Origin of the sequence: Flavobacterium glaciei, assembly GCF_003350545.1 — a bacterium.
In the GTDB taxonomy this organism is placed as follows: Bacteria; Bacteroidota; Bacteroidia; order Flavobacteriales; family Flavobacteriaceae; genus Flavobacterium; species Flavobacterium glaciei.
This window is the reverse complement of sequence record NZ_QQBA01000009.1, coordinates 1-57,671: the sequence shown is the minus strand read 5'-3', so window position 1 is coordinate 57,671 and position 57,671 is coordinate 1. Positions and strand designations below refer to the sequence as shown.

The 57,671-nt window shown below is 33.1% G+C and carries 54 protein-coding genes and 1 riboswitch (1 of these 55 running past the window's edge); of the genes, 15 read left to right on the top strand and 39 right to left on the bottom strand.

Going from position 1 to position 57,671, the window contains the following annotated elements; translation table 11 throughout:
* The 11 genes from hisG to DFR66_RS09185 form a co-directional block, all read right to left on the bottom strand.
* On the bottom strand, positions 1 to 553 hold the 5' portion of the coding sequence (gene hisG / locus DFR66_RS09235) for an ATP phosphoribosyltransferase (protein ID WP_114754557.1). It extends 305 nt beyond the left edge of the window; 553 of the gene's 858 nt are visible here — the first part of the coding sequence; the start codon lies at positions 551 to 553; its stop codon lies off the left edge, out of view.
* Between the two features lie 269 nt (positions 554 to 822).
* On the bottom strand, positions 823 to 1,164 hold the full coding sequence (locus tag DFR66_RS09230) for a hypothetical protein (RefSeq protein ID WP_242008654.1): 342 nt from the start codon (positions 1,162 to 1,164) through the stop codon (positions 823 to 825).
* A 212-nt stretch (positions 1,165 to 1,376) separates the two neighbouring features.
* Positions 1,377 to 2,492 carry an efflux RND transporter periplasmic adaptor subunit gene (locus DFR66_RS09225; protein WP_114754556.1) on the bottom strand — a complete coding sequence of 372 codons (1,116 nt, stop codon included), beginning with the start codon at positions 2,490 to 2,492 and terminating at the stop codon, positions 1,377 to 1,379.
* 10 nt (positions 2,493 to 2,502) lie between these two features.
* The gene (locus DFR66_RS09220) at positions 2,503 to 6,837 is read right to left on the bottom strand and encodes a CusA/CzcA family heavy metal efflux RND transporter (protein WP_114754555.1); all 4,335 of its coding nucleotides are present in this window, start codon (positions 6,835 to 6,837) and stop codon (positions 2,503 to 2,505) included.
* Positions 6,838 to 6,893: 56 nt separating this feature from the next.
* Positions 6,894 to 8,288, bottom strand: coding sequence for a sensor histidine kinase (locus DFR66_RS09215; protein ID WP_114754554.1), 1,395 nt, complete (start codon positions 8,286 to 8,288; stop codon positions 6,894 to 6,896).
* A gap of 6 nt (positions 8,289 to 8,294) precedes the next feature.
* Positions 8,295 to 8,957: a response regulator transcription factor gene (locus DFR66_RS09210; RefSeq protein WP_114754553.1), complete on the bottom strand. Its 663-nt coding sequence runs from the start codon at positions 8,955 to 8,957 to the stop codon at positions 8,295 to 8,297.
* A gap of 20 nt (positions 8,958 to 8,977) precedes the next feature.
* Positions 8,978 to 10,378 (bottom strand): DUF3570 domain-containing protein, encoded by a 1,401-nt coding sequence (locus DFR66_RS09205; protein WP_114754552.1) that lies wholly within the window; start codon positions 10,376 to 10,378, stop codon positions 8,978 to 8,980.
* Positions 10,379 to 10,422: 44 nt separating this feature from the next.
* Complete coding sequence (locus DFR66_RS09200) at positions 10,423 to 10,635, bottom strand: DUF4266 domain-containing protein (protein ID WP_114754551.1); 213 nt, start codon at positions 10,633 to 10,635, stop codon at positions 10,423 to 10,425.
* Positions 10,636 to 10,650: 15 nt separating this feature from the next.
* Entirely contained in the window at positions 10,651 to 11,634 is a 984-nt protein-coding gene (locus DFR66_RS09195) for an FAD:protein FMN transferase (RefSeq protein WP_394336350.1), read from the bottom strand.
* The gene (locus tag DFR66_RS09190) at positions 11,634 to 12,068 is read right to left on the bottom strand and encodes a thioredoxin family protein (protein WP_114754549.1); all 435 of its coding nucleotides are present in this window, start codon (positions 12,066 to 12,068) and stop codon (positions 11,634 to 11,636) included. Before DFR66_RS09190 ends, DFR66_RS09195 begins: the two co-directional genes overlap by 1 nt.
* A gap of 129 nt (positions 12,069 to 12,197) precedes the next feature.
* On the bottom strand, positions 12,198 to 12,635 hold the full coding sequence (locus DFR66_RS09185; protein WP_114754548.1) for a QcrA and Rieske domain-containing protein: 438 nt from the start codon (positions 12,633 to 12,635) through the stop codon (positions 12,198 to 12,200).
* Positions 12,636 to 12,881: 246 nt separating this feature from the next.
* Between DFR66_RS09185 and DFR66_RS09180 the strand changes: the two genes are divergently transcribed.
* Positions 12,882 to 14,978 carry an LTA synthase family protein gene (locus DFR66_RS09180; protein ID WP_114754547.1) on the top strand — a complete coding sequence of 699 codons (2,097 nt, stop codon included), beginning with the start codon at positions 12,882 to 12,884 and terminating at the stop codon, positions 14,976 to 14,978.
* A gap of 58 nt (positions 14,979 to 15,036) precedes the next feature.
* Here the strand turns inward: DFR66_RS09180 and DFR66_RS09175 are convergent, their stop codons facing one another.
* Positions 15,037 to 16,035, bottom strand: coding sequence for a zinc dependent phospholipase C family protein (locus tag DFR66_RS09175; protein ID WP_114754546.1), 999 nt, complete (start codon positions 16,033 to 16,035; stop codon positions 15,037 to 15,039).
* Between the two features lie 98 nt (positions 16,036 to 16,133).
* Between DFR66_RS09175 and DFR66_RS09170 the strand changes: the two genes are divergently transcribed.
* Positions 16,134 to 16,883 carry a YoaK family protein gene (locus DFR66_RS09170; protein ID WP_114754545.1) on the top strand — a complete coding sequence of 250 codons (750 nt, stop codon included), beginning with the start codon at positions 16,134 to 16,136 and terminating at the stop codon, positions 16,881 to 16,883.
* Here the strand turns inward: DFR66_RS09170 and DFR66_RS09165 are convergent.
* From DFR66_RS09165 to DFR66_RS09085, 18 genes are all read right to left on the bottom strand, one after another.
* Positions 16,867 to 17,823, bottom strand: coding sequence for a YeiH family protein (locus DFR66_RS09165; RefSeq protein WP_394336349.1), 957 nt, complete (start codon positions 17,821 to 17,823; stop codon positions 16,867 to 16,869). The two genes, DFR66_RS09170 and DFR66_RS09165, sit on opposite strands and share 17 nt — an antisense overlap.
* 96 nt (positions 17,824 to 17,919) lie before the next feature.
* Positions 17,920 to 18,816, bottom strand: coding sequence for a LysR substrate-binding domain-containing protein (locus tag DFR66_RS09160; RefSeq protein ID WP_114754543.1), 897 nt, complete (start codon positions 18,814 to 18,816; stop codon positions 17,920 to 17,922).
* A gap of 18 nt (positions 18,817 to 18,834) precedes the next feature.
* Positions 18,835 to 20,862 carry a hypothetical protein gene (locus DFR66_RS09155; protein ID WP_114754542.1) on the bottom strand — a complete coding sequence of 676 codons (2,028 nt, stop codon included), beginning with the start codon at positions 20,860 to 20,862 and terminating at the stop codon, positions 18,835 to 18,837.
* A 109-nt stretch (positions 20,863 to 20,971) separates the two neighbouring features.
* A complete protein-coding gene (gene fabG / locus DFR66_RS09150; protein ID WP_114754541.1) occupies positions 20,972 to 21,718 on the bottom strand; it encodes a 3-oxoacyl-[acyl-carrier-protein] reductase in 747 nt (248 codons plus the stop codon).
* A 182-nt stretch (positions 21,719 to 21,900) separates the two neighbouring features.
* Positions 21,901 to 23,223, bottom strand: coding sequence for a Na+/H+ antiporter NhaC family protein (locus DFR66_RS09145; RefSeq protein WP_114754540.1), 1,323 nt, complete (start codon positions 23,221 to 23,223; stop codon positions 21,901 to 21,903).
* Positions 23,224 to 23,277: 54 nt separating this feature from the next.
* Positions 23,278 to 23,374: riboswitch (SAM-I-IV-variant riboswitch) on the bottom strand.
* Positions 23,375 to 23,498: 124 nt separating this feature from the next.
* Complete coding sequence (locus DFR66_RS09140) at positions 23,499 to 23,921, bottom strand: hypothetical protein (protein WP_114754539.1); 423 nt, start codon at positions 23,919 to 23,921, stop codon at positions 23,499 to 23,501.
* Positions 23,922 to 24,137: 216 nt separating this feature from the next.
* A complete protein-coding gene (sucD, locus tag DFR66_RS09135; RefSeq protein ID WP_114754538.1) occupies positions 24,138 to 25,010 on the bottom strand; it encodes a succinate--CoA ligase subunit alpha in 873 nt (290 codons plus the stop codon).
* Positions 25,011 to 25,104: 94 nt separating this feature from the next.
* On the bottom strand, positions 25,105 to 25,467 hold the full coding sequence (locus tag DFR66_RS09130; protein ID WP_114754537.1) for a nuclear transport factor 2 family protein: 363 nt from the start codon (positions 25,465 to 25,467) through the stop codon (positions 25,105 to 25,107).
* A 1-nt stretch (position 25,468) separates the two neighbouring features.
* A complete protein-coding gene (locus tag DFR66_RS09125; RefSeq protein ID WP_114754536.1) occupies positions 25,469 to 26,398 on the bottom strand; it encodes a UDP-3-O-(3-hydroxymyristoyl)glucosamine N-acyltransferase in 930 nt (309 codons plus the stop codon).
* A gap of 70 nt (positions 26,399 to 26,468) precedes the next feature.
* A complete protein-coding gene (gene efp / locus DFR66_RS09120) occupies positions 26,469 to 27,035 on the bottom strand; it encodes an elongation factor P (RefSeq protein ID WP_114754535.1) in 567 nt (188 codons plus the stop codon).
* Positions 27,036 to 27,219: 184 nt separating this feature from the next.
* Positions 27,220 to 28,005, bottom strand: a complete 786-nt coding sequence (lpxA, locus tag DFR66_RS09115) for an acyl-ACP--UDP-N-acetylglucosamine O-acyltransferase (protein WP_114754534.1) — start codon at positions 28,003 to 28,005, stop codon at positions 27,220 to 27,222.
* 70 nt (positions 28,006 to 28,075) lie between these two features.
* The gene (locus tag DFR66_RS09110; RefSeq protein WP_114754625.1) at positions 28,076 to 29,464 is read right to left on the bottom strand and encodes a bifunctional UDP-3-O-[3-hydroxymyristoyl] N-acetylglucosamine deacetylase/3-hydroxyacyl-ACP dehydratase; all 1,389 of its coding nucleotides are present in this window, start codon (positions 29,462 to 29,464) and stop codon (positions 28,076 to 28,078) included.
* Entirely contained in the window at positions 29,457 to 30,500 is a 1,044-nt protein-coding gene (lpxD, locus tag DFR66_RS09105; RefSeq protein WP_114754533.1) for a UDP-3-O-(3-hydroxymyristoyl)glucosamine N-acyltransferase, read from the bottom strand. The genes DFR66_RS09110 and lpxD overlap by 8 nt, the downstream gene beginning before the upstream one ends.
* Before the next feature lie 40 nt (positions 30,501 to 30,540).
* Complete coding sequence (locus DFR66_RS09100) at positions 30,541 to 31,770, bottom strand: HD domain-containing protein (RefSeq protein ID WP_114754532.1); 1,230 nt, start codon at positions 31,768 to 31,770, stop codon at positions 30,541 to 30,543.
* 119 nt (positions 31,771 to 31,889) lie between these two features.
* A complete protein-coding gene (locus tag DFR66_RS09095) occupies positions 31,890 to 32,684 on the bottom strand; it encodes a 3-keto-disaccharide hydrolase (protein ID WP_114754531.1) in 795 nt (264 codons plus the stop codon).
* 189 nt (positions 32,685 to 32,873) lie between these two features.
* Complete coding sequence (locus DFR66_RS14140; RefSeq protein ID WP_317048674.1) at positions 32,874 to 33,173, bottom strand: GNAT family N-acetyltransferase; 300 nt, start codon at positions 33,171 to 33,173, stop codon at positions 32,874 to 32,876.
* Positions 33,174 to 33,185: 12 nt separating this feature from the next.
* Positions 33,186 to 33,419, bottom strand: a complete 234-nt coding sequence (locus DFR66_RS14135) for a GNAT family N-acetyltransferase (RefSeq protein ID WP_317048673.1) — start codon at positions 33,417 to 33,419, stop codon at positions 33,186 to 33,188.
* Positions 33,420 to 33,601: 182 nt separating this feature from the next.
* Positions 33,602 to 33,883 carry a hypothetical protein gene (locus tag DFR66_RS09085; RefSeq protein ID WP_114754530.1) on the bottom strand — a complete coding sequence of 94 codons (282 nt, stop codon included), beginning with the start codon at positions 33,881 to 33,883 and terminating at the stop codon, positions 33,602 to 33,604.
* Between the two features lie 538 nt (positions 33,884 to 34,421).
* Between DFR66_RS09085 and porX the strand changes: the two genes are divergently transcribed.
* The 5 genes from porX (at position 34,422) to DFR66_RS09060 (ending at position 38,669) form a co-directional block, all read left to right on the top strand.
* Entirely contained in the window at positions 34,422 to 36,002 is a 1,581-nt protein-coding gene (gene porX, locus DFR66_RS09080; protein WP_114754529.1) for a T9SS response regulator signal transducer PorX, read from the top strand.
* A gap of 72 nt (positions 36,003 to 36,074) precedes the next feature.
* A complete protein-coding gene (tsaE, locus tag DFR66_RS09075) occupies positions 36,075 to 36,482 on the top strand; it encodes a tRNA (adenosine(37)-N6)-threonylcarbamoyltransferase complex ATPase subunit type 1 TsaE (RefSeq protein WP_114754528.1) in 408 nt (135 codons plus the stop codon).
* An 8-nt stretch (positions 36,483 to 36,490) separates the two neighbouring features.
* Entirely contained in the window at positions 36,491 to 36,964 is a 474-nt protein-coding gene (locus DFR66_RS09070) for a GNAT family N-acetyltransferase (RefSeq protein ID WP_114754527.1), read from the top strand.
* A 94-nt stretch (positions 36,965 to 37,058) separates the two neighbouring features.
* A complete protein-coding gene (locus DFR66_RS09065; RefSeq protein ID WP_167400507.1) occupies positions 37,059 to 38,258 on the top strand; it encodes an alanine dehydrogenase in 1,200 nt (399 codons plus the stop codon).
* 36 nt (positions 38,259 to 38,294) lie between these two features.
* Positions 38,295 to 38,669, top strand: coding sequence for a DUF4258 domain-containing protein (locus DFR66_RS09060; RefSeq protein ID WP_114754526.1), 375 nt, complete (start codon positions 38,295 to 38,297; stop codon positions 38,667 to 38,669).
* A 150-nt stretch (positions 38,670 to 38,819) separates the two neighbouring features.
* Here the strand turns inward: DFR66_RS09060 and DFR66_RS09055 are convergent, their stop codons facing one another.
* Complete coding sequence (locus DFR66_RS09055) at positions 38,820 to 39,491, bottom strand: uracil-DNA glycosylase (protein WP_114754525.1); 672 nt, start codon at positions 39,489 to 39,491, stop codon at positions 38,820 to 38,822.
* A gap of 147 nt (positions 39,492 to 39,638) precedes the next feature.
* Between DFR66_RS09055 and DFR66_RS09050 the strand changes: the two genes are divergently transcribed.
* The 3 genes from DFR66_RS09050 to DFR66_RS14085 all read left to right on the top strand — a co-directional run bounded on the left by DFR66_RS09050 (position 39,639) and on the right by DFR66_RS14085 (position 42,522).
* The gene (locus DFR66_RS09050; RefSeq protein ID WP_114754524.1) at positions 39,639 to 41,804 is read left to right on the top strand and encodes an endonuclease MutS2; all 2,166 of its coding nucleotides are present in this window, start codon (positions 39,639 to 39,641) and stop codon (positions 41,802 to 41,804) included.
* Between the two features lie 93 nt (positions 41,805 to 41,897).
* Positions 41,898 to 42,314 (top strand): thiol-disulfide oxidoreductase DCC family protein, encoded by a 417-nt coding sequence (locus tag DFR66_RS09045; protein ID WP_114754523.1) that lies wholly within the window; start codon positions 41,898 to 41,900, stop codon positions 42,312 to 42,314.
* A gap of 79 nt (positions 42,315 to 42,393) precedes the next feature.
* Positions 42,394 to 42,522, top strand: coding sequence for a hypothetical protein (locus DFR66_RS14085; protein ID WP_262510418.1), 129 nt, complete (start codon positions 42,394 to 42,396; stop codon positions 42,520 to 42,522).
* A 64-nt stretch (positions 42,523 to 42,586) separates the two neighbouring features.
* Here the strand turns inward: DFR66_RS14085 and ettA are convergent, their stop codons facing one another.
* The 3 genes from ettA to holA form a co-directional block, all read right to left on the bottom strand.
* Positions 42,587 to 44,281, bottom strand: a complete 1,695-nt coding sequence (ettA, locus tag DFR66_RS09040) for an energy-dependent translational throttle protein EttA (RefSeq protein ID WP_114754522.1) — start codon at positions 44,279 to 44,281, stop codon at positions 42,587 to 42,589.
* A gap of 86 nt (positions 44,282 to 44,367) precedes the next feature.
* Positions 44,368 to 44,550, bottom strand: a complete 183-nt coding sequence (locus tag DFR66_RS09035; protein ID WP_066081961.1) for a CAL67264 family membrane protein — start codon at positions 44,548 to 44,550, stop codon at positions 44,368 to 44,370.
* 77 nt (positions 44,551 to 44,627) lie between these two features.
* Positions 44,628 to 45,632, bottom strand: coding sequence for a DNA polymerase III subunit delta (gene holA, locus DFR66_RS09030; protein WP_114754521.1), 1,005 nt, complete (start codon positions 45,630 to 45,632; stop codon positions 44,628 to 44,630).
* A 101-nt stretch (positions 45,633 to 45,733) separates the two neighbouring features.
* Between holA and DFR66_RS09025 the strand changes: the two genes are divergently transcribed.
* The 3 genes from DFR66_RS09025 to DFR66_RS09015 are packed head-to-tail and all read left to right on the top strand — an operon-like array spanning position 45,734 to position 48,091.
* Entirely contained in the window at positions 45,734 to 46,189 is a 456-nt protein-coding gene (locus DFR66_RS09025; protein WP_114754520.1) for a type I restriction enzyme HsdR N-terminal domain-containing protein, read from the top strand.
* Between the two features lie 14 nt (positions 46,190 to 46,203).
* Positions 46,204 to 47,205 (top strand): glycosyltransferase family 2 protein, encoded by a 1,002-nt coding sequence (locus tag DFR66_RS09020; RefSeq protein ID WP_114754519.1) that lies wholly within the window; start codon positions 46,204 to 46,206, stop codon positions 47,203 to 47,205.
* Positions 47,206 to 47,257: 52 nt separating this feature from the next.
* Positions 47,258 to 48,091 carry an OmpA/MotB family protein gene (locus DFR66_RS09015; RefSeq protein WP_114754518.1) on the top strand — a complete coding sequence of 278 codons (834 nt, stop codon included), beginning with the start codon at positions 47,258 to 47,260 and terminating at the stop codon, positions 48,089 to 48,091.
* 121 nt (positions 48,092 to 48,212) lie between these two features.
* Here the strand turns inward: DFR66_RS09015 and DFR66_RS09010 are convergent, their stop codons facing one another.
* From DFR66_RS09010 to DFR66_RS09000, 3 genes are all read right to left on the bottom strand, one after another.
* Positions 48,213 to 48,833 (bottom strand): L-threonylcarbamoyladenylate synthase, encoded by a 621-nt coding sequence (locus DFR66_RS09010; protein ID WP_114754517.1) that lies wholly within the window; start codon positions 48,831 to 48,833, stop codon positions 48,213 to 48,215.
* A 112-nt stretch (positions 48,834 to 48,945) separates the two neighbouring features.
* Positions 48,946 to 51,285, bottom strand: coding sequence for an ATP-dependent helicase (locus DFR66_RS09005; protein WP_114754623.1), 2,340 nt, complete (start codon positions 51,283 to 51,285; stop codon positions 48,946 to 48,948).
* Between the two features lie 338 nt (positions 51,286 to 51,623).
* Positions 51,624 to 52,391: a sulfite exporter TauE/SafE family protein gene (locus DFR66_RS09000; RefSeq protein WP_114754516.1), complete on the bottom strand. Its 768-nt coding sequence runs from the start codon at positions 52,389 to 52,391 to the stop codon at positions 51,624 to 51,626.
* A gap of 130 nt (positions 52,392 to 52,521) precedes the next feature.
* Here DFR66_RS09000 and DFR66_RS08995 point away from each other — a divergent pair, with 130 nt between their 5' ends.
* A complete protein-coding gene (locus DFR66_RS08995) occupies positions 52,522 to 53,043 on the top strand; it encodes a DUF7935 family protein (RefSeq protein WP_114754515.1) in 522 nt (173 codons plus the stop codon).
* 26 nt (positions 53,044 to 53,069) lie between these two features.
* Here the strand turns inward: DFR66_RS08995 and DFR66_RS08990 are convergent, their stop codons facing one another.
* On the bottom strand, positions 53,070 to 55,133 hold the full coding sequence (locus DFR66_RS08990) for a M1 family metallopeptidase (protein ID WP_114754514.1): 2,064 nt from the start codon (positions 55,131 to 55,133) through the stop codon (positions 53,070 to 53,072).
* A 104-nt stretch (positions 55,134 to 55,237) separates the two neighbouring features.
* On the opposite strand from DFR66_RS08990, the gene DFR66_RS08985 reads away from it, so the two are divergent.
* Positions 55,238 to 55,975 (top strand): Dph6-related ATP pyrophosphatase, encoded by a 738-nt coding sequence (locus tag DFR66_RS08985; RefSeq protein WP_114754513.1) that lies wholly within the window; start codon positions 55,238 to 55,240, stop codon positions 55,973 to 55,975.
* 19 nt (positions 55,976 to 55,994) lie between these two features.
* Here the strand turns inward: DFR66_RS08985 and DFR66_RS08980 are convergent, their stop codons facing one another.
* Entirely contained in the window at positions 55,995 to 57,215 is a 1,221-nt protein-coding gene (locus tag DFR66_RS08980) for a sensor histidine kinase (RefSeq protein ID WP_114754512.1), read from the bottom strand.
* Positions 57,216 to 57,671 lie beyond the last annotated feature (456 nt).

Sequence of the window (57,671 nt, the reverse complement as noted above, 5' to 3'; positions counted from 1 at the left end):
CAGCTAAAACTGCTTCACTTTTAAATATAACTTCAACTTCTTTTAAATTATTTTTAAATAAAGTACTTCCACTGGAAACAATATCTACAATTGCATCAGCAAGACCAATGTTTGGCGCAATTTCCACCGAACCTGAAATTTGGTGAATGTCAACCGTAACACCTTTTGAAGTAAAAAAGTCAAGTACTGTTTTAGGATACGATGTAGCAATACGCATTCCATCAAGATCTTTGACAGATTTGTATTCAAATGATTTAGGCACAGCAACAGATACTTTGCATTTTGAAAACCCTAATTTTTGAATGACTTCAATATTTCTGCCTTTTTCAACCAATAAATTATCCCCAACAATAGCAATATCTACTACGCCATCCATTAAATATTGTGGAATGTCTGAATTTCTTAAGTAAAGAACTTCAAGTGGAAAGTTAGACGCTTCGGCTTTTAATTGGTCGATTCCGTTATCAATGGAGATACCCGCATCTTTTAGAATTTGAATGCTGTCTTCGTTTAAACGACCTGATTTTTGAATTGCAATTTTTAATGTACTCATTTTTTTGTTTTTTGTTTTTTTAGAATGATAATGTTCGAGTACAATGTGAGGAAATAAAAAACCCGTTTGATGTACTCAAACGGGTTTTTAAATATGATGATTTACATGCATACCATTAACACATCGCTTGAGAGCAATAATGAAAATGATGATGATGTAATTGTATTGTAAACATGTGTTTTATTTTTTCTCTGCAAAGATAGATTCTTTTTTAATTAAAAAGCAATTAATACTTTAACTAAATATTACTTTTTTGTTAAAATATTTTTTTAATCCTTTTCCGCCTCATTTGTAGGAGTAATTTTCTCTGTTTTACTATCAGCAGAAGCACTATTAGTTCTAATTTCGGTGTGACGAACTTCGCCTCCTGTTGTACCCGTTTGTTGTGAAAAAAACACAGCGATGATTGCAACAACTGTCGCGATATAAGAAACTAGATTTGCTTTTGGCTTGTTTTTCAAATTGGAATAAAGGCCAAACAATGATGTAATTGCCAGCGCATATAAAACAAGTGCAAGTTTTTCGGCCATTTCTTCGTGTTCGTGAATAATTGCTTTTCCTATTACTGGGAAATCTTCCTCCATTTCTTCCGCTCCTTCACCAGTAGACATGCTAAAAAAGCCAAAAACAGCTGCAATGACAAATAATACATAAGCTGTATTTTGTGCGGATTTATTCTTGAGTACTATTCCAGCGATTAAAATTCCAAGTCCAAGGATTGTCCAATAATAGGAAAATGGTTTACAACTAGGTGTAAGTGTGCATCATTTATATTTTAAAGTTTTGTTTTTTTGCTGACTAGATATAATAAATTTATTTTTTATTAATTAACCAGATCAAAAACTCCTTTTGTTAATAGTCTTGAAGAGGCATTAATTGCAGTATTAGGAAGTATTTCGACAAAATTTTCAGACTTCTCGCCTATTGTAACGCTTACTTTCTTGAATGAATACCCGTTTTTTTCATTCTTGACTAAAAGTACAAAATTTTTATTGTTTTCTGTCACCAATGCTTCAGCAGGAATCGCTAAACCTTTTTTAGAATCGATAATTATTTCAGACTCTACAAACATTCCCGTCAACAGTTTTTGTTTTATGGCATCGTCTAAATGTCCATGAATATTAATCGTTCTGTCATTTCCTTCTATTGATTTTCCCACCAAATGTACATCGGCATTAAAAACTTCTTTGGATGCTTCAGGAACTTTAAAATGTATTTTTTGTCCAATTTTCACATTCAAAATATCTTTTTCAAAAACAGCTAATTCTAAATGCAAGTGATCCGTATCAACAATTTCCAGAATCACATCCGAAGGCGCTACATACATACCTATATTGGCATTCATGATTACAATATCACCCGTTATTGGAGAAAAAATAGTGATTGTTGAAGTCAAAATTCCTCTTTCTACATTTCTAGGATTAATGTTCAAAAGCAGTAATTTGGCACGTAAACTTTGATGCGTAGCTTTGGCTCTTTTATATTCGCTTTCGGCTTTTAAGTAGTTTTTTTGAGAAGTAATTTTTTCATCGTACAAGGTTTTTTGGCGGTCGTATTCTGATTTCAAGAAATTTAGTTGCTCCGCCACTTCCATATACTCTTTTTGAATATCTAAAAATTCGGTGTTTTGTAAAGTCAATAAAGCTTGTCCTTTTGTAACTCTGTTTCCAACCAAAAGCGTTGTCGATTTTACATAACCACCCATAAAAGTGTTCACTTTAGCTCGGTTTTGTGGCGGTACATCAATTTTCCCTGATGCTTTTACGGTAACATCAAAATCCTGTTCTGTCGGACTCGCAATCTCCATTCCTGAAGATTTGAATTGAGTGGCAGATACTGTAATTAAACCGTTATCTTTTTGTTCTACTTCCTCCGTTTTTGATTCTTTACAAGAAAATAAAGCAAGAGATAAAGCGATTATATATAGAGATTTTTTCATTAGTTGTATTTTAAAAATTTAGGTATTGTAAATCTAATTGGGTTTGGTTGTATTGCAAAATAGAATCTAAATATTCCACTTGAATGGTTGTGGCATTTTCTAGACTTTGAATGTATTGGAAAAAATCAATTTCACCATGCTTGTAGCTGTTGTTTCCCACCTTTATAATCTCATCCGATAATTTTTTACCGTATTGATTGTAGTAGTTTATTGCCTCCTGATGTTTTGCTAATTCATTCTTTTTTTGAGTGATGTACTTCTCTATTTTCGTAGTTTCATTTTGCTTTTGTTGTTCCCAACTTTGCAATTCAAGCTGTGCTACTTTACTTCTTGCAACTTGTCCTGAGAATAAAATTGGTACAGCAACTCCAACTTGAAAACCATACAAAGACTGCGATAATCCATTATTTCTTCCTTGAAAATAATCAAGGTTAATATCCGGTAGCCAATGTTGTTTTTGCAACATAATTTGGTTTTTATAATTAGATGTAATACTTTCTAAATAAACAGTATATAATGTTTTACTTGTTTCATCAATAGAAGATTCTAACGGTGTAATTTTATTGCTTTTTACCACAATAGTTCCATCGGTTTGAAGTAAGGATTGCAACAATTCGTACTGTGCTTTTTTATCATTTTCAATCTGCGAGAGCTTAGTTCTTATTTGCCTAAACTTGGCTTGAGCCGTAATTTTTTCCAAATAATTTGTTTCTCCTAATTCAAAACGTCTGTCACTGGCTTTGGAGAAATTTTGATACAAACTGTCCAAATACTGATACAGTTTTTCTTGATGTTGCAAATAAACAATGTGCTGATAGGATTTGGCTACAGCCAAAGAAAGTTTGTTTTTTTGAATATCAAAATTGGCTTTCTCCTTTTCGAATTCAGAAGAAAATACTTTTTTCTGTGCTCCGTAAACCGTTGGAAAAGCAAAACGTTGTTGCACGCCAAAAACACGCAAAGGCAGTTCATTCAGTGCCAAATTATTTTGATCGTAACTGTAATAAATATTAGTTTTATCAAAAGTATTTGCCGTTTTGATATTGGCTTTTGTTTTATCCACTTGCAATTGAGCCGCTTTAATTCCTTTATTATTTTGCATTGCTCTCGACAATAAACTATCCAATTCCGGATTGGTATTTTGGGAAAAAGACAACGAAGAACTCAACAATAACAAAATGATATAAGTGGAACTTTGATGCTTCTTAAACTTCGCTTTTTTGAAGGATTGACTTTCAAAAACCTTATATAAAATAGGCAGCACAATCATCGTCAAAATAGTTGCCGTAAATAATCCGCCTATGACTACCGTTGCTAATGGTCGTTGCACTTCGGCCCCTGCTGAAGATGAAATTGCCATCGGTAAAAACCCCAATGCGGCGGCAGCGGCAGTCAATAATACCGGACGTAATCTATCTGTAGTACCTTTTAAGATTAATTCATCCATGTCTTTCATTCCTTGGTGTTTAAGTTCTTTAAAATGTTCGATGAGCACTATTCCATTTAAAACTGCGATTCCGAAAAGTGCAATAAAACCAACCCCTGCCGAAATACTGAAAGGCAAATCACGCATCCATAAAAATAGAACTCCACCTACTGCTGACAACGGAATTGCTGAATAGACCATTAACGCTTCTTTCACGGAGCCAAATGCAAAATATAAAAGGATAAAAATCAAAAATAATGCGATAGGAACTGCAATCATCAATCTGGCTTTGGCACTTTGTAAATTTTCAAATTGTCCACCATATTTCACGTAATATCCTGCTGGTAATTTGATTTTGTTTTTTACAATTTGCTGAATATCAGTAACTACACTCTGTAGATCTCGATTCCTAACGTTGATTCCCACTACAATTCTTCTATTCGTGTTATCTCTAGAAATTTTTGCAGGACCTTCAGTATATTCGATCGAAGCCAACTCGCGCAAGGGAATTTGTTCGCCGTTTGGAGTTGGAACGTATAAATTACGTAAATCCTCAATATCTCGTCGGTTGGTTTGATCCAAACGTACAACCATATCAAAACGTTTTTCGCCTTCAAAAACAGTTCCAACGGTTTTTCCGGCAAAGCCAAGCGCAATCATTTCGTTCAAATCGGCAATATTCAGCCCATAACGGGCAATTTTAGAACGATCATAAACGACGGACATTTGCGGTAAACCTTCCGTTTTTTCGATGATAATATCCGAAGCACCTTCTACTTTTGCAATTGCATTTTTAATTTCCTCAGCCTTTTCAGCCAAAATAGTTAGGTCTTCGCCAAAAACTTTAACAGCAACATCTGAACGCGTTCCCGAAATTAATTCGTTGAAACGCATTTCTATCGGCTGCGTAAATTCGATTTCCATATTTGGAATTTGATTTTCTAAAGCTTCTTTTATTTTATCTGCCAATTCATCTTTGGTGGAAGCCGAAGTCCATTCGGATTTGGGTTTCAATTTCACAATGACATCGCTTTCTTCCATAGACATCGGGTCAGTAGGCACTTCGGCAGCACCAATTCTACTGACAACCTGTGTAACTTCTGGAAAGTTTTTAAGGATTATTTTTTCAATTTTTGTAGTAATTGCAATCGTCTTAGTCAATGAAGTTCCAGTTTTTAAAACGGGCTGAATCACAAAATCGCCTTCGTCAAGAGTAGGAATAAATTCTCCACCCATGGTTGCAAAAAGAGCCGAAGCCAGAACTAATAAGCCAAGTGCACCATATAAAACTTTTTTGGTATTGGCTATAGCCCAAGTAATTATAGGCAAATACCATGAATTTAACTTATGGATTAACCTGCTGGATAATGAGTTTGGATTTTCCTCTTTTGGTTTTAAAAACAAAGAAGAAACAACAGGAACATAAGTGAAACAAAAAATCATGGCGCCTAATAATGCAAAACTAAACGTCATTGCCATCGGTTTGAACATTTTACCTTCGATTCCGGATAAGGATAGAATTGGAATAAAAACTATCAGAATAATCAACTGGCCAAAAATAGCCGAATTCATCATTTTGGCAGCGCTTTTATAAGTGATTTGGTCAATTTCTAGCTGTCGCTCTTCCTTGCGAAGATTGACTAAATGAGCAGATTTATTAGCTATTTGAAATGCGATAAATTCGACAATAATTACAGCACCATCGATGATAATTCCAAAATCTATCGCACCCAAACTCATTAGATTGGCATCGATACCAAAAATATTCATGAACGAAATGGCAAACAATAAACACAATGGAATAACAGAAGCAACAACCAAGCCCGAACGCCAGTTTCCCAATAACAAAATGACAACAAAAATCACTATTAAGCATCCTAAAATCAAGTTTTCGGCAACGGTAAAAGTCGTTTTTCCCACTAACTCACTTCGTTCTAAAAATCCATTGATGTAAACACCTTCGGGTAGTGATTTTTGGATTTCTGCAACTCTACTTTTAACATCATCAATAACTTGCTTAGAGTTTCCACCTTTGAGCATCATGACTTGTCCCAAAACTTTTTCTCCTTCGCCATTTCCCGTGATGGCACCAAAACGGTTGGCGTGACCGTAACGAATTTGCGCTACATTTTTGATATAAACCGGTAAACCATTAGTATTTGTAACCACAATATTGCCAATATCTTCCAGTGAATTTACTTTTCCTTCACCTCTGATGAAATAACTTTGATTTATTTTTTCGATATAGGCACCGCCAGCAATACTGTTGTTTTTTTCCAAAGCGGTAAAAACATCAGCGGTAGTGATGTGCATCGCTTTTAAACTCGATGGACTAATTGCAATTTCATATTGTTTTAAAAATCCACCCCATGTGTTGATTTCTACAACACCTTTGATTCCGGATAACTGGCGTTTTACTACCCAATCCTGAATGGTGCGCAAGTCAGTTACGGAATAATTATTCTTAAATTCTGGTTTTACTTCTAAAGTATATTGATAGATTTCACCAAGTCCGGTGGTAATTGGACCCATTTCTGGTGTTCCAAAACCTTGCGGGATTTTTTCAGAGGCCGTTTTAATTTTCTCAGCGATAAGTTGTCTTGGAAGATACGTTCCTAAATTCTCATCAAAAACAATGGTAACAACGGACAAACCAAATTTAGAAATCGATCGAATTTCTTTGACACCTGGCAAATTAGCCATTTCAATCTCAACAGGATACGTGATAAACTGTTCAATATCTTGCGTTGAAAGATTACGAGAAGTTGTAATTACCTGAACTTGGTTGTTCGTTACATCAGGAACTGCTCCAATAGATATTTGGAAAACAGAAAACAAACCAAATCCGAAAACCCCTAAAGTAAAGAGTAAGACAATCAGTTTATTTTTTAAGCTAAAAGCAATAATTTTTTCGAGCATTTTTATCTTATTTATACTTCAAAAGTAAAGTTTAAAGATAAGGATTTCCTTAAGAACTACTTAAGGTCTACTTCAAATAAACTTAATACCACTCGTGTTCCTATATTTTCTTCACTGGTAATTGCAATATCAATAGTAAGCAACGAACAGAGTCTTTTTACAATAGACAAACCCAATCCGGTTCCTTTTATTTCAGGGTGTGCATTCGATTGTGAACGATAAAATTGATTGAAAATATTCTCTAAGTCATCCGCAGGAATTCCTATCCCAGAATCAATGATATGGCATTCAATTCTAGACGCTACACTTTTTATATGTACCGTTAAATTCCCGTTTTGATTTGAATATTTCAACGCATTAGAAATCAAATTATTGACAATAATTAAAAATAGATAACTATCTGTTTCTATGTAATAATCTCTCGAAAATTGTGTAGTGATAGTAATGTTTTTAGACTGTATCGCAGTAGAGTTTCTGGCAATAGTATCTAAAAATATAGCATTCAAATAGACTTTTTCTATTTTTAAACTCTGTTTTTGATTTTCAAATCGGGCCAATAAAAGCAATTGATCAACCAAATGATTCAACCGATCGACTTCGGTAACACAAAAATTAATTTTTTCTTCATATTCAGCAGGATTTCGAGGTTTTCGAATCAAAACTTCCAATGTTCCTTTGATAACCGTTAAAGGCGTTCTTAATTCATGCGATGCATCCGAGGTAAATTGTTTTTCTCTTTCTATAGCAGTTTCAATTCTATCTAATAAATTATTTATGGTTTGAGACAGAATATACAATTCGTCACGGTTTTGTGGTAATGGAATTCTGGATGTCAGATTGTCTTTAGTAATAATATTAGAAGTCGTAATTATGGAACTAATAGGTTTTATGCTCCTTCCCGCAATAAATCGTGCTATAAAGAAAAGTACCATTAGAATTAAAGGATAAACAATTAGCAAGACCTCAAATAAATTATTAAGTACCATCGTAGCATCTTCTAAGGACATTGCAATTATGATGTACCCAATAATTTTTGTTTTTTGATAAATGGGAACCTGAATTTGTCGAATCGCGTTATCCGCTAATTTTGTATCAAAGAGCTTGTTCTCCGCATTATTTTCATTGAAGATAAGAGAAGATTTTTTGAGATTAGGCGATTTTTCAATCACATTTCTATTTTCATCCACAAACTGAATAAATACAGGATTTACATCCAGCGTATTGTGTTCCCGTTCTTTCCATTCTTCTTTATGAATTAAATGAAAAGTGTTGCCTACAATTTCAATTTCAGATAGATGTTTATCAACTTCACTGGTAATATCATTATTCACATGACTGTAAACACTGAATTTAACAATAGAATAGATGATAAAGAAAACTACAAAAATCAATAAAGCTGTAGTCACTAAATAATGGGAGGCAATTCTATTTTTAAAGGAAAGTTGTTGCATTTTTATTTAGTCATTAGCGATGTAACCTACACCACGAACTGTTTTTATGTAGTCTTGTTCAATTTTTAAATTTAATTTTTTACGAATCGCATTCATAAAAACATCAATCACACCCGTATCATATTCAAAATGAATGTCCCAAACATCCTCGATAATTTGGGTTCTGGTGCATACTTTGCCTTTATTTTTGACCAAATACGTCAATAAATCAAATTCACGTTGAGTCAAATTTACTTCAGTATCACTAACTAAAACACGATGTTTGGTAATATCAATTTCTATCGTTCCAAGTTTTAGAATTTGATTTTCATTTTGGTTTCTAAAATGAATTTTGATGCGTTCCAGTAATTCATCAAAACTAAATGGTTTTTTGATATAATCATTGGCACCCGCTTTCAAACCTTCAATTGTTTCTTGCACCGTATCTTTGGCCGTCAAAAATAAGATTGGCGTATGACTGTTTTTCAACCGAATGGATTTACAAAGTTCTAATCCGGTCATTTTTGGTAACATCCAATCCAATAATATCAAATCGAAATTGTTCTTTTGAGTCAGTTCAAACCCTTTTAAACCATCCGAAGCACTAGTGATTGTATATCCTTCTTCTTCCAATCCTTGTTGAAGAAATTGAACAATTCCCGCTTCATCTTCCACGATTAATATGTGCATGATTGTATAAATTTAGGCTTTTATTGCATTGCAAATTTAAAGGCAATTGTACCAATATTAGCATTTAAATTGTCACTTCTTTCATAATGATTGAATCTAAAATCAATATTTTTCAAACCAAATTTCCAAATTTTTGCACCTGTGAAAATATCAGTATAATTGATTCCAAACCCATATTGATTCGCATCAAATGTAGCCAAATCAGCATCAGAGGTATAATATCTTTCTGTTGATAAATGGGTTTCATAAGGCGCATAATATTTTGAAGCCGTTTGGGTATAGTAGCGATACATTGGAAAAACGGTAAACCTATCAGATAATTTTATAGGAAGCTCAATCGTTGCGGTATGCGATTGAATATCCCAATTATCGGAATAAAAACGATAATAGGTTCGCAATATAAATCGCTCGTTGATGTAATAATTCAAACGTGCTCCAACAGGGATTTTAAATCGGGAATCCGGTAATCTTTCGATATCATCAGCCAGTTTATAAACTCCGGTATTTGTTGAACTTTCGTAAGTACTAATGTATTGTGCCTGACCGATGTAATAATTAGCTTTATCTGCAAAATAAATTCGGTGATATGGTGAAGACAATAATCCTTGTTGCTGTAAAATATCGAAGAAGATTGAAAACTGTAGTTTTTTGGTTAAAACCTGAGAGAAACCAACTGAAGCCGAATAAGAGTTTCTATTTACGCCACTTACCGTTTGAAATGCTGAAGGCAAATAATTTGTTGTGGTTTGCCCATTTTGATCCAAAACCGATACGCCATTAAAATAGCCTTGATTTAAAAAATTAGCACCATATTTTGAATATTCGTCTAATTCCGTTGGATAAATAGGCCTCCATTGATCCAGATACACATTGGCTTTCAAGCTTAATTCGGTATTTTTTTCATTAAAAAGAGTTGCAATTCCTCCTCCAAAACCAACCGAAGTATAATCATACTCATTTGAAAATGAAACATCAGTATTCCAGATAAAATTCCTGGAATCGCTGCTATGACTATAATTAGCAACAATTGACACTAATTGATCACTTTTGGAAGCACCTGAGGAAGCTTGCCAAGGAGTCCCACTGGGTCCGCCTGAACTGGAAGCTCCAGTTGAATTAAACGGGTTGATATTACTTGATGATGCTGATGAATAAGCTGATATTCCCAAATCAATCGTTAAAACATCATCATCATTTAATGGCATCGCCACAACAATATTTGAGGCAATATCAGTAAGTTTCTCCGAACCAATTCCACCTGAAACAGCTGATCTTGAACCGTCCTGATTGTAATAACTAGCTAAAAAATCGACCTCAGTACTCTCTAATACTCGTTTTTTAAATGCTGGCGCAGTAGTTTTGTCTTGCGAAAAGGCAATGCTGCTGATTAATACTAAAAGAAATAAAAATTTTATTTTCATTGTATAGAAATTACTATTTACTATCTAAATTGTTGTTTTGTAAATTAGTTGCAACCACAACCACCACCTGATTTACCACCATTGGCCCCAGCAGCTGCCTCACGATATACTTGAAAAGAAGTTTCATATCGCTCTGAAGTTCTTGCCGTTAGTTTCATGTCAGGATCATTTATTTTTTCTTTTTCATATTCTTTTACTGAACTACACGAGTGTAAAATCAGCATTACAAAAAACAAAACCGTTATTGTCTTTATCATTTTGAATGTCTTTTATTAATTATATTTTTTGATATCAATTCCTTTTGACGAATGGATTTTACCTTTATCATCAACAATAATACATTCAATCCCTTTGAGCTGATTGACTAAATCCAACCCTACTTCTACTCCAAGAACAAAAATTCCTGTAGCCAAAGCATCAGCTATTTCCGTTTGCTTTGCAAAAACAGATACACTCACCACACCAGTTGCCGGATAACCAGTTCTGGGATCAATAATATGGGAATACCGTATTCCATTAAAAATAACATACTTCTCATAACTTCCTGAAGTTTCTACAGCGCTGTCTTCTAATGGAAATGTGGCAAAAACTTTATTTTTATTCAAAGGATTTACAATTCCCACATTCCAAGGTTTCCCATCGGGTTGTTTTCCCCAAGCATTAATATCTCCGGAAACATTTACAATTCCTGAAATACAGCCTTTTGAAACCAACAAATCTTTCACTTTATCAGCAATATAGCCTTGACCAATTCCGCCCAAACCTAATTTCATTCCTTCTAATTTCAGGAAAATGGTTTGTTCTTTCTTGTTTATAATAATATTTCTGTATCCAATTTTTACAACTGATTTTTTTATGGCTTCTTCTGTTGGCATTACTTTCATCGAACCGTCAAATTTCCATATTTTGTCCATGGAAGCATACGAAATATCAAAGGCGCCATCGGTAATTTGGGAAATTTTAATAGCTCTTTCTACCAATTCAAAAACTTCAGTATCCACTTTTACAGGTTTAATTCCTGCATTACGGTTGATTTCTGAAATTTGTGTAGTCGGAATCCAATCAGAAATTAAATTCTCTATGCGTTTTACTTCGGCTACAGCCAAATCTATATATTCATTGGATTTTATGGTGTCGTTTGCAACAGCTGTAATCTCAAACGGACTTCCTAACATCGACAACTTTCTTTTATGGGCGACTTGACCAACGGAAATGAAGGTTGTCAATACTAAACATAGGGAAATTATGCTCTTCATCATTTTTCAAAGGAATGGATTAATTTGATATAATCAGCTGGAGAAAGGTTTTTGAAACCTGTAATGCCTAACACATTCCCAGTTTTGTCCAAAAGTAACACTAATGGAAAATTTCCTGATTTATTATATTTTTCAGCTAATTTTTTATTGCTCTCCATCAACTCTGGTTCGAGTTGATTTGCTTTTTTCTTTGGAAAATCAGCTTTGTAAATAACCCAATTTTGGTCGGCTTCCTTTTTAAATTCTTCTGATTTCCAAATGGTATTTTCTAATTTAATACATGGAGCACACCAATCTGATCCTGAAAAGACAAGAAGGATATTTTTATCTTCTGATAGTGAGTGCGCTATTGCTTCTTCAAAATTGGATTTCCAGTTTTGAGAATGTCCTAACGTTCCTATAAAAAGAAACAAGAACATGACCTTTTTTTTCATCTTTTAAATCTATTTTGACACCGTAAAAGTATTTATTTCTAGTGAAGTATAGTTTTCTGATTGTAAAAATTAAGACAGAATTAATTTAACAAATTTAGTACAGCTATACACGTTTTTTTATTTGTTGGACTAGACAATAACGGTCAAAGTTGTTCCAGATAATGTAGTCTGATATTGTTTTAAATTGGATGGCGCAGGTCCTGAAATTACAGTGCCTGTACTTGTAAACTGAGAATTATGTCTTGGACAAACAAAAACATTACCTGACTTTTCATAACCAAGCGTTACTCCTTCATGAGTACAAGAAGACGATACTGCCAAAAAAGTTCCTGTAGTAGTCCGTGCAATAATAATTCCTTTCATTACTATAAAACCTCCATTTGTGGCCAAAGGTCCTGTACTGGTATCAACTGTAAAATTACCTGTGGCGGCTGGTATTGATGAACCGGAGCCACTAGTACCTGAATCGTCTGAGCTACAACTTGTAGCTAAACCGGCTATACAAGCAGGCAATAAAACTGTTGCTGCCCCAAATCCTACTCTTGCAAAAAATTCTTTTCTAGTCATGATTATTTTATTTTAGGTTGGTTAATACTATTACTTACGAAAAAAAAATACCTATAGTTTTTTTTTCGTAAGAAACAGTTTTTATAAAGATGCAAAATAATTTTATGTCTGTTTTAAAATTTTAACAGTATTTATTAAGATTAATTAAACCTTATTACTCTTAAATTTAGTTTTCTCAAAATATTAAGCAATTCTTAAAAAACAGCACTAAAAAATATGTATACTTTTGTAAATAAAAATAATATTATGAATTTTTTAAAAAAGTCTTCTCCTTTTTATTATTTATTACTCTTTTACATTGCCGTAAGCTTTGTTTTAAGGGTCATACTATTTTTTCATCCTATAACACAAACCTCATTTACTTGGGCAGATACGCTGACTTTATTTTTTTTAGGGTTTGTATCTGACTTTTTTATTTTTGTTTTACTTAGTTGCTTTTTATGGGTCTATCTTATTTTTATCTCCAATTCTAAGTATTTAAAACCGTACGGTTATATTATTTTTGGACTCCTGTTAACGCTATTACTTTATGTTTCATCAGGCAAAACGATACTCAATGAATATGGCAGTGCTTTGCCCGCTATTGCAATTGGTTTTGTGGCAATAAAAACACTTTTGTTTGGATTATTACTTTTTCTTCCAAAATACCGAAGTCAAATCAGGTTTTGGTTGTTCTCCTTTGTAATTTTTCTTTATGTGGTTTTAATTTTGCAAAATGGAATCAGTGAATACTTTTTCTGGAATGAATTTGGCGTGAAATACAATTTTATTGCAGTAAATTATTTGGTTTACACCAATGAAGTTATTGGGAATATTATGGAGTCTTATCCTGTGATTCCTTTGTTTTCAGTACTCTTTATAATTGCAGGATTTGTAACATATCTAATTGTAAAAAAATCAAAAAACTATATTGAAAGTATTCCTGCCTTTGTGGAAAAAATAAAATTATCAGGGATTTATTTAGCACTATTTACCCTTTCTTTATTTGCAATTCCATTTTTTTCTACTAAAGAAAGCTCTCATAATGTTTTTGCGAATGAACTTCAAGCTAATGGTATTTACAAATTCTATCTGGCATTTATGCACAGTGAATTGGATTATTTTAAATTTTACAAAACACTTCCAAGTAGCGAAGTATTTGCTCAATTAAAACAACAAATTCCGTCCATTTCGGGAGAAACAACTTGGAGGCAAATAGAAAACGAAGCTGCCGAGAATCATAAAAATGTAGTGCTGATAACTATCGAAAGTTATAGTGCCGAATTTATGAAAATGTATGGTGACGAAAAAAATATCACTCCATTTCTTGATAGTTTAGCAACCAAAAGCTTAGTTTTCACAAACCTTTATGCTGCAGGAAACAGAACTGTTCGCGGTCTTGAGGCCGTTACTTTATGTTTTCCTCCTACCGCCGGCGAAAGTGTTGTAAAACGTGAAGACAATAAAAATAAATTTTCGACAGGAAACATCTTTAAACAGAAAGGGTATACTGTAAAATTCATGTACGGTGGTGATTCATTTTTTGATAATATGAAAGATTTTTTCACTGGAAACGGATATGACATTGTGGACAAAACAGCATTTAAACCAAATGAAATCACTTTTGCCAATATTTGGGGTGTCTGTGATGAAGATATGTACAACAAAGCAATCAAGATAATGAATAAGGAAAGTGTTGCAAATAAGCCGTTCTTTAATCACATCATGACCGTAAGCAATCACAGACCTTTTACTTATCCAAATGGGAAAATTGACATTCCGGGAGATGTAAAATCTCGTGACGGTGGTGTAAAGTACACGGATTATGCGATGAAAAAATTCTTTGAAATGGCCAAAAAGCAGCCTTGGTTTGCCAATACCGTTTTTGTTATTCTTGCGGATCATTGCGCTTCCAGTGCAGGAAAAACAGAACTTCCAGTGGAAAAATATAGAATTCCAGCAATGATTTATAGTCCTGGTTCAAAACCCCAAAAATATACAAACCTAATGTCGCAAATAGACATTATGCCTACTTTATTCGGGTTATTAAATTTTGATTACCAAAGTAAATTTTACGGTCAAGATGTTTTAAAACCAGATTACAAACCTCGCGCTTTGATTGCAACCTATCAGGATTTAGGATTAATAAAAGATAATGTTTTAACGGTTATTTCTCCCAAACAAAAAGTAAAGCAGTTTCAATTGACTTTGAAACCCAACCAAAAAGTAGCTCGTGATTTCCAAATTCATTACGATCAAATAGTGTTGAAAAAAGAAAGGCCAGATTTAATAAACGAAACGATTTCATACTATCAAACAGCCTCGGATATGTTGAAGAAAAAGAAATATCAAAAAATTAATTGACATAAAAAAACGGGTGAAATTAAAATCTCACCCGTTTTTTTTAATTGGAAATATAGGATTACTCTCTTTCGCTTGTCAAACCAAAAAGATTCCCTTTTTCAAAGGTTTTTAAATCCTTTTTTAACGTTTTGCTGTTGCGTTTTGTAAGTTCGGCTGCATCAAGATTACTTAAATCCGGTTTTCCTGCATTTACCCAAGCCGTGTACCAAAAACTTGCTGTAGCTGTAATGGCTTTTTTCATTTGTTTTTCAACCATTCCATTCAAATCCGTGTGTAATTTAGCTGCATATTCATCAGAATATAACATTCCACCGTATTTGTTTTTGACAACATTTCCAGTAGCATCAGTTACATACATCTTGTTTTCAGCAGTTACATTTCTTAGTTTTTTATCAGTTGCCAACAAAGGTTCCACTAAACTATGAGTATCAAAAATGATATCCCAAGTTGCTTTATCTACATCCTCTAAATATTTTCCTTGTGCAACATTCAATTTATAATCTTTAGCAAACAATTCCGGCAAACGACTTTCCCACAACGAATGAATTCCTTTTTGATTCGTATTTTGTCCATCATGATTATCAGAAGTATGCAATGGCATGTGTGCATCTGCAATATAATGTCCTAAATCGCCTGCAATGAATAATATTTCGTTTTTTCTTTTGTCTTTGAAAGCCTTCGTCAATTTGACCATCATATCTTGAATATACCAAGGTAATATTCCGTTTTTAGTCAAAAACTTTTCATCATATTTTAGCTTTGCTTCTTCCATTGTTTTAGGAAAAGTTTCTACAGCACCAAAATTCTCCATGTCAAAATAATGGCGAGGTGGCTCTCCTTTGTCATTCAAAACATTTCTTCTTAAATCCGGAACAGTAGATTCTTGTGTAATGAAATCAATATGATTGTAAAAAAAAGTCTGTAATGGTTTTGGAAGTGCCATTACTGCCGCTCTATTGATTCGTTCATGACCGATAACGCCCCATGACAAAAGAAAAAGTGCAAATCCTAAAGCAGATAAAGTGATTAGTGTAGGTCTAATTTTAAAATTTTTCATTAAATTTATTTTTTTGAAATGCAAATGTATTTCTTTAAATCGTTATTAGAAAAAAATGGGTTTAAGATTCTGTTAATTAAATAAGAAAACTTACAAATATGTTTCGACATCAAGGAAAAAACAGAACTTTTATACACAATCTTCGTTTAGCCACTTTATTATCTTTTGTTGCCGGAATTGTAAATGTTACAGGAGTTTTATCGATACAAACATTAACAACAAATGTTACGGGACATTTCGCTTACTTTGCTGAAGAAATCATGAAGCGGGATTACGCAGCTGCATTAACCTTTTTTGTATTTACAATTTTCTTTTTGTTTGGGGCATTTACTTCTAATTTTTTAGCTGAATTAATTTCTAAAAAACATCCCAATTTATCTCATGTTATTCCTATTTCTTTGGAAATGATTATTTTGACTAGTGTTGGGATTTTCGGAGCACAATCTGCATTATCCAGTATTGAAGGGAAATGGATTGCTTTTGCAATGCTTTTCGCGATGGGAATACAAAATTCTTTGGTAACTAAAATTTCTCAATCTACTGTTAGAACAACTCATTTAACAGGGCTTTTTACTGATTTAGGAATAGAACTGTCGCAGTTGTTCTTTTATAAAAAACCCGAAGAAAACAAGAAATTAAAAACCAGTATTTACCTCCGATTATCGATTATTATTTTCTTTTTCATCGGTTGTATTTCAGGTGGTTTTCTTTATAATTTACTGGAAATTAAAACACTTTTTGTTGCTGCAACCTTTTTGTTGTTTGCGCTTTTGTATGATTATATCCGATTGCAATTTCATGTGATCAAACGAAAAACCTTCCGTCACAAAACTATTTTAGATAAATAATCGAAATCAAAGTCGCAATTGCAATGAATGTCCAAAGCAAAACACCCTGCGCCAGCGGTTTTAACCCCACTGATTTCAGATCAATTCTATTCAATCCGGCTCCAATTAAAAACAAAGTAACCGTAAGACCTATTTTGGCAACTGAAACAAAATGTGGTCCTATTCTTTCCATTTCTGGCAAATAAGTATTGGCAATCATTGCCAGAATAAACAATCCGATAAAATAAGGAATTTTTATTTTTCCAGATTTATTTTTAAAAATTACAGCAGTAATTAGTGCTACAGGAATAATCCATAACGCACGAGCTAATTTTACCGTTGTAGCAATTTGCAATGCTTCGGGGCCAAATTTACTCGCCGCTCCTACCACAGAACTCTTGTCATGAATAGCAATGGCGCACCATAAACCGAACTCTTTTTGTGATAAATCTAACCAATGACCCACTGCAGGAAATAAAAACAGCGCCACCGAATTCAGAATGAATATCACTCCCAAAGCAACTGAAGTTTGTTTTTCATCGGATTTAATTACTGGAGCAATCGCAGCGATGGCACTTCCTCCACAAATTGCAGTGCCACAAGAAATTAAATGGGATGTTTTCTTCTCTGTTTTAAACCATTTCCCTAAAAAAGTTCCTAAAACTAAAGTGCTCACAATAGAAATAATAGTAAATAAAAAACCTTCTTTTCCTGCAGATACTGCGCTGTGAACATTCATTCCAAATCCTAAACCAACTACCGAAAACTGCAACAGATAATTGGTCGCTTTGTGATTCAACTCTAAAAATGGATGCCCAAAAAGGTTGGCGACAATCAATCCTAATACTAAAGCAATCGGCGGAGAAACAAAAATTGTGGTACAAAACAATAGTAAAACAACAAAAATAAGTTGTTGCAAACGGGCATTTACTTTAAAAAAAATAAAAGACTCTTTTTGAATGACTTTTTGATGCGTTTCCAATGTAAAGATGTTAAATTATTACAATACAAAGGTGGAGCGAATAATCTATTTAAGCCAATCGCAAATTATAATCTGCTATAACTTTAAATTATAATGATTGGAAATATTTTGGATAAACAAATCCGATAATGAATCCGTTTTTCCTTGTAATGTAATAATATAAAAGAAACGTTCAATAATTAGATCTTTAATATCTAATATTGCCAATTCATTGTTTTGAAGTTCTTTTTTTATCGCATGAATCGATATAAAAGCCACACAATCAGAGTTCATCAAATAGGATTTTATGCTTTCAGTACTTCCTAATTGCATTTCAATTTGCAGTTCTGATAGTTTAACTTCAAATGGTTTTAATGCATGTTCAATAACTTCAAGTGTTCCTGAACCTTGTTCCCGCATTAAAAAATGCATCCTTTTAAGCTCATCCTGAGTCACTTCATCAAGATTGACTAACGGATTGGAACTCTTACAAACTAAAACCAATTCATCTTTTAAAAACTCGGTATATTTTATGAACTTATTTTTTGATTGCCCTTCAACAATTCCTATTTCAATTTCCTGGTTTAGTAAAGCATTTTCTATTTGTTCGGTGTTTCCATTGAGTAAACTCACTTTTACATCTTGTAATTTTTGGTGGAAACGAGCTAAAAGTGGCGGAATTATGTACTGAGAAATCGTTGTACTGGCGCCTAATCGCAACAATCCGGAACGTTGATTAATAAGCGTGCTCATATCAAAATCAATTTCTCTATATATTTCGAAAATGTTTTTGGTATGTTTTAATAATACTTCACCAGCAATTGTCAATGCGATTTTAGAACCATTCCTGTCAAACAATTTGATTTTATACTGCTCTTCTAACTCTTGAATGTGTTTGGAAATCGCAGGTTGCGTTATGTACAACTCCGTTGCGGCTTTTGTAAAACTCAAACGGTTGGCAACGGTATAAAATACTTTAAGTCTAAAATCCATGTTTTTATTTGTATTTTATTACAGTAATCCGTTGTATTTTCGAACAAACCATTCGGTTGCCAGCAAAATTGATATTAAAACTAACAACCAAATCCAATCAATCAAAGGAGTTTTAGTAACAACGTTTTTCTCAATCGCTTTGTATTCCTCATTATCCAAAAGCGTTTTAATCAACACATCTACTTGATCTGAAAAATATGCTTTTCCTTTTGTTTGTGTTGCTAATTGAGTCAATTTCTCCACATCGGGATTGACAAATTGCTTTTCGATATCAAAATCAAGAATTTCAAAACTACTGGAATAAGTAGTTTTTGAATTCAATTCTTTGACAGTAAACGCATAAGAACCCGCTTTCAAGCCGTCAAGATTTACTTTATAGGAATTATTTCCTTTTAATAAATCATAATTTTTCGTTTGCTTAGTTTTTGTATTTGTTACCGTAATTGTCAAACGGGCTTTTTCATCAAACTCATAGTTTTTATTAAAAAATTGAGCGGTTATTTCAATGGCTTCACCTGAATTATAGAAGCTTTCATGTTCAACCACCAGTGATTTTTTAGAATTATTAGATGCCAAAAATTGAATAATCTTATCGATGAAAATATCATATTTTTCAAAGGATTGATTATTGACATGCGTTTGCAAACGCCATTTCCAACTGTTTTCTCCTAAAAGATAAGCGGCTCTTTTACCCTGATTTTCGGAAAAAGCCAACAAAGGTGAATTGGTATCGATAGTTCTAATTTTGGACGAAAGCAAAACAGACACCGCGCCTTTTGTAGTTACAGTTCCAAAAGTATTTTGCAAAGGCGGCAAATTTTCAAAACCGATATTGTCAGCTGCAAATAAATTAAACTGCCCATTAAAAACCGACAAATAATCTTCTTTTTGTCCGCTCATTTTAAAGTTCAAATTATCCTGCTGCTGATTCAGAAAATTAAAATCAGTGTTGTTTCCAGTAATGATAAATGTATTAATTGCGGCAACTTTATTAGTATCAAAAATAGTTTTAAACTCGGTTGTTGGCTGATATAAAATCAAAACATTATAATCCTGCAATGTTTTGATTTCATTTGGTTTAACAATCGTTACTTTACGCTGTACATTGGTTTCAATAGCTCTTTTTATCGCGCCTAAATCGGGATGACTTATAGCTGAAACAATAGCAATATTTGTTTTTTGGTCAATGACTTCAACCGCAAAATTCTTAGTGTTATTATACGTGTTTTTTTCTTTCTCTTTTGATGAAATTGTAGCCTTAAAAACTTGTAATCCTATTTTATCAGCCGGTAAAAGTATGTTTACTGTTGCTGTTTTTTTAGAAGGTGAAAAAGTTATAGATTGTTTACTAAATACCGAATTGCCTTGAGAAATAACAAAATCAGCAGTTACACTTTTGGTTCCTGAATACTGTAAAAAAGCTTCTACAGGAAATTTATTCTTATGAAATGCGTATTTATTAACGTTCAGTTGATTGATTTTGAAATCTAAAAAAGTCGTTGTATCGCCTACAATCACAGGATATACTTTATTTACAGCATCAAAACTGTAGACATAATCATTACCCGAAGTTTGGTTTCCATCCGTAATTAAAACCGTAGGATAGATTGTGTTTTTATATATACTTTTTAGATTTTTGGCTACAACATCAATATTCGTTTGAGGTCCTTTAAAATCAAATGTTTCTGTAGGTTCAAAATCATCCGAAAACTGATACGATTGCACATCAAATTTCTCTTGTAAATCTGAGTTTGATTGTATTTTTTTATACAGTTCCAGTGCTTTTTCATTGGCATTCAAAAAAGAAATAGAACTCGAATTGTCAACAACAATAGGCAAAGGCGTTTTTACCGTTTTAAGCGTATTTTTGGTTATTATTGGATTAATCAACAATAATAAAATTCCAAAAATGGATAAAAAACGCAAAAAAGCCAAAAACCAACCGAGTTTAGATTTGTTTTTGGCTTTATAAATATATTGAAAAAACGACAAACTGCCGGCTATTAGTAATGAAAGCAATAGTAATAGTAGCGTGTTTGTTGTCATTTATTCTTTATTAAAAAATTGAAGGATTTTATGATTAAAAAATTAATTATGAAGTTCAAAAATCTCTAATTCTTTGAATCTTTGAATTTTACAATCTTTCAATTAAATATTAGGTAAGCATTCCTCCGCAAACATTCATAACCTGTCCAGTTACATAAGCGCTCATATCCGAAGCGAAGAAAAGACATGCATTAGCCACATCTTCAGTCGTTCCGCCACGTTTCAACGGAATTCCGTCTCTCCATCCTTTTACAACATCTTCGTTTAATTTAGCAGTCATTTCGGTTTCAATAAATCCAGGAGCAATTACATTACAACGAATATTACGCGATCCTAATTCTAATGCTACTGATTTAGAAAAACCAATAACACCCGCTTTAGAAGCTGCATAATTCGTTTGTCCAGCATTTCCTTTAACTCCTACAACTGAACTCATATTAATGATTGAACCAGAACGTTGCTTCAAAAACGTACGTTGAATGGCTTTAGTCATATTAAAAACCGATTTCAAGTTAACATCAATTACTTGATCAAAATCGCCCTCAGACATACGCATCAATAGGTTGTCTTTAGTAATTCCAGCGTTGTTTATTAGAATATCAACCGTTCCAAATTCAGCTATAACCGCGTCTACAAGAGTTTGCGCTTCATTAAAATCCGCTGCGTTCGATTGATATCCTTTAGCTTTAATGCCAAGAGCATTCAATTCATTTTCCAATGCAATAGCTGATTCTACAGATGAACTATATGTAAAAGCAACATTTGCACCGTGTTTTGCAAAAACTTCAGCAATTCCTTTTCCAATTCCGCGACTCGCACCAGTAATTATGGCAACTTTTCCTTCTAGTAATTTCATATTCAAAAATTAGTTTAAATTTTATTTGGAGCTATTCCTGCTATTCGCTACAATCTTTTATGACCGCTATCGCTTACATAAAAGGATTTTCACTACTATCAGGGCTATCTTACACTCGTCAAATATATAATAATTCCCTTTTTAAAAAAAATTCAAAAGCAATAACAGTCAAAATTCAACTCCTAAATTTTAAAAAATCGGTTTGTCCATTTATCCCAAAAAGAACTGTAAATAGCCACTAATGTGAAAATTAGTAAAAAGAGATGATACCAAGCATTACTTATTAAATCAAAGAAATTTAATTTGCCATTAGCATAGCTTAATATGAGCAAAACTTGAGCGCCATATGGTAAAACCCCTTGAATTATACACGAAAAAATATCTAGAATTGCCGCTGTTTTTTTTGGATTTAAATGGTATTCATCATTAATTTCTTTAGCAATTGGTCCCGTTATTACAATAGAAACCGTGTTATTCGCTATCGCTAAATTAGCAAAACCAACTAATGCACCAATTCCTGCTTGAGCTGATTTTTTACTTTTAATTCTTTTTTTAATTTGAACTAATAAATACGTTATTCCTCCCGCTTTATCTACCATTGCAGCTAAACCTCCAGTAAGCATTGATAACAAGAAAATATCAGTCATACTAGTAAAACCTTCGTATATCTTTTGTGTAAACTCCATAAGCGTAAACGAACCACTAAAATAACCAATGATTCCAGCTAATAAAGTACCTATAAGCAAGGTTGAAAACACATTAACACCCACAATAGCCAAAACTATTACTAAAACATAAGGTACAATAGCTATCCAAGAAAAGTCATTTTTTGCAATGGCAACGGTCACAATATCCGAGTTTAAACCAAGATAAAAGAAAACCAAAATGGTCAAAATTGCAGCAGGAAAAGCAATAAAGAAGTTAATTTTGAACTTGTCTTTTATATCACACCCTAATGATTGTGTTGCTGCGATAGTAGTATCAGAAATCATGGAAAGATTGTCTCCCAACATAGAACCGCCTAGTAATGCTCCAGATATTAGCGGTAAAGATGCTCCACTTTTATCAGCTAATGCGACTGCGATTGGGCCAATCGCCACAATTGCTCCTACTGATGTTCCTGTAGCTGTTGATAAAAAAGAAGCAATCAAGAAAATCCCTAACGGAAAATAAGCTACATCAATAGTATTTATCCCAAGATTCACAACTGCATCAACTCCGCCCATCGCTTTACTTACCACTGCGAAAGCTCCCGCTAACAAGTAAATTAAACACATGGTCATGATTTTACTTTCTCCACAACCTGCAATTAGTGTAGCAACTTTATCTTCAGTCGAGGATTTGAAAAGTAAAAAAGCTGCAATAATACCAACTACAACAGCCACTGGTGACGGAAAAGCATAAAAATCATTCAGAATAATTCCTGCTCCTAAAAAAGTAAAAATAAAAATAAATAAAGGAATTAATGCAAAGGCATTTCCATTGTCTTTTGAAAATAAGGTCATAAAAATAATTTTAAATTAAAAATTATGACGAAAAACTAAGCTAAATATGGGAATGTAAACAACATTTTTTCCAAAGGATTTGGCTTATCGTTTTAGCACCTTGCTTGTTGTTGCAGGTTGCTATCCTATTGAAGGATTCGTGATAACGGGTGCAAAAGTAATTAATTATTTATGAAATATTTGAAGTTTCATTAAAAAAAATGATAAAACAAAAAAAGCGCCATATAGAATATTGCGCTTAAATTTAAAAATTCTGATAAACAGTCGTTAACTTTTTAGAAAGCTACATTCCATTTAGGTAATCTTCCATTTTCGTCAAGAAAGTTTTGTAAAACTTGCCCTTCTACGAATGTTGGAATCACTTTAGTTTTATCATTAAATGTTTCATACCAAACCACTTCAAGCGTGTTAATATCTTCAATTTTCATTTGTGCTGGCCAAGAATATTTTCTTCCTGTTTTTGCAAATTGGTGTCCTTCAACGATTTTATCTTTCAAACCACCATTTTTAATTTTTAAAGTTCCATTATTTTGAACAGTTCCAGTAGAACCAACCATAATTAACTCTTTTTCATCACCAACTGCAAATACTAAAAATACTCCAGAACCTTCTGAAGCGTTGCAAACTTCTGCTAAACTATCTTCTGTAGTAAATGAAAACTGATTGGTAACTTTGAATTTTTTTAATTCTTTGTACATATTATTTTAATTTAATTTGAATTGGCTTCGGCAAAAAAATACCCCACAAAATCGTGAGGTCCATTAGAAACCATTCGTTTATGTTTGTTCTTATTACAATTAAATCTGCTAAATCAGAAATATGTAATAAAGTGCAAAGATATTTCTTTAATTCAATTTATAATAAAAAAGCCCCACAAATTGTGAGGCTTTTAGAATATTTAATAAGAGCTTAGATTAACCTAAAACTTCTTTTACTTTTTTACCAATTTCAGCTGGAGAATCTACTACGTGAATTCCACATTCTCTCATAATTTGTTTTTTAGCTTCAGCAGTATCATCAGAACCTCCAACGATTGCACCTGCATGTCCCATTGTACGTCCTGGAGGAGCAGTAACTCCTGCGATGAAACCTACTACTGGTTTACGGTTACCATCAGCTTTAATCCAATGAGCAGCATCAGCTTCTAATTGTCCACCTATTTCACCTATCATTACGATACATTCAGTTTCTGGGTCATTCATCAATAATTCAACCGCTTCTTTTGTAGTAGTTCCAATGATTGGGTCTCCACCAATACCAATTGCAGTAGTGATTCCTAATCCTTGTTTTACAACTTGGTCAGCAGCTTCATACGTTAATGTTCCTGATTTAGAAACAATACCAATAGTTCCTTTTTTGAAAACAAAACCTGGCATAATACCAACTTTAGCCTCACCCGGAGTAATAATTCCAGGACAGTTTGGACCGATTAATCTTGCGTTTCTTTCTTTAACATAACTATTAGCTTTTATCATGTCAGCAACAGGAATTCCTTCAGTTATTGCAATAATAACTTTAATTCCAGCATCTGCAGCTTCCATAATGGCGTCAGCAGCAAAAGCTGGTGGTACAAAAATGATTGTTGTATCTGCACCCGCTTGTTCTACAGCATCTTTTACTGTATTGAAAACTGGTCTGTCTAAATGAGTTGTTCCCCCTTTTCCTGGAGTTACACCACCAACAACGTTAGTACCGTACTCAATCATTTGAGAAGCGTGGAAAGTTCCTTCGCTTCCTGTAAAACCTTGAACAATTATTTTGGAATCTTTATTAACTAAAACACTCATGATATATTTTTTATGTAGTTTTTAAAATTGTTATGCAAAAGTATAAAATAGTAACCAGTAATCAGTATTCAGTATTCAGTTTTTTGACACTTAATTATGATAATTGACTCATTTGATACCCTCGAAAAAGTTTATTATCTTTAATTTGCCAAATAACCATAAAATGAGCTAATAACATTTCTTCTCGGGGATTCTCTATTGTTTTCACAAAATGAGAATATCGCACGGAAATAGTATCATTTTCACTTACAATATGACTTATCCTAACCTTTGAACGAACATAGGCTTTGCTTAATTCATTGGACAAATTTAATATAGAATTATAATCTAATTGAATTAATCCTTTACTACTGTTCCATTCAATCAAAACCTCAGGATGCAAAAAATCTTTAATGACTTCGCTATCGATTAGTGCATCTGATTTGTAAAATTTTTGAACGATTTCTTTAGCAGACATATTACTTTAGTTTATTAAGAATTTCTGGTATTTTCTTGATATTTGCCAGTTGTTTCAATTTTTCTCTTGATTCCTCTATTGGCGTACCAAAATAAGATTTCCCTCCTTCAACCGATTTTGTGACGCCAGTTTGTCCCATAATCACCGCTTTAGATCCAATCGTTATTCCACTGGTTGTTCCTACTTGTCCCCAAATAGTAACTTCGTCTTCAATAATAACGCAACCCGCAATACCAGTCTGGGAGGCAATTAAACATTTTTTGCCAATAATGGTATCATGACCAACATGAACTTGGTTATCTATTTTTGTGCCTTCGCCAATAGTGGTGTCACCTGTTACTCCTTTGTCAATTGTACAGAGCGCTCCTATTCCAACATTATCTTGAATAACTACTCTTCCACCGGAAAGTAATTGGTCATATCCTTCAGGACGTTTTTTATAATAAAATGCGTCAGCACCAAGAACAGTTCCTGCGTGTATATTAACATTATCACCTATGACAGTATAATCGTAAATCGATACATTAGAATGGATCAAGCAATTCTTACCTATAACAACATGATTTCCAATAAATGCATTGGGCTGTATTACTGTTCCTTCACCTATCAAAGCTGAAGTTGCAATTGAAACATTAGAAAACTGAAATGGCCTAAAATAGTTTGTCAATTTATTGAAATCCCTAAAAGGATCCTCAGAAATCAACAATGCTTTTCCATCTGGACAAGTTACATTTTTATTGATTAAAACAATAGTTGCCGCTGAGTTTAATGCCTTTTCATAATATTTAGGATGATCCACAAAGACAATATCTCCAGCTTCAACAACGTGAATTTCATTCATTCCTGAAACTGGAAAATGAGCATCACCAACATATTCACAGTTGATGATACTTGCAATTTCTTCTAAGGTGTAGACTTTTTGGAATTTCATTTATTTAGTATTTAGTATTCAGTAATCAGTGTCCAGTATATCTGATTTACTGAACACTGAAAACTGTAAACTATTCTTTTACTCTTTCCATGTAATTACCGGAAGTTGTATCTATTTTTATTTTATCACCTTCATTAATAAACAAAGGAACATTTACAGTTGCTCCTGTTTCAACAGTTGCAGATTTAGTTGCATTTGTTGCTGTATTCCCTTTTATTCCTGGTTCAGCATAAGTAACCTCTAGAATAACTGATGCTGGCATGTCTACTGAAAGTGGCAAATCAGTCTCTGTATTGATACTTACCATTACGTTTTCTCCTTCTTTTAATAAATCTGGGGAATCAAGAATATTTTTGTTTAACGTAATTTGTTCGAAAGTTTCTGTATTCATGAAATGAAATTGATCGCCTTCAGGGTATAAGAATTGAAATTTATGGTTTTCAACTCTCACTTCCTCTATTTTATGACCTGCAGAAAAGGTATTGTCTAAGACTTTTCCATTTGTCAAACTTCTTAATTTAGTTCTCACGAAAGCTGGACCCTTTCCTGGTTTTACGTGAAGAAATTCAATAATTTTGTAAATATCGTTGTTGTATTTGATACACAATCCGTTTTTAATATCTGATGTAGATGCCATTTGAATGTTTGTTTTCCCCACCCCAACCCTCTCCGAAGGGGAGGGAGTCGAAGTGGAGATTAGTTACTAATTATTTTTTACTATTTATTTATTTATTTATTTATTTATTTTTTCTTATAATTTTTTTTGCAATACAGCTTTTGCATTTAGTCTCCTTCCCCTTCGGGGAGGGTTAGGGAGGGGATTAATAATTTCCCGAATATCCTTTCATTACTCCTCTTGATGAATTTCGAATAAAATCAATGATTTCATCTCTTTCTGGTGTTGCTTCCATTTCAGCTTCAATAATACCCAAAGCCTGAGTAGTATTGTAATTTTTTTGATACAGAATTCTATAAATATCTTGAATTTCTCTTATCTTTTCTGTGGTAAAACCACGTCTTCTTAATCCAACAGAATTAATACCAACATAAGACAATGGCTCTTTTGCTGCTTTTGTGTAAGGAGGGACATCTTTTCTGACTAATGATCCACCCGATATCATAGCATGATCTCCAATTTGAATAAATTGATGAATTGCTGCTAATCCACCAATTACTGCATACTTCCCAACTGTAACATGACCTGCTAAAGCTACACCATTAACTATAATAGCATTATCACCAATATGACAATCATGGGCAATATGAGCAGTTGCCATTACCAAACAATTATTTCCTAAAGTAGTTTGACCAGATGCAATTGTACCCCTATTAATAGTTACACATTCTCTAATCGTACAATTATCTCCAATTATTGCTAAAGAATCTTCTCCACCAAATTTTAAATCCTGTGGAACCGCCGAAATAACTGCGCCTGGGAATATATTACAATTTTTTCCAATTCTTGCGCCTTCCATAATGGTAACATTTGAACCTATCCAAGTTCCGTCCCCAATAACTACATTATTGTGAATGGTTGTAAAGGGTTCAATGACAACATTTTTAGCGATCTTAGCGCCTGGATGAACATAGGCTAGTGGTTGATTCATATTCTTTGTTTAATCGTTTAACTGTCTAATCGATTAACCGAATAAACGATTAACCAGATAAACAAAAAAATTACTGTTTTTTTGCAATTTGTGCCATTAATTCTGCTTCAGCAACTAGTTTACCATTTGCATATGCGTTTGCTTGCATATGACAAATTCCTCTTCTGATAGGAGTAATTAAATCACATTTAAAAATTAGAGTATCTCCAGGCAATACTTTGTGTTTAAATTTAACATTATCTATTTTCATAAAATAAGTCAAATAATTTTCTGGATCTGGAACAGTACTTAAAACTAAAATCCCACCCGTTTGTGCCATTGCTTCCACAATTAATACACCTGGCATCACTGGAGCTTCAGGAAAATGTCCTACAAAAAAATTCTCATTCATTGTAACATTTTTCATTCCTACAACATGTGTTTCCGACATTTCAATGATTCTGTCAATCAATAAAAACGGTGGTCTATGAGGAAGAACAGCCATAATTTTATGAATGTCCATTAATGGTTCTTGGTGTAAATCATAAACAGGAACATAATTTCTTTGTTCTATTTTTATGATTTTCGCCATTTTTTTTGCAAACTGTGTATTTACAAAATGACCTGGTTTATTGGCAATCACTTTTCCTTGAATTCTTGTCCCAATTAAAGCTAAATCACCTACTACATCAAGTAATTTATGCCTTGCAGCTTCATTTGGATAATGTAAAGTAAGGTTGTCTAAAATACCGTTTGGTTTAACTGAAATTTCGTCTTTTCCAAAAGCAACTTTTAAATTTTCCATTGTTGATGCAGAAATTTCTTTATCTACATAAACAATTGCATTATTCAAATCACCACCTTTTATCAAACCATTTTCCAAGAGAGATTCTAATTCATGTAAAAAGCTAAAAGTTCTGGACTGTGATATTTCAGTTTTAAAATCTGAAATACTTTTCAATGTAGCGTTTTGAGTTCCTAATATTTTAGTCCCAAAATCTACCATTGCAGTTACACAATAGTGGTCACTCGGCATCACCAATATCTCACTTCCTGATGCTTCATCAGTAAATGAAATAACTTCTTTTACAACATAAATATTTCTTTTAGCATTTTGCTCCTCGAAACCAGCTTCTTCAAGCGCTTCAACAAAATACTTTGAAGATCCATCCATAATAGGAAGCTCAGAAGCATTCAATTCTATAATTACGTTATCTAAATCGCAACCAATTAAAGCGGCTAAAACATGCTCCGGAGTTTGAATTTTTACGCCAAGTTTCTCTAAATTAGTTCCTCTCTGAGTATTTACAACATAATTCGCATCGGCTTCAATAATAGGTTGTCCTTCAAGATCTACTCGAACAAAAGTAAAACCATTATTCACTGGAGCAGGTTTAAAAGTCATTTTTACTTCTTTTCCTGTATGCAGTCCAACTCCAGTTAGCGAAATTTCTGTTTTGATGGTCTTCTGTTTAACCATTGTTTCCATTTTTTTGGTTTAATATTTGTTTTTTTAATTCTTCTATTTCTGCAACAATTTTTGGTAAATTCTTGAAATGAACATACGATTTACTAAAATCATTGTATCCAAATGTAGGACTTCCTTGCAAGATTTCATCATCTTTTATATTTCGTCCCACACCGGACTGCGCTTGGATTCGAACATTGTTACCAATGGTTAAATGCCCTGAAATTCCAACTTGTCCGCCAATCATACCGCTTTTTCCAATTTTTGTAGAGCCTGCAATTCCTGTTTGAGCTGCAATTACGGTATTCTCTCCAATTTCAACATTATGAGCAATCTGAATTTGATTGTCAAGCTTCACTCCTTTTCTAATTATGGTAGATCCCATTGTAGCTCTATCAATAGTAGTGCAGGAGCCTATGTCCACATTATCTTCAATAATTACGTTTCCTATTTGCGGAATCTTAGTATACGTTCCGTCTGGATTTGGTGCAAAACCAAAACCATCCGCGCCAATAATAGCTCCTGAATGAATGGTACAATTATTTCCTATTACCGTCTCCGAATATATTTTAGCACCAGCGAATAATATCACATTATCCCCAATTACCACATTATCTCCAACGAAACAATTAGGATATATTTTTACATTTTCTCCCAATACAACATTCTGTCCCACATAACTAAAGCTACCAAGATATAAATTATCTCCGTATTTTACACTTTGTGAAAGAAAAGAAGGTTGCTCTATTCCGCTTTTATTTAATTTTACCTGATTATAAAACTCTAATAATTTAGAAAATGCAGCATAAGCATCCTGTACTTTTATTAATGTTGTAGTCAAGGGTGATTCTGGTTCAAAAGTATCATTAACAATTGTTACTGAGGCTTTTGTGGAATAGATATAATTAAGATATTTAGGGTTCGATAAGAAAGTAAGTGATCCTTCAGTTCCTTCTTCGATTTTTGACAATCTAAAAACTTCAGCCATGGGATTCCCTACCACTACTCCTTCTAAAATCCCCGCTATTTGTTCTGCTGTAAATTTCATCGCCACAAAAATATAAAAAAATAGATTTTAAATAACGTTTTTATAACAGTTGTTTTGGGAAACAAATATAATATTTAGTCACTAATTTAGATAACGATTTTAAATTCAGCTGGTCAGAAGATTCTATAACGTCCTCAATTGTACTATCTTTTTTCAAAATTCGTATTGGTTCCGCTTCTTTGCTATACGCCTGATTTTTTATTTTGCCTTTAAAAATAAAATAATTGGTTTCTAATAATGAAATATTATTTTCTAACGCAAATCGTTCTTTAAGTGGCTGTAATTCTTCAATTGCTACTTTTTCACTGGTTAATTTAATTTTCAATAAATCTCTGTTGACAATCATTTTACTCAAAGACGATAAAATAAAATCATCTTGTTTTTGCCAAGCTTTCAAAGCTCCAATAATATCAAAATCATCCAATTGAGCAAATAAATCTAAGGTTTCAGCATCAAAAATGTCAATCGTGACTTTGTTTTGCATAAAAAACAAAAGTGGCTCACTGCACGGCAATTGGATTCCTTTTAAGGTTAATTCTTTGGCGCGTTTTAAGATTTTCATCAAAATTAACTCTGCTACTAAACTCGTTTTGTGCAAATACGCCTGCCAATACATCAATCGTCTAGACATTAGAAACTTTTCTACAGAATAAATCCCTTTTTCTTCAATTACTAAATAATCGTCTACCACATTCATCATTTGAATCAGTCGTTCTGAGTTGACATTTCCTTCTGCCACTCCAGAATAAAAGCTATCGCGTTTCAAATAATCCATTCGATCCATATCCAACTGACTCGAAATCAACTGCAACATGAATTTCCTGTTGTATTCTCCTTTAAAAACTTGAATAGCCAAGCTTAACTGACCATTGAATTCCACATTCAATTGGTTCATGAATAAAAGCGATATTTCTTCGTGATGCACATCTTCAACAATGCTTTTCTCCATAGCATGCGAAAACGGTCCGTGCCCAATATCATGTAATAAAATAGCAATATACAATGCATTTTCTTCTTCGGGAGAAATTGAAACTCCTTTGAAACGCAACACATCGACTGCTTTTTGCATTAAATGCATACAACCTAAAGCGTGATGAAAACGGGTGTGATTGGCACCAGGGTATACTAAATACGACAATCCCATTTGGGAAATTCGACGCAAACGCTGAAAATAAGGATGCTGAACTAAATCGTAGATTAAGGCATTGGGAATGGTAATAAACCCATAAATGGGATCATTGAATATTTTTAGCTTATTGATTTGACTCACTATAAGTTTGTTTTAAGGTCAACAAATATAAGTAAATTAGATTTCAAATCAGAAACGTTACTGATACTGATTTAGAACAAAAAAAACGGAGCGTTTGTGGCGCTCCGTTGGTAAACTTTTTAAAGTTTTCTAATCCAAATATTTCGGAATTGATTTTTAGAATCATGATCTTGAAGCGAAATGACATCATCGCCATGAGAGGACGGATAATTATGTAAACCTATGTAAAGTGTCAATCCGTTGATAGTCGCGTTATTTTGTACTAAAACCCCGTTTAAAAATACTGTAATTCTAGCAGGTGCATCAATCTTGCCATCTGCTTTGAATCGAGGGGCAGTATAGATTACGTCATAAGCATTCCATTCTAATGGCGTTTTCACGGCGTTTACTAATGGAGGATGATCTTTATAGATACTTCCCGCCTGCCCATTGCTGTAGGTTCTGTTATTGTGGGAATCTAATATTTGTAACTCGTATCTGTTCTGAAAAAACACACCGCTGTTTCCTCTTGCCTGACCACCATCTAAAACGACATCCGGTGCACTCCATTCCAAATGCAATTGACAATCGCCAAAAGCCATCTTGGTTTGAATGGCACCTGAACCAGGAACAACTTCCATATAATCTTGATCAACGATTTTCCATCCAGCAGGCTTAGTTACATCTTTTTGGCTCACCCATTGGTCCAGATTTTTACCGTCAAATAAAATAATTGCATCCGAAGGTGCATTTCCAAGGGTTTTTGCAGGTGTAATAACTTTTACTTCCGGTTCCCAAATCTCAGTCATTTCGGGTTTCATCGGCATTGGGGAAACTTCTGGTGGAGTATTTACATATTTGTGTTGTGCCATAGCTAGAGAAGCTGAAAAAATGGCAATCATTAAAAAAGAGTTCTTCAAGTTTTTAGATTTCATAGTTACATTCATTTGGTTTGATAAAATATAAATAGGTTAATTGTTAGCTTTTCAATATTAAGCATTTTTTTTTCACGAACTAACTTTTAATTTAAATATAACTAATTGATCGTTAAACTTAAGATACCACACTTAATCATCCTAAACAAATTGCTTAATGAATTTTAAAAAATGGATTGTATTTTTCTATTAATAGGTATCAGTTGCTAAAATAGCATAACCGAAATTATCAGACCAGCCGGATGATAAAGGCAATAATTTTCGGGTGTGGGCTTCTCTGGTCATTCCTGCTTTTTCTAAAACATGTATGGAACCAATATTTCCAACAGCACAACCTGCTTCAATCCGATGTAGATTTAGTTCATTGAAACCAAAACGGAGAATTTCTTTTAAAGATTCTGTAGCGAAGCCTTTGTTCCAATGATTTTTGTGGAATTTGAACCAAACTTCAGCATTTTTATACTTTACTTTTCCCAAATTGATTCCAATTAATCCTACAATTTAATTTCCCGTAATTAATTCAACCGCAAAAGTAAAATGGGTTGTAAGTTCTTTACTGTTTTCAAAAATCCACTTTTCTAACAGCTGTTTTGTTTCTTCAATATTTTCTGGAATTCCTAACGTATTGAATTCATCTGTTTCTTCTAAAGAATGCAATTCATGAACATAATCCAAATCCAATAGTGTAATTGGTCTAACAATTAATCGTTGTGTTTTTAGAATTGTAGTATTCATTATTAACTATTATAATTCTATTCGTGTTATAAGTTTTGAAACTCCAATTCAAATTTCGTGCCCACAAAATCGGTCTTTTTGTAATTGTCTAATGTTGCAATTACCAACTAATCTTTGTGAGCACAGAAAAATTTAAGCATTATAACCAAAAAAAAAAATCGATTTATTTGAAGTAATAAATCCTAAAACAATTTATATATTCTGTGTATTGGAATCATTACACCTTGCTTCAGAATAACATTTTTGTCAGTAACAGCCCAAACTGTAGTGTCTACAACTTTCTTGGATTCAGTGTCTTCAAAGAAAATTTTAATTTTTGAATGTTCCAAATTACCCAACGATAAAGCTCTGTTGATTTCACCGGTTCTAGTTTTTATTTCATCAACATCGTTTAAAACATCTGTTTTGGGAAATTTAAGAAGCGCAATATCTTCTTTATCAATGATTTTGAAATCTTCTGTCATAATAGTAAAAATTTAATTAATAATAAATTGCAGTACTGTGGTAATACAAAAACTTGACCAATTTTATTCGCCATAATACTACATTACAAAAATAAAACCTGCATACTTTGTAATTGCCAATTTTATACTAATTTATTATTTTTCTTAGCAACTCCTTTTTTTATATTTAATAGAGAAACGTCTTTGGTTTAGAGTAAATCCAAAAATTTAGAATGGTGCAATCAAAGAATTATTTTAAAGCTGAGAAAGTAATTTCCGCCGTAGTTGTAAACCTCAATCATACTGGCAACTGCGTAAGGAATGGAAGCGGCATCCTTTCCTTTTTTCTTTAAAAAGGAAAGATATAGCGTACAGCCCGACCCAGACGGAGTTTACGGAGGATGGGGTACGTCCAAGAAAAAAACAAAATCGAATTTATATTTTGTAAAATGTAGTGAAAATGTGTTAAAAAATTATCATAATATTAGCAGGTAGCCGTTACAAAAAAATGTAATTTGGCACTTTAATTTAGTACGTTAGAACTCTTGTTGATACAATTATGGATAAAATAAAAATACTTTGGGTTGATGATGAAATCGACCTTTTGAAACCACATATATTATTTCTGGAAAAGAAAAATTACGAGGTAACTACTTGTAATAATGGACTTGACGCCATTGGGATTTTTGAGGAAAACAATTTTGATATTGTTTTTTTGGATGAAAATATGCCCGGAATGAGCGGCTTGGAAACGCTGTCAGAGATGAAGGAGAAAAAATCTTCGGTTCCCATGATTATGATTACGAAAAGCGAGGAAGAATATATTATGGAGGAAGCCATAGGTTCTAAAATTGCTGATTATTTGATCAAACCTGTGAATCCGAACCAGATTTTGTTGAGTTTGAAGAAAAATTTGGATCATTCCCGATTGATTTCGCAAAAAACAACGCTGGATTATCAGAAGGAATTTAGAAAAATCACCATGGAAATGGCGATGGTAAATTCCTATGAAGACTGGATTGAGTTGTACAAGAAATTGATTTTTTGGGAATTGGAATTGGAGAATATCGATGATCAGAGCATGATTGAAATTTTGGAATCCCAAAAAACAGAAGCCAATTCGCAATTTGGAAAATTCATTGAGCGCAATTACGAGGATTGGTTTGCTCCGCCTGTTCGCCAAGGCTCGAGTGCACCAAAAGCCGATAAACCGGTTCAATCACACACACTATTCAAAGAATTAGTACTTCCTGAACTCAAGAAAAAAGATAAGCCCATTTTGTTTGTAGTGATTGACAACCTGCGCTACGACCAGTGGAAAGCCTTTGAAAGTGTAGTGGTAAATTACTATAAACTGGAAAAAGAAGTACCCTACTACTCTATTCTTCCTACGGCGACGCAATATGCGAGAAACGCTATTTTCTCTGGTTTAACGCCATTGGAAATGGAAAAACAGTTTCCGCAATACTGGAAAAATGACCCTGAAGAAGGCGGAAAAAACCTTTTTGAAGCAGAGTTTTTGACGGCGCAATTGAAACGATTGGGCTTGAATATCAAGGAAGATTATTTTAAAATTACCAGTCTTGCCGGAGGAAAAAAATTATCCGAAAGCTTCAAAGCCTTAAAAGATAATGACCTTGTGACAATAGTTTACAATTTCGTTGATATGCTTTCGCATGCCAAAACGGAGATGGATGTGGTGAAAGAACTGGCCTCTGATGATAAAGCGTACCGCTCGCTGACGTTGAGTTGGTTTAAGAATTCCCCACTTTTAGAAATTATTCAACAGGCCCAAAAAATGGGTTTCAAATTGATTTTAACCACCGATCACGGGACCATAAACGTAAAAAATCCATCGAAAGTGGTGGGTGACAAAAATACGAGTTTGAATTTGCGTTATAAAACTGGACGCAGTTTGACCTACGAACACAAAGATGTTTATGCGGTAAAAGAACCAAAAAATATTGGTTTGCCTGCCATAAATATGAGTAGTTCTTATATTTTTGCAAAAAATGATTTGTTCTTGGCGTATGTCAATAACTACAATCATTATGTGAGTTATTACAAAAACACGTATCAACACGGAGGAATTTCATTGGAAGAAATGATTATTCCGTTTTTAGTTTTTAACCCGAAATAAAAAAGTAGTCAGTCTCAGTTTTCAGTGTACGGCAAGAACCTTAAACTGTAAACTTTAAACAATTTTAAAAGAATGAATATCATTTTTTCTATTGACCAACTCGAAGAAGTTGCACAAAAAATAATAGCCGAAAATCCAAAAAAAGTGATTCTTTTTCACGGAGAAATGGGCGTTGGAAAAACAACGTTGATTAAGCAATTGTGTAAAACTCTTGGCGTTACTGGAGCAACGAGCAGCCCAACCTTTTCTTTAGTTAATGAATATGAAGCTAATGACAATCAGCTGGTTTATCATTTTGATTTTTATAGAGTAAATAAAGAAGAAGAAGCTTTAGATATGGGAATTGATGATTACTTATATTCTGGTAATTGGTGTTTTATAGAATGGGCAGAGAAGATTCCAAATTTGATTCCTGAAGTACATTCGGTTATCACTATTTTGCAGCTTGCTGATGGAAAACGTTCTTTAACCTTAAGTTAAAAGTAATTATGAGTGTAGACAATACTGTATCAATTATCCCATTTTCTCCAGCTGAAAAAGAAGCTATAAAGACATTAAATCTGGAATGGTTGCAAAAATATTTTAGGGTTGAACCCAAAGATGAAATCGTACTTTCGGATCCGCAAGGTCAGATAATAGACAAAGGCGGGATTATTTTTTATGCAAAATATAAAGATGAAATCGTAGGAACAGTTTCCTTAATAAAAATTGACAATACGACCTACGAATTGAGTAAAATGGCAGTTACTGACGGAGTTCAAGGATTGGGAATTGGTAAAAAGCTGATGTTGCATTGTATTGCTGTTGCTGAGGAAAAAGAAATGGAGAAACTGATTTTATACTCGAATAGAAAATTACTGTCGGCTATTCATTTGTATGATAAATTTGGTTTCGTAGAAATACCTTTGGAAGATGGTGTTTATGAACGAGCCGATATAAAAATGGAAAGAATCATTAGGTGAGATTTAGCAGTGTTTTAAATGAATTTAACAATATTGAATTTGTACTGTTTATAAAACTTTTTACGTAAATTGTACCCTTAATTTAACAATATCAATGTCAATAACTATAACGCCCTTCACAAAACAACAGCTTTTACCACAAGAGGAAAAACTGGAAATTGCAAGACAAAAAAGCGAACTTTTTATTGGGATTCCAAAGGAAACAAGTTATCAGGAACGCCGAATTTGCCTTACTCCAGATGCTGTTAACTCGCTAACCTTTCATGGCCATCGCGTAATGATTGAAGCAGGTGCTGGATTGAGTTCGAGTTATACCGACAAAGAATATTCAGATGCAGGTGCCGAAATCACTAATGACACCAAAAAAGTATTCAGTTGCCCCATGATTTTGAAAGTGGAACCAGCTACACTTGCCGAAATTGAAATGATGAATCCGCAAACGATTCTGCTTTCCGCTATTCAATTAAAAACAAGAAAAAAAACGTATTTTGAAGCTCTGACCAAAAAGAAAATTACTGCTCTCGCTTTTGAATACATCAAGGACGAAGATGGAACGTATCCTGCAGTGAAATCCTTGAGTGAAATAGCAGGTACTGCTTCGGTTTTAATTGCTGCCGAGTTGATGATTACCAATGAATTTGGAAAAGGATTGTTATTCGGGAACATTACCGGCGTTCCTCCTACTGATGTGGTTATTTTGGGTGCAGGAACCGTTGGGGAATTTGCTGCTAAAACCGCAATTGGTTTAGGGGCTAGTGTCAAAGTTTTTGATAATTCTATTACTAAATTACGACGTTTACAAAATAATTTAAACCAGCGAATTTTCACTTCAACCATACAACCAAAAGCGTTACTTAAAGCGTTAAGACGTTGTGATGTTGCTATTGGCGCTATGCGTGGCAAAGAACGTTGTCCTGTTATAGTCACAGAAACCATGGTGGAGCACATGAAAAATGGAGCCGTAATTGTGGATGTAAGTATTGACACCGGCGGTTGTTTTGAGACTTCGGAAGTGACGTCACATGAGAAACCTACATTTATCAAAAACAATGTATTGCATTATTGTGTTCCTAATATTCCATCGCGATATTCTAAAACAGCATCGCTTTCCATTAGTAATATAATTTCTCCTTACTTAATGAAAATAGCGGAAGATGGCGGCATCGAAAGTGCTATTCGTTGCGATAAAGGGTTGAAAAATGGCGTTTATATGTATCATGGAATTCTCACCAATACTTCCATAGGTGAATGGTTTAATTTGCCTTATAACGACATTAATTTAATTGTTTTTTAAGAAAACTTTCTTCTACCTTTGCCAAAAAATTAATTCATGAAGTTTATACATCGTTTTGCCTATTATTTAGTGGGTTTAGTAATAGGACTGTTTTTTGTAGCGTTAGTTTTTAGTGGTAAAGATACCCGTTGTAATTATTTTCCAAATGCAAGAGTTTTAAATGATTTAAGAAACAAACCTTTTTATTATTCAGATAAAGCTTCAGTGATTTTGGCTGAAAAATGGATTGATACTGCCGATATTAAAAATACATTGCAATTTGGAGATGTAGATTTCGACAAAAGTAATATCGAACTTAAAAAAGGAAAATTATACATCATTGACGGTAAAACAATCAAAAACCAAGAGGTAACTTTGAAAGTCATTAATTACGCTGATAAAGCTGTTTTAGAAGATATTATTAAAAAATAATTGCTCTTTTATTCCTTTAAAAGTAAATTTTAGAAAATAGTATTTTTAAAATCAAACCATTAAGATATTTAGAAAATTAAGTATTATAGCCTTAATTAAACTTAATTTCTTAATGGTTCAAAAACGATAATTTGAAAATAGTTTAAAAAACTACAACCACTTTATAGGTTCTAAATTATTACTTTTCAAATACGCATTCGTTTTACTAAAATGCTTGTTCCCAAACCATTTTCCTTGATTGGCGCTCATTGGCGAAGGATGCCCGGATTCTAAAATCAAATGTTTTGTTCGATCTATTTTGAGTCCTTTTTTATGGGCGAAATTCCCCCAAAGCAAGAAAACAACATGCTCTTTTTCTTCTGAAATTTTTTGGATAACTGCATCCGTAAAAAGATTCCATTTTAAGTGCTTATGACTATTCGCATTGTCTTCTCTAACCGTTAGCGAGGCATTTAACAACAAAACGCCCTGCTTTGCCCAAGCTTCTAAATTACCGGAGGTGGGCATGAAAATAGTTTCCAAATCTTCACTCATTTCCCTGAAAATATTGCGTAACGAAGGCGGAATTCGAACACCATCATTCACAGAGAAACACAAACCATTGGCTTCGCCTTTCCCATGATACGGATCTTGACCAATAATAACCACTTTTACATCTTTGAAACTACAATAATTAAAGGCCGCAAAAATCAATTCTCTCGGAGGATAACACGTATAATTTTTATATTCTTCATCTACATTTCCCATTAATTCCTGAAAATAGGATTTGTTGATTTCATCAGACAAAATGGATTGCCACATCGAATTGAGGTTGATTTGCATAATTAAATATTTGAACGCAAAGATACACATAGAATCTTTTTTTAAAATCCAAAAAAAGAATAATAAACATTCATTAATTCTTTGTGAAAGTCTGTTAAATAGTCTCAACTATTAGCTATTTTTGTTTAGAATAGAATTATACTATAAATGATATCCATCACCGAAAAAACATTACAAGATTTACAATTTCCAACGGTTCTCGAAACGATTTCGACCATTTGTAATACTGACATTGGAAAACAAAAAGCATTAAAAATAACCCCTTTTAAAGACAAGGAAACATTGATGCAGGCATTAATGCAAACCTCAGAATATGTTTCGTCTTTCCAAAATAACAATGCCATTCCCAATCATGGTTTTGACGCAATCACGCATGAGATAAAATTTTTAGCCATTGAAGACAGTTTCTTGGAAGTGGGCAGTTTTAGAAAAATTGCTACTATTTCTTCTACAGTAAATTTCTTGTTGAGTTTTTTGAGAAAATTCGAAGATTATTATCCTAATATAAATGCAAGAGCAAACCAAGTCGAACTGACTAAAGAAATCATCACGATGGTGGACGAAGTAGTCGATAAATATGGTGAGATTAAAGACAATGCCTCTCCAGATTTATTGAACATCCGTCGCAGTATGAATGCTGTTCGTGGGAAAGTCAATCAAAGTTTTGGAACCGCAATGACGCACTACAATTCGTTAGGTTATTTAGATGATATCAAAGAAAGTTTTGTTCAAAACAGAAGAGTATTAGCAGTTTTAGCGATGTATCGCCGTAAAGTAAAAGGATCCATTTTGGGCAGTTCCAAAACAGGCAGTATTGCTTATATTGAACCCGAAGCTACTTTACAATATTCTCGTGAATTGAGTAATCTTGAATACGAAGAGAAAGAAGAAATCACCCGAATTTTAAAACAGTTATCTAATTATATTCGCCCATATTTACCACTTTTAATCAAATACCAAGATTTTCTTAGTGATATTGATGTAATTGCTGCGAAAGCAAAATATGCCAATAAAATCAATGGAATTTTACCAACAATTACAGAGGAACGCCGCCTTTATTTTAGAGATGCTTATCATCCTATTTTATTTTTAAACAATAAATCAAAAAATGAAATAACGCATCCGCAAACTATTGAATTAAGTCAGGAAAGTAGAATCATTGTGATTTCAGGTCCAAATGCTGGAGGAAAAACCATTTCGTTAAAAACCGTAGGATTACTGCAGTTAATGCTACAATCCGGAATGTTGATTCCGGTGCACGAACGCAGTGAAACGTTTTTGTTTGATAGAATTTTAACAGATATTGGAGATAATCAATCTATTGAAAATCATCTAAGTACATACAGTTACCGATTAAAGAACATGAACTATTTCTTGAAGAAGTGCAATAGAAAAACCATGTTCCTTATTGATGAATTTGGTACCGGTTCAGACCCTGAATTAGGAGGCGCTTTAGCTGAAATTTTCTTAGAAGAATTCTATCATAGAGAAGCTTTCGGGATTATTACAACGCATTATTCAAATCTAAAAATTCTGGCTAACGAATTACCTTTTGCTACCAATGCAAACATGCTTTTTGACGAGAAAACATTAGAACCAATGTACAAATTGGTTTTAGGCCAAGCAGGAAGTTCTTTTACGTTTGAAGTAGCTTTGAAAAACGGAATTCCTTTCAGCTTAATCAATCGGGCTAAAAAGAAAATTGAAGTTGGAAAAGTACGTTTTGACAAAACCATTGCAACCCTTCAGAAAGAACGTTCTAAAATGGAAAAAACTTCTCAAATACTGAAAGAAGAGGAAACCAAAGCGCGTGAGGAAGGAAAGAAAATGGAAACTATCAATGTAAAAATCAAACAAAAACTGGAAAGCTATCAAGAATTGTACGACAGTAACCAGAAAACGATTTACATTGGCCAAAAAATTGAAGACATTTCGGAGAAATATTTCAATAATAAGAACAAGAAAGAACTCCTTGGTGAGTTTTTGAAAATTATTGAAATCGAAAATTCAAAGCGCAAGAAAGCCACATCCAAAGAGTCCAAAGCACTAATTGAAAAGAAAAAAGAAGTCATTCAAGAAGTTACGGTTCAAGTAGAAGAAATTCGAAAAGAAAAGAAAGAGAAGAAATTGAAAGTCGTAACTGAAAAACCTAAACCAATCCTAAAAGTAGGCGACCGCGTACGAATGTTTGATGGAAAAGCTGTTGGAACAATCGATTCTATTGAAAAAAATAAAGCAACTGTAAATTATGGTGTCTTTACTTCAAAAGTAAGTATGGAAGCACTGGAATTTGTGGAAGCGGGTAAGAAGTAAACAGTGTTCAGTTTGCAGTTTTCAATCTCATTGAATATTTGTCATTTCGACGAAGAAGAAATCTCAATCCGGTTAAATTTTAAATTTTAAAAAATGCTCAATATCCCTAAAGATAAAAAAATAATCATCTTTGACGGCATTTGCAATCTGTGTGATTCAGCAGTTCAAATGATTATTAAAAATGATGCAAAAGATATTTTCCGCTTCGTAGCATTGCAATCTGATTTTGGTCAAAAAATTATTCAACATTTGGGAATTGATACTAAAAAAACAGACAGTATTATTTTGTATCAGCCTGGTTTTGCTTACTACTACAAATCAGAGGCAGCTTTAGAAATTGCTAAAAATTTAGGAGGAATATTCTATTTAGGCTCATTATTTTCGATAATTCCCACATCTTTTAGTAACTCTATCTACGACTATATCGCCAAAAACCGCTACAAATGGTATGGCAAAAAAGAAGCTTGTATGATTCCAACCAATGATATCAAAGCTAAGTTTTTAGAATAAAATAGTAATCATGATAATTATCATACCTTTTATTTTGTAAGAAGTATAATTTTGGAGAATCTTAAAAACTTAATTTATCATGAAAGACACTACACTATTTACTTGGGATAACGGAACTTTTATAATGGTTGTTGTATTCGGGTTGGTAATCATAGGACTGGTTGCGTCAGTTTTAATTATGATGAACTCTGATAAAAAAATAAAATAACAGCACAAAAAAAGAGGATGCCCATATGGACATCCTCTTACTAATAAAACTTTAGTTAGAAAGATTAACTTCTAATCAACTTTCTGTATTTCAATCGTTTTGGTGTTAAGTCACCACCCAAACGTTTTTTCTTATTCTCTTCATAATCAGTGAATCCGCCTTCAAAATAATACACTTCAGAGTTACCTTCGAAAGCTAAAATGTGGGTGCAAATTCTATCTAGAAACCATCTGTCGTGAGAAATAACTACCGCACAACCTGCAAAATTTTCTAATCCTTCTTCTAATGCACGAAGTGTATTGATATCCAAATCATTTGTAGGCTCATCCAGTAAAAGTACGTTTCCTTCCTCTTTTAAAGTCATTGCAAGGTGCAAACGGTTGCGTTCTCCACCGGAAAGCATTGAAACTTTCTTGTTTTGCTCACCACCACCAAAATTAAATCGTGACAAATAAGCTCTTGAATTTACTTGTTTTCCGCCCATCATAATTAATTCCTGACCGTCAGCGAAGTTTTCCCAAATAGATTTATTAGGATCTATGTTAGAGTGTGCTTGATCTACGTAAGCGATTTTTACAGTATCTCCTATTGAGAACTCTCCTGAATCTGACTTTTCCTCTCCCATTATCATTTTGAAAATAGTTGATTTACCAGCACCGTTTGGTCCAATAATCCCAACAATTCCTGCTTGTGGTAAAGTAAAATTTAAATTATCATACAGTAATTTATCTCCAAAAGCTTTAGCAACATTTTTGGCTTCTATTACATTAGTTCCTAAACGTGGACCATTTGGAATGTAAATTTCCAGATTTTCATCCAATTGTTTTTGGTCTTCATTCAATAATTTATCGTAGTTCTGCAAACGCGCTTTTTGTTTGGTCTGACGCCCTTTGGCACCTTGACGAACCCAGTCCAACTCACGTTCTAAATTCTTTCTGCGTTTCGAAGCTACTTTTTCTTCTAGTGCCATACGGCTTGATTTTTGGTCTAGCCAAGAAGAATAATTCCCTTTCCAAGGAATACCTTCACCTCTATCCAATTCTAAAATCCAACCTGCAACATTATCCAAGAAATACCTGTCGTGCGTAACTGCAATTACAGTTCCAGCATATTGTGCTAAATGTTGTTCTAACCAAAGAACACTTTCTGCATCCAAGTGATTCGTAGGCTCATCCAGAAGCAAAACATCAGGTTGTTGCAACAACAAACGACATAAAGCTACACGACGACGCTCTCCACCAGATAGATTCTTAATAGGAGTATCACCTTCCGGAGTACGCAATGCATCCATTGCAATTTCTAGTTTGGTATCGATTTCCCAAGCTCCTAATGCATCAATTTTGTCTTGTAAAAGCGCTTGACGGTCCATCAATTGCTCCATTTTTTCTGCATTTTCGTAGACTTCAGGTAAACCAAAACTGTCGTTAATTTTATTGAATTCATCTAAAACAGCCATTGTTTCTGCAACTCCTTCCCTTACAATTTCGATAACTGTTTTACTATCATCTAAAATAGGTTCTTGTTCTAAATACCCTACCGTGTATCCTGGTGCAAACACCACATCACCTTGGTAGTTTTTATCAACACCTGCAATAATTTTTAACAGGGAGGATTTTCCAGAACCGTTTAAACCTAAAATACCAATTTTTGCTCCGTAAAAGAAACTCAAATAGATGTTTTTAAGTACCGGTTTATCTGCTCCTTGATACGTTTTGCTCAATTTTGACATTGAGAATATCACTTTTTTATCGTCTGCCATTTTATATAGATTTTCAGATTATTAGACTCTTAGATAATTAGTTCTTATCTATTTTTTTTTAATTTTAATTCGTAATTTTTGATTGGTTAAAGTCTTCCCTTGAGAGAACTAAAAACCCATGCGTTTGCCAAAAAGCCAACACCTACTGCTGCAAAGCCCCATCCTGCTACATCATCATATCTAAAAGCACCTAGTGCAATAAGCAATAATCCCATTATAATCATAATAAGAGTAGCCCAACCTAGAATTGTATTTTTATTCATTGCCATAATTTCGGTAAGTTATTTTTGATAAATCCGTTCTGAAGCCTCGGAACGGGAGTGCAAATATCGGATTTTTTGTCCTTTTAATTAAATATTTTATAAAGCATTTCTCTTAATAAATCAGACTGTGACATGGCATTGGCTCCAACACCTTTGCTTTTGACATCAATATCTCTCAAAGCACCTACAATTTGACTTACTTTCTTCATTGGATAATTCTTCAAAGCCAAATCGTATTCTTTCAAAAAGAAAGGATTTACACTTAAGACTGCAGCAACATTTTTGGGGTTTTTATCTTTTAATCCGTGGTATTTGAGCAATTGGATAAAAAAACCAAAAACCAGACCAGTGGTTACAACTATTGGATAGTCTTTTGGATTTTGTGCAAAGTTATCAGCGATGGTATAGGCTTTTAACTGGTTGCGTTCGCCAAGAGCTTTTCGCAGTTCAAATACATTAAAATCTTTACTAAACCCTATATTCTCTTCAATATCTTTGGCAGTTATGGTACTTCCAACCGGCAAGATAATTTGTAATTTTTCGAGTTCGTTGTTTATTTTGCTCAAATCAGTTCCAAGAAATTCCACCAGCATCGCATTTGCTTTAGGCTCAATTGAATATTTTTTTCCAGATAAAACGCGTTTAATCCACTCTCCTACTTGATTATCATAAAGTTTTTTACTTTCGTAAACGACACCGTTTTTAGCTAGTAATTTCGTTACTTTTTTTCGTTTATCTAATGTTTTGTACTTGTAACACAAAACTAAAACGGTTGTAGGCATAGGATTATCGGCATAACTTTCGAGTTTATCTATGGTCCGTATTAAATCTTGAGCTTCTTTTACAATTACCACTTGACGTTCCGCCATCATTGGATAACGTTTTGCAGTCGAAATGATATCTTCGATAGTCACATCTCTTCCATATAAAACGGTTTGATTGAAACCTTTTTCCTCATCAGATAAGATTTTATCCTCAATATAATCCGATAGTTTGTCTATATAATACGGTTCTTCGCCCATCAAAAAATAAATAGGTTTGATGTTGCCGCTTTTTATATCATTTACAATTTTTAAAACCTCGTCCATTTTTCAAGTGTTCAGTATTCAGTCGCAGTACTCAGTCTCAATGTTCTAAATAACATGAAACTTTAAACCTAAAACTTCAAACTATTTTATATTTTTGCTTCATGCAGCAATTAAATTTTCCTTCTTATAACTTTCGGTTCAAAAATAGCGAAAATAAAGTATCCATTTTTGATGCAATAAGGAAAAAATTCATCATTCTTACACCTGAGGAATGGGTTAGACAGCATGTTGTACAATTTTTATTAGTAGAAAAAAAATATCCACACTCCTTAATTAATGTTGAAAAAGTTTTAAAAGTCAATGGTTTACGAAAAAGATACGATGTAGTAGTCTTTAATTCGGATGGCTCTATTTTTATTTTGATAGAATGTAAAGCACCCGAAATTAAAATTGCACAAGCTACCTTCGACCAAATTGCGCGTTATAATATGACCATGAAAGCTAGTTATTTGATGGTAACCAATGGTTTGAATCATTACTTTTGCCAAATGGATTTCGAGAATGAAAAGTATCATTTTCTGAAAGAATTACCAGATTACAAACTTAATAGTCTATAAAACAAAGCCTCACAATGAGAATAGCAGTTGTCATACTTAATTGGAACGGAATTTTATTATTAGAAAAGTTTTTGCCGTCGGTTATAAAATTTTCTCTAGAAGCTACAATTTACGTTGCTGATAATGCTTCAACTGATGATTCGATTTCATATATCAAAGCTTTTTTTCCAACGGTAACAATTATTAAAAATAACAGTAACCTTGGTTTTGCAAGTGGATATAATGAAGCATTAAAGCAAGTTGATGCGGATGTTTATGCATTAGTAAATTCGGATATTGAAGTAACACAGAATTGGTTACAACCTATTCTTAAAACTTTCGAAAATGAACCTAAAACGGCTATTATCCAACCTAAAATTTTAGATTATAAACGCAAAGAGTACTTTGAATATGCAGGTGCTGCCGGAGGATTTATTGATCAATACGGATATCCTTTTTGTCGCGGTCGCATATTTGACACTTTGGAAAAAGATAACGGCCAATATGATGACACCCGTGAAATATTCTGGGCATCAGGAGCTTGTTTTTTTATCCGAAGTTCAGTTTATAAAGCATTAAACGGTTTTGACGATGATTTTTTTGCACATCAAGAAGAAATAGATTTGTGTTGGCGCGCCATTAATATAGGTTATACAATAAAATACATTTCAGCATCAGTGGTTTATCATGTAGGCGGTGCTACTTTGCAACAAGGCCATCCGATGAAAACGTATTTAAATTTCAGAAATTCCCTATTGATGCTGACTAAAAACCTACCTAAAGAAAAATTATTTTCGATCCTTTTTGGCAGAATGATTTTGGACGGAATTGCTGGAATTCAATTTTTAGCACAAGGAAAGTTCAAGCATTTTTGGGCAATATTAAAAGCTCATGGTGCTTTTTACACCCTTTTTTCTATTAATTATAAAAAGAGATACAAATTTCAGCAGCCAACATACTATACTGTTAAAAGTATCGTTTTCTTTTATTTTATTAGAAAAATAAACGTTTTTAACGATTTATTTAGTACCAAATAAATTTTAAAAAGCTAAATTTGTCTTTAACATTTAATTTAAATTAATAACATTTATGAAAAAAATAGTAATTGCCCTATCTGTATTAGCGCTATTAAGTTCATGTGTTTCTAAAAAGAAATACACTGATTTAGAAGCTAGAAATAAAGAAACTCAAGACTTATTAAACACTGCAACAGTAAAATTGAATGCTTGTTTAGAGGAAAAAGCAGCATTATCAGCTACTGCATCTCTTTTGAAAGAGCAAAATCAAGGATTAATAAGCACTTCTAAAGACATGACTATCCTGTCTACAAAAGGAGCTGAAAATATTGAAAAAGCTTTAGAGTCTATCAAAGAGAAAGATTTAAAAATTAGTAGAATGCAAGATGCTTTAACTAAAAAAGATAGTGTAACACTTGCTGTAGTTACTAGTTTAAAAAGCGCTGTAGGAATTTCTGATCCAGATATCGAAATTAATGTTGAAAAAGGAGTTGTATTTATATCTATTGCAGACAAATTGTTGTTTAAAACAGGAAGTTATGATGTAACTGATAAAGCAAAAGGTGTTTTAGCGAAGGTAGCTAAAGTAGTAAATGACAAACCAGATTTTGAATGTATGGTTGAAGGTCATACTGATAATGTTCCATTTAACGGATCGGGGATTTTATTAGACAACTGGGATTTAAGTGTAAAACGTTCTACTTCAATCATTCGTGTTTTAACAAATCAATTAGGAGTTAAACCAGAACAATTGATTGCAGCGGGAAGAAGTTCATACATTCCTTTAGTAGCTAATGATTCAGCTGAAAACAGAGCTAGAAACAGAAGAACTCGTATTGTTGTTTTACCAAAAATCGATCAATTTTACGAAATGATTGAAAAAGAAATGAAAAAACAATCAAAATAAGAAAGTAATCAGTGTTCAGTCACAGTTTACATTCCTAGTTTAAATAAAAAAAGTCGTCTTGAAAATTCAAGACGACTTTTTTGTTTTTACCGAAAACTGTGATTGAAAACTGAAAACTATTTTACAGAATATCCAAGCTCCCTTTCCCCTCTCTGATTACAATAGGCTCATCGCCTGATAAATCAATAATCGTTGACCCCATATTATCACCATAACCGCCATCAATAACCATATCGACAAGGTTTTGCCATTTTTCAAATATAAGTTCTGGATCTGTAGTATATTCAATTACATCATCATCATCGTGAATGGAAGTGGAAACAATTGGATTTCCTAGCTTTTTTACAATTTCTAATGCTATTGCATTATCTGGAACCCTGATTCCAACTGTAGTTTTCTTTTTGAATTCCTTAGGCAAATTATTATTTCCAGGTAAAATAAACGTATACGGTCCCGGTAAAGCTCTTTTTAATAGTTTAAAAGTAGGCGTGTCAATCTGTCTTACATAATCTGATAAATTACTCAAATCGTGACAAATAAAAGAAAAATTAGCTTTCTCTAGCTTTATTCCTTTAATCTTAGCAATGCGTTCTAAAGCTTTAGTATTGGTAATATCACAACCCAATCCATAAACAGTATCCGTAGGATAAATTACCAATCCTCCCTCTTTTAAAACTTTAACTACTTTGGCAATTGCCGCCTCGTTAGGTTTGTCTTCGTATATTTTTATAAATTGAGCCATCAGATTTAAGATTTTTGATTAATGATTTTTGATTTCCTGATTTAAAACTTCAGTCATCTGATTTTTGATTTACTCAAACTGTCACTGAACACTGAAAAACTGAACACTGGTACTATCCAATAATATCAAGTTTCGCAAAGCGTAACAATAATTTTTTTATTCCACCAACCTCAAATTTAATTTCAGCTTTTTTATCAGCTCCCACTCCTTCAAGATTTAAAACTTCACCTTTACCAAATCGTTCGTGCATTACAATATTTCCGGCAACCAATTTGTTATCAAACAAATTTGCACTCCCGCTAGCTGCAGTGTTACTGCTAACAGGTTTCAATTTACGAATATTTACATTTGTAACAGGTTCATAATCTGAACTATGTTTTACCGGTGGAGTTCCATTAGCTGGTTTTGCAAGACGCAGTTTAGATTTATCCACATCGCCAAAAATATCACTATCAATCATTGGTTTATACCTATAATTTGATTCTGCTGGAGTGAGATATTCTAAATACTGGGCGTCAATTTCTTCCACAAATCGTGAAGGTTCGCTATCCGTCAATTTTCCCCAACGGTAGCGTGATTGTGCATACGTCAAATATGCCTGATGCTCCGCACGTGTCAAGGCAACATAGAACAAACGACGTTCTTCTTCGAGTTCACTTCTCGTACTCATACTCATTGCACTCGGAAACAAATCTTCTTCCATTCCCACCACAAAAACATGAGGGAATTCCAACCCTTTTGCCAAGTGAATTGTCATTAATGCCACGCGGTCTTCATCACTGGTGTCTTTGTCTAAATCTGTTGCTAAAGCCACATCTTCCATAAACTCAGACAAGGCGCCACGAGCACCATCAATTTCTTTTTGCCCTTCAGTGAAATCCTTGATACCGTTGAGTAATTCCTCAATATTCTGGATTTTTGCCATCCCTTCTGGAGTAGCATCTTTTTTTAATTCTTGAACCAACCCTGTTTTTTTAGCAACATGATCAGTGATATAAAACGCATCTTGATTTTGATCAATAACCTGAAAACTCTGAATCATCGTGACAAAATCTTGCAATTTTTGTTTGGTTCCCGAATTCAGTTTTAAGTCAATTTTATCAATATTTTGCATTACTTCCCAGATGGAACGTTTGTAATGATTGGCTGCAATTGTAAGTTTTTCGACTGTTGTATCACCAATTCCGCGCGCTGGATAATTGATTACACGCACTAAAGCTTCTTCATCTTTTGGGTTGATAACCAATCGTAAGTAACACAATACGTCCTTGATCTCTTTCCTTTGATAAAAAGATAAACCACCATAAATTCGATACGGAATATCTCTTTTTCTTAGGGCATCTTCCATCGCTCGGGATTGCGCATTGGTTCTATATAAAATTGCAAATGAGCCGTTACTGAGCTGGTTTTGCATCTTTTGTTCGAAAATCGTGCTGGCCACAAAACGTCCCTCTTCGGCATCAGTCATACTACGGTGGACTTTTATTTTTGGACCAAAATCATTCGCAGTCCAAACTATTTTATCCAGTTTTACCTTATTCTTATCGATAATAGTATTTGCCGCTTCTACTATATTTTTTGTTGAACGATAGTTTTGTTCTAGTCTAAAGGTTTTCACACCTTCATAATCCTTTTGGAAATTCAAAATGTTGTTGATATTCGCACCACGAAACGCATAAATACTTTGCGCATCATCACCCACCACACAAATATTTTGAAATTTATCTGATAAAGCACGAACAATCAAATATTGAGAGTGATTCGTATCTTGGTACTCATCGACCAATATGTAACGGAAACGGTTTTGATATTTAGCTAATACTTCAGGAAAACGTGTCAATAACTCATTAGTTTTCAACAATAAATCATCAAAATCCATTGCTCCGGATTTAAAGCACTTATCAACATAATTTTGATAAATTTCCCCTAATCTTGGCTTTTTAGCCATTGCATCTGCTTCTTGTAATTCAGGATTGTTAAAATAGGCTTTTACCGTAATCAAGCTGTTTTTATAACTGGAAATTCTACTTAAAACCTGTTTTGGTTTATACACATCCCTGTCTAATTGCATTTCTTTGATAATCCCGGAAATACATCGCAATGAATCTTGGGAATCATAAATAGTAAAATTCGAAGGATATCCCAAATGATCGGCTTCGGAACGTAAAATTCTAGCAAAAACCGAGTGAAATGTTCCCATCCAAAGGTTTTTAGCCTCGCTTGCTCCTACAATTTGAGAGATTCGGGTTTTCATTTCCCGTGCCGCTTTATTGGTAAACGTAAGCGATAAAATATTAAACGCATCAATGCCCTGATTCATCAAGTAAGCAATTCTAATAGTCAACACACGCGTTTTCCCGGAGCCCGCACCAGCAATGATAATCATTGGCCCGTCTTTTTGAAGGACAGGTTCGCGTTGGGCTTCGTTGAGTTGATCGATATATTTATGCATGGAAATTTTTAAATTATTGTATGCAAAAATAAGCATTAAAGATGTATAATTATACTTTTATATGAAGCTAAAAACCATTCTTTATTTGTGGAACCAAATAGGGAATATCAGTACGACCTAATGCTATTTTAATGCTTTATTTTAAATAAACAGTATTTAATTTTAAAAATATAAGTCATGTAAGTTGAAGAAACTAAGTTTTCAAATAATTGATTTATAAGTGAATATAAGCTAAATGTTTCTTTGTATGGCTATCTGCTAGCCTAAATGAACTATCGGTTTTACTTGTCGGTATTCAAACTAAAAACTTATGTAACTTATATGTTTAACATCTGTATTCATTTAAAGAAGACATCGTATGCAAAACGGATTAAAGTCCCAACAACCACTACCAAAAAGAAAATTCGGATAAAACTATTTCCTTTATTGATGGCTAATTTAGCGCCAATCCAACCTCCAAGTGCGTTACTTGCAGCCATAGGCAATGCAACAGCCCAAATTATTTTACCTTTTAAAATAAAAAGACAAATAGAACCAAAATTTGTAGATAGATTGACCATTTTAGCATTTGCAGAAGCGTGTAAGAAATCGAAACCCATTATAGCAATAAAAGCGACCACCAAAAAACTTCCTGTTCCTGGTCCAATGAATCCGTCGTATAAACCAATTACGAAACTGATCCCAATAGCATTCAAGATTTGAGTTCTTGGGGAATGATTTTTTTCAATGTGTTGTCCGAAATTTTTCTTGGCATAAGTATAAATCACTAAAAAAGAAAGAACAACCAGTAATAACGGTTTCATGAAATCATTACTCACATACGTCAATAAAGTAGAGCCTAAAAATGCCGAAGGAAATGCCAAAAGCATCATGATAGCAAGCAATCTCCAGTTCATATCCACTTTTTTCAAATATTGATATGCTGCAAAGGAAGTGCCACTAAAAGCAGGAACTTTCAAGGTACCAATTACTGTAGAGACAGGAAGATTAGGCAATAAAATCAAACCCATGGGAGTTTGTATCAATCCACCTCCACCTACAATTGCATCAATAAATCCTGCAGCAAATGCAGCTAAACAAAGTAAAACCAGAACATAAGTCTCCATTATGATATTTAAATTTAAATACTGTTGTTATGATGGACAAAAATACTATTCGGTTTCATTTATTGCTATTAAATAGAAATTGTTTTGTACTTAAAAAAGTATATTTTTGCTTTTAAATTTTCATATAAAAATGGATTCGACAAAAATCATAGAAATTCTGGCCTATACTATACCATCTCTCATTACCGGTGGAGTTGCGTATTATTTATTTAACGCATATTTTAAAGACCAACAAAATACAAGACGCTGGTTGTTGCAAAAAGAAACTCAAAAAGAAGCTTTACCATTGCGTTTACAAGCCTACGAAAGAATGGTTTTATTTATGGAACGTATCAATCCTACCAAATTATTGATTAGAATTACTCCAGTTTCTAATGACAAAAACGATTACGAAAACTTGATTATTGCACAAATCGAACAGGAATTTGAGCATAATCTAACCCAACAAATATACATTTCTGATGAATGCTGGACAATCATTGTCACAGCAAAAAATAGTACTATCCAAATGATTCGAAAAGCGAATATGAGTGATCGTGTAGACAGTGCCGATAAATTACGAGAAATACTTTTGCATGATTTGATGGAAAAACAATCACCAAGTTATGCTGCCTTGGCGTACATTAAAAACGAAGTGAGTCAAATGTGGTAAATTTGAGCCCTTATTATTTTTAAAACTTATTCTTTCAATAATCGATTCAACTGAAATTGCTCAGCTTCATTTAAATCTGGGATAATTCTTTCTAGAGAAACTCTCATTTCTGGATTTTTTAATAATTTCCGAATGTTATCCCGACCAAATTTTGAGAATTGCCACATGTGATGCGTAGTTGCATTTACGAGATTTTGTAACACAACATCATTTATTAATTTAAAAGCAAGTAGTTTTTCCAGAGCATTTTGTCTTGTATTTGCTTCATAATCTAATGATGAATATTGAATTAATTCGTTTATCAACGCTTTGTTATCTTCTGTGTAATTTGATGTTGATAATGCTAAAGTAAGCCATAAGGTTCTCAAATTATAATCATTAAAACCCATCCAAGTTTTTGATTTATCTAAATATCGAATGCGTTGCTCCGGAAAATTATTCCATAAGTTATACAGAGCGATTTCTTTTGTTTGATACGAATTGTCCTCTAATAAACTTTCATATTGCGTTCTAAAATCTTCTGGAATTTCATTTAATAATGTGGCAACTGTTTGACGTAATTGTACATTATTAGTTTCTAAAGCTAAAATAAAAAGACTTTCTTTGTCTTCCCATTTTTCATTTTTCAATTGATTCAGAATCGCTTCTTTTACCGAAAAATAAACGTCTGATTGCATTATTTTTTCCAATAAATCACCTTTCTCTGCCAGCGATATACTTTTTAATTTATCAACTTCAAACAGCATCTGAATCGCTTTATTCTTAAGTAGTAAACTATTGGCTTGTAGTGTATTAAAAGCAGTGGTTTCAAGCCATACTTTGCTAAATTTATCTAAATCATAATGAGATACTTTTTTGATTTCAGCAAAGAAATCTTCTGTGTTCACACTCTGAAAAGCATGTTTTTTCAAATAGTTTTTTACTGCTTTCTTAAACGCCTTATCGCCTATTTCTTCGTGTAAAACAAAAAGTGCCCAAGCACCTTTTTGATAGAAAGTCAATGAACTGGCTTTGGCATTCAAAACAGGAATGGTATCCGTTCGGGAAGCAAATTTCAATTGTGAAGCCGAGTCATATAATTTAGAATAAAAATAATCTTCACCATACAATTCCTTTTCGGCTAACAGCGCATAATACGTTGCAAAACCTTCCTGTAACCAGTGGTGTTTTCCACTTTCGGCAGTGACTAAATTTCCAAACCATTGATGCGCTAATTCATGAGCATTGACATTTGTGTAACTTCTGTCTTCAAAACCTGTGGAATCGACCACATAACGCGTGTTGAAAAGCGTTGCTGATGTATTTTCCATTCCGGCATACAAGAAATCTCGAACAGGAACTTGCTTGTATATTCCCCATGGATACTTTACTCCTATTTTCTTTTCTAAAAAGTCAAACATTATTTTAGAATCGCGATAAGATGGTTCAAATTTAGTTGTGTCATTTGGTTCCAAATACATTTCTAAAGGAATTCCAGATTTAGTTTTTTGATAGTATTTTTCAAATTTTCCTATAGCAAGCATCAATAAATACGAACTCATTGGTTTTTGCATTTGGTATTGCCAAACCGAAAGTTCATCAAGTCCAGATTTAAATTTCAAAATTCCATTCGAAATGACCTGATATTTTTTATTGCATACAATATTCAAATTGAAAACTAATTTCTCATTTACATCATCAAAACTGGGAAACCAATGACTAGTATATTTGCCTTGTCCTTGTGTCCAGACCTGAATATTATCATTAATTTCTGAACCTACAAAATACATGGTTTGTTTTGGCTTAGCCAAATATTGAAAAGTGAGTTTGTTTTTTCCTTTTTTAAACGGAAAAATGATTTGCAATTGTTTTTGTGTATTTATGAAATTAACTGATTTTCCATTCAATTTCAAATGAGAAAATTCCATATTTTGCGCATCAATTTTAATTGTGTCAATAGATTTTAAAACCTCAAAATAATAATCAACATCTCCAGAAACAGTTTTTTCATTTGTGTTTACGTAAATTTTACCCAAAACCGATTTAAAATCAACAAATTGGGTTTGTTGCGCAAATGTAATGTTAGATATTAAGAGAAAAAGGTATTTCATGAATTTCAAAGGTTAAAACTGATATTTTCAAAGTTACAAAGGTTTCCCAAACTAATCAGACTAATTTTGTAAGTTTACCTCCAATAATTCAGAAGAAAATTACCTTGAAAAAGAAAGCCATATTTAACTGGAGCAGCGGAAAAGACTCTGCGCTGGCCTTATATAAAACATTACAAAACTCCGAAATTGAAATTACCGGTTTGTTAACCAGTGTAAACCAACAATATCAACGTATTTCGATGCATGGTGTAAGGGTTGAATTATTGCAACAACAGGCCGAAAGTATTGGATTACCTCTTGAAATCATGCAAATTCCAGAAATGCCTTCGATGGAAGTTTACGAAAATGTGATACGTGAAACATTGACGACACTAAAAAACCAAGGAATCACACATTCTATTTTTGGTGATATATTTCTTGAAGATTTACGTAAATATCGAGAAGATAAATTAACCGAAATAGGTTTCGAAGGTGTTTTTCCACTTTGGAAAATCCCAACTCACGAAATCATTCAGGAATTTATCAGTTTAGGATTTAAAACAATTGTAGTATGTGTCAACGAACGATTCTTAGATAAAAACTTTGTAGGACGTGTAATTGACCAAGATTTCATCAATGATTTACCTGATAATGTGGATGTTTGTGGAGAAAATGGAGAGTTTCACACCTTTACATTTGACGGTCCTATTTTCTCGAAACCAATTGATTTTGAAATTGGAGAAATCGTGTACCGAAAATATGAAAAACCAGAAAAAGAAGATTCCTCAAACACAGCCTGCGATTCTAATGCTACTGATGCCTTTGATTTTGGATTTTGGTATTGTGATTTAGTGTCTAAATAGTTTCTATAATTAGAAAATCCTAAACTACTAATTTTTTTTCGCGAGCTAATGTGAATTTAAATTTCAATCCTTTTCCCATTTCAGACTCGATATCTATGGTACCGTTCAAAGCATCTACAATCTTTTTTACAGTAGCTAATCCTATTCCGTTTCCTTTTACTCCAAATCTATCTACGGTTGAAGCAACTTCGAATATTTCAAAAATAATTTTATGATTTTCTTTTGAAATTCCCGGCCCATTATCGCTAACAACAATTGTATAAAAATCATTTTCCTCAATTACTTCAATCTCAATCTCTATATTTTTTTTATCGTTATACTTAATAGCGTTCGTAACGAGATTAATCAATATTTGTTCTAATGCCGTTTTATTGGTGTATAATGTACTAACATTTGACTTAAAAGTAATGGAACAGTTGTTTTTGAAAATAAAAAGATTGGAAAGATCTTTTTCCAACACTGAAAGGTTGATTTCGGTATTATTTTCTTTGTTTGTAATACTTGATTTGCTGTACGATAACAGACTTTCAATCATTTCTTTTAACTTAGAAGAAGAACTTTTAATTAAATTTATTATTTCTCTACCTTCATCATCAAGTGTTTGACTATAATTATCTATAAAAATGTCAGTAAGCCCCGAAATATTAACCAAAGGAGATTTTAAATCATGTGCAGCGATATAAGCAAATTGTTCCAGTTCTTTGTTTTTCTCTTCTAAAGTTTCCAAAGTTTTTTCTAATTGTAATTTGTTTAACCTTAGTTCCAATAATTTCATGGTTTGTTCAGAAAGTGCTTTTAACGAACGAATTTGGTCTGGAGACAAAACTTTTGGTTTGTGATCAATTACACAGATGGTTCCTAATGACAATCCATTCTCGCTAGTCAAAGGTACACCGGCATAAAAAATTACGTTAGGTTGACCGGAAACTATTGGATTATCATGAAAACGAATATCATTTCTAGCGTCAGGAATAATAAAAACATTTTTTGGATCATTTATTGCATGAGCACAAAAAGAATAATCTCTTGGAGTTTCTGATATATCTAATCCTCGATGTGATTTAAACCATTGTCGTTCTTCATCTACAAACGAGATAAGAGCAATTGGAGTTCCACATATTTGTGAAGCTATCATGGTCAAATTATCATATTCTTCCTCTTCAAGAGTATCTAAAATAGAATAGGATTCTAATAATTTAATTCTATCATGTTCATGTATATGCTTTTCAGGTGCAATCATTTTCGGAGTGTTTTTTTATGCTTCTCGTATCAATACTGGATTCAAGATATTTTATATACTATCTTAAAACTTTTTTGATTCATTTACTTGATGGGTGTAAAATTACCTATTTTTACTGTTCATTACTTTGTGAAGGCTTAGATTTTATATAAAATTTAATACAAAATGCTTTTTTTTTAAACATACCAACATCTTTTATTTGATACGACTGACTAACATTCTATTAAAAAAATAGAAAAAGAGCACTTGAAGTTTTTCAACTTCTGAGTACTCTTTAGCAAAAGTGCTACATCATTCTAAAATTAACCAAAACAAATTTTATGAAAATGTTTTAATAAGCACTTATAATTTACTTTTTATAACCCGTTGGGTGAAATTAGTTTATTTGAATTTTGATATTATTGATTGGTCTGTCAAATATGAATTTGTTGATATATTGAACCAATGTTAATGCTG

What these genes read in the sequence shown, in the direction of transcription:
- DFR66_RS08995 (WP_114754515.1), top strand. Translation starts at nt 52,522, where the DNA reads ATGGATTCGACAAAAATCATAGAAATTCTGGCCTATACTATACCATCT.
- DFR66_RS09085 (WP_114754530.1), bottom strand. Translation starts at nt 33,883, where the DNA reads ATGACAGAAGATTTCAAAATCATTGATAAAGAAGATATTGCGCTTCTT.
- DFR66_RS09180 (WP_114754547.1), top strand. Translation starts at nt 12,882, where the DNA reads ATGAATTTTTTAAAAAAGTCTTCTCCTTTTTATTATTTATTACTCTTT.
- DFR66_RS08990 (WP_114754514.1), bottom strand. Translation starts at nt 55,133, where the DNA reads ATGAAATACCTTTTTCTCTTAATATCTAACATTACATTTGCGCAACAA.
- DFR66_RS09190 (WP_114754549.1), bottom strand. Translation starts at nt 12,068, where the DNA reads ATGAAAAAAAAGGTCATGTTCTTGTTTCTTTTTATAGGAACGTTAGGA.
- DFR66_RS09045 (WP_114754523.1), top strand. Translation starts at nt 41,898, where the DNA reads ATGCTCAATATCCCTAAAGATAAAAAAATAATCATCTTTGACGGCATT.
- efp (WP_114754535.1), bottom strand. Translation starts at nt 27,035, where the DNA reads ATGGCATCTACATCAGATATTAAAAACGGATTGTGTATCAAATACAAC.
- DFR66_RS09225 (WP_114754556.1), bottom strand. Translation starts at nt 2,492, where the DNA reads ATGAAAAAATCTCTATATATAATCGCTTTATCTCTTGCTTTATTTTCT.
- DFR66_RS14085 (WP_262510418.1), top strand. Translation starts at nt 42,394, where the DNA reads ATGAAAGACACTACACTATTTACTTGGGATAACGGAACTTTTATAATG.
- DFR66_RS09055 (WP_114754525.1), bottom strand. Translation starts at nt 39,491, where the DNA reads ATGCAAATCAACCTCAATTCGATGTGGCAATCCATTTTGTCTGATGAA.
- DFR66_RS09130 (WP_114754537.1), bottom strand. Translation starts at nt 25,467, where the DNA reads ATGTCTGCTAAAGAAATCGTTCAAAAATTTTACAAATCAGATGCACTA.
- DFR66_RS09015 (WP_114754518.1), top strand. Translation starts at nt 47,258, where the DNA reads ATGAAAAAAATAGTAATTGCCCTATCTGTATTAGCGCTATTAAGTTCA.
- DFR66_RS09155 (WP_114754542.1), bottom strand. Translation starts at nt 20,862, where the DNA reads ATGACAACAAACACGCTACTATTACTATTGCTTTCATTACTAATAGCC.
- DFR66_RS09000 (WP_114754516.1), bottom strand. Translation starts at nt 52,391, where the DNA reads ATGGAGACTTATGTTCTGGTTTTACTTTGTTTAGCTGCATTTGCTGCA.
- sucD (WP_114754538.1), bottom strand. Translation starts at nt 25,010, where the DNA reads ATGAGTGTTTTAGTTAATAAAGATTCCAAAATAATTGTTCAAGGTTTT.
- DFR66_RS09010 (WP_114754517.1), bottom strand. Translation starts at nt 48,833, where the DNA reads ATGGCTCAATTTATAAAAATATACGAAGACAAACCTAACGAGGCGGCA.
- DFR66_RS09200 (WP_114754551.1), bottom strand. Translation starts at nt 10,635, where the DNA reads ATGATAAAGACAATAACGGTTTTGTTTTTTGTAATGCTGATTTTACAC.
- DFR66_RS09140 (WP_114754539.1), bottom strand. Translation starts at nt 23,921, where the DNA reads ATGTACAAAGAATTAAAAAAATTCAAAGTTACCAATCAGTTTTCATTT.
- ettA (WP_114754522.1), bottom strand. Translation starts at nt 44,281, where the DNA reads ATGGCAGACGATAAAAAAGTGATATTCTCAATGTCAAAATTGAGCAAA.
- DFR66_RS09205 (WP_114754552.1), bottom strand. Translation starts at nt 10,378, where the DNA reads ATGAAAATAAAATTTTTATTTCTTTTAGTATTAATCAGCAGCATTGCC.
- DFR66_RS09110 (WP_114754625.1), bottom strand. Translation starts at nt 29,464, where the DNA reads ATGGTTAAACAGAAGACCATCAAAACAGAAATTTCGCTAACTGGAGTT.
- porX (WP_114754529.1), top strand. Translation starts at nt 34,422, where the DNA reads ATGGATAAAATAAAAATACTTTGGGTTGATGATGAAATCGACCTTTTG.
- DFR66_RS09195 (WP_394336350.1), bottom strand. Translation starts at nt 11,634, where the DNA reads ATGAAGAGCATAATTTCCCTATGTTTAGTATTGACAACCTTCATTTCC.
- DFR66_RS09095 (WP_114754531.1), bottom strand. Translation starts at nt 32,684, where the DNA reads ATGAAATCTAAAAACTTGAAGAACTCTTTTTTAATGATTGCCATTTTT.
- DFR66_RS14135 (WP_317048673.1), bottom strand. Translation starts at nt 33,419, where the DNA reads ATGAATACTACAATTCTAAAAACACAACGATTAATTGTTAGACCAATT.
- DFR66_RS09060 (WP_114754526.1), top strand. Translation starts at nt 38,295, where the DNA reads ATGAAGTTTATACATCGTTTTGCCTATTATTTAGTGGGTTTAGTAATA.
- fabG (WP_114754541.1), bottom strand. Translation starts at nt 21,718, where the DNA reads ATGAAATTACTAGAAGGAAAAGTTGCCATAATTACTGGTGCGAGTCGC.
- DFR66_RS09065 (WP_167400507.1), top strand. Translation starts at nt 37,059, where the DNA reads ATGTCAATAACTATAACGCCCTTCACAAAACAACAGCTTTTACCACAA.
- DFR66_RS09230 (WP_242008654.1), bottom strand. Translation starts at nt 1,164, where the DNA reads ATGTCTACTGGTGAAGGAGCGGAAGAAATGGAGGAAGATTTCCCAGTA.
- lpxA (WP_114754534.1), bottom strand. Translation starts at nt 28,005, where the DNA reads ATGAATCAACCACTAGCCTATGTTCATCCAGGCGCTAAGATCGCTAAA.
- DFR66_RS08980 (WP_114754512.1), bottom strand. Translation starts at nt 57,215, where the DNA reads ATGATTGCACCTGAAAAGCATATACATGAACATGATAGAATTAAATTA.
- DFR66_RS09050 (WP_114754524.1), top strand. Translation starts at nt 39,639, where the DNA reads ATGATATCCATCACCGAAAAAACATTACAAGATTTACAATTTCCAACG.
- DFR66_RS09215 (WP_114754554.1), bottom strand. Translation starts at nt 8,288, where the DNA reads ATGCAACAACTTTCCTTTAAAAATAGAATTGCCTCCCATTATTTAGTG.
- DFR66_RS09145 (WP_114754540.1), bottom strand. Translation starts at nt 23,223, where the DNA reads ATGACCTTATTTTCAAAAGACAATGGAAATGCCTTTGCATTAATTCCT.
- tsaE (WP_114754528.1), top strand. Translation starts at nt 36,075, where the DNA reads ATGAATATCATTTTTTCTATTGACCAACTCGAAGAAGTTGCACAAAAA.
- DFR66_RS09220 (WP_114754555.1), bottom strand. Translation starts at nt 6,837, where the DNA reads ATGCTCGAAAAAATTATTGCTTTTAGCTTAAAAAATAAACTGATTGTC.
- DFR66_RS09185 (WP_114754548.1), bottom strand. Translation starts at nt 12,635, where the DNA reads ATGACTAGAAAAGAATTTTTTGCAAGAGTAGGATTTGGGGCAGCAACA.
- lpxD (WP_114754533.1), bottom strand. Translation starts at nt 30,500, where the DNA reads ATGAAATTTACAGCAGAACAAATAGCGGGGATTTTAGAAGGAGTAGTG.
- DFR66_RS09170 (WP_114754545.1), top strand. Translation starts at nt 16,134, where the DNA reads ATGTTTCGACATCAAGGAAAAAACAGAACTTTTATACACAATCTTCGT.
- DFR66_RS09175 (WP_114754546.1), bottom strand. Translation starts at nt 16,035, where the DNA reads ATGAAAAATTTTAAAATTAGACCTACACTAATCACTTTATCTGCTTTA.
- DFR66_RS09005 (WP_114754623.1), bottom strand. Translation starts at nt 51,285, where the DNA reads ATGCATAAATATATCGATCAACTCAACGAAGCCCAACGCGAACCTGTC.
- DFR66_RS09020 (WP_114754519.1), top strand. Translation starts at nt 46,204, where the DNA reads ATGAGAATAGCAGTTGTCATACTTAATTGGAACGGAATTTTATTATTA.
- DFR66_RS09160 (WP_114754543.1), bottom strand. Translation starts at nt 18,816, where the DNA reads ATGGATTTTAGACTTAAAGTATTTTATACCGTTGCCAACCGTTTGAGT.
- DFR66_RS09035 (WP_066081961.1), bottom strand. Translation starts at nt 44,550, where the DNA reads ATGGCAATGAATAAAAATACAATTCTAGGTTGGGCTACTCTTATTATG.
- DFR66_RS09125 (WP_114754536.1), bottom strand. Translation starts at nt 26,398, where the DNA reads ATGAAATTCCAAAAAGTCTACACCTTAGAAGAAATTGCAAGTATCATC.
- holA (WP_114754521.1), bottom strand. Translation starts at nt 45,632, where the DNA reads ATGGACGAGGTTTTAAAAATTGTAAATGATATAAAAAGCGGCAACATC.
- DFR66_RS09070 (WP_114754527.1), top strand. Translation starts at nt 36,491, where the DNA reads ATGAGTGTAGACAATACTGTATCAATTATCCCATTTTCTCCAGCTGAA.
- DFR66_RS09210 (WP_114754553.1), bottom strand. Translation starts at nt 8,957, where the DNA reads ATGCACATATTAATCGTGGAAGATGAAGCGGGAATTGTTCAATTTCTT.
- DFR66_RS09025 (WP_114754520.1), top strand. Translation starts at nt 45,734, where the DNA reads ATGCAGCAATTAAATTTTCCTTCTTATAACTTTCGGTTCAAAAATAGC.